The sequence below is a fragment of the Devosia limi DSM 17137 genome, assembly GCF_900128975.1.
GTDB classification, from domain to species: Bacteria; Pseudomonadota; Alphaproteobacteria; order Rhizobiales; family Devosiaceae; genus Devosia; species Devosia limi.
Map to the genome: position 1 here is coordinate 1 of NZ_FQVC01000020.1, position 42,531 is coordinate 42,531.

The 42,531-nt window shown below is 62.0% G+C and carries 42 protein-coding genes and 1 tRNA gene; 21 read left to right on the plus strand and 22 right to left on the minus strand.

The window, feature by feature from the left end:
- Window positions 1–505: 505 nt before the first annotated feature.
- The 5 genes from BUA69_RS19930 to BUA69_RS19950 form a co-directional block, all read right to left on the minus strand.
- Complete coding sequence (locus BUA69_RS19930; protein WP_046134447.1) at window positions 506–1,846, minus strand: MFS transporter; 1,341 nt, start codon at window positions 1,844–1,846, stop codon at window positions 506–508.
- Window positions 1,847–1,949: 103 nt separating this feature from the next.
- A complete protein-coding gene (gfa, locus tag BUA69_RS19935; protein ID WP_046134446.1) occupies window positions 1,950–2,528 on the minus strand; it encodes an S-(hydroxymethyl)glutathione synthase in 579 nt (192 codons plus the stop codon).
- 99 nt (window positions 2,529–2,627) lie between these two features.
- Entirely contained in the window at window positions 2,628–3,740 is a 1,113-nt protein-coding gene (locus tag BUA69_RS19940) for an S-(hydroxymethyl)glutathione dehydrogenase/class III alcohol dehydrogenase (protein ID WP_046134445.1), read from the minus strand.
- 10 nt (window positions 3,741–3,750) lie between these two features.
- The gene (locus BUA69_RS19945; RefSeq protein ID WP_244468712.1) at window positions 3,751–4,734 is read right to left on the minus strand and encodes a PDR/VanB family oxidoreductase; all 984 of its coding nucleotides are present in this window, start codon (window positions 4,732–4,734) and stop codon (window positions 3,751–3,753) included.
- A 69-nt stretch (window positions 4,735–4,803) separates the two neighbouring features.
- Complete coding sequence (locus tag BUA69_RS19950; protein WP_046134444.1) at window positions 4,804–5,493, minus strand: hypothetical protein; 690 nt, start codon at window positions 5,491–5,493, stop codon at window positions 4,804–4,806.
- A gap of 224 nt (window positions 5,494–5,717) precedes the next feature.
- On the opposite strand from BUA69_RS19950, the gene BUA69_RS19955 reads away from it, so the two are divergent.
- Window positions 5,718–6,644, plus strand: coding sequence for a LysR substrate-binding domain-containing protein (locus tag BUA69_RS19955; RefSeq protein ID WP_046134443.1), 927 nt, complete (start codon window positions 5,718–5,720; stop codon window positions 6,642–6,644).
- A 229-nt stretch (window positions 6,645–6,873) separates the two neighbouring features.
- On the opposite strand, the gene BUA69_RS19960 is transcribed toward BUA69_RS19955, so the two are convergent.
- The 6 genes from BUA69_RS19960 to BUA69_RS19985 all read right to left on the minus strand — a co-directional run bounded on the left by BUA69_RS19960 (window position 6,874) and on the right by BUA69_RS19985 (window position 13,043).
- Window positions 6,874–7,560 (minus strand): GntR family transcriptional regulator, encoded by a 687-nt coding sequence (locus BUA69_RS19960; protein WP_046134442.1) that lies wholly within the window; start codon window positions 7,558–7,560, stop codon window positions 6,874–6,876.
- Window positions 7,561–7,619: 59 nt separating this feature from the next.
- Complete coding sequence (locus BUA69_RS19965; protein ID WP_201777436.1) at window positions 7,620–9,122, minus strand: tripartite tricarboxylate transporter permease; 1,503 nt, start codon at window positions 9,120–9,122, stop codon at window positions 7,620–7,622.
- A 6-nt stretch (window positions 9,123–9,128) separates the two neighbouring features.
- Window positions 9,129–9,548: a tripartite tricarboxylate transporter TctB family protein gene (locus BUA69_RS19970; protein ID WP_178371411.1), complete on the minus strand. Its 420-nt coding sequence runs from the start codon at window positions 9,546–9,548 to the stop codon at window positions 9,129–9,131.
- Window positions 9,549–9,639: 91 nt separating this feature from the next.
- Complete coding sequence (locus tag BUA69_RS19975) at window positions 9,640–10,821, minus strand: alpha-hydroxy acid oxidase (RefSeq protein WP_046134453.1); 1,182 nt, start codon at window positions 10,819–10,821, stop codon at window positions 9,640–9,642.
- Between the two features lie 123 nt (window positions 10,822–10,944).
- On the minus strand, window positions 10,945–11,961 hold the full coding sequence (locus BUA69_RS19980; protein WP_046134441.1) for a proline racemase family protein: 1,017 nt from the start codon (window positions 11,959–11,961) through the stop codon (window positions 10,945–10,947).
- A gap of 110 nt (window positions 11,962–12,071) precedes the next feature.
- Window positions 12,072–13,043 (minus strand): Bug family tripartite tricarboxylate transporter substrate binding protein, encoded by a 972-nt coding sequence (locus tag BUA69_RS19985; RefSeq protein WP_072866652.1) that lies wholly within the window; start codon window positions 13,041–13,043, stop codon window positions 12,072–12,074.
- Between the two features lie 390 nt (window positions 13,044–13,433).
- On the opposite strand from BUA69_RS19985, the gene gloB reads away from it, so the two are divergent.
- On the plus strand, window positions 13,434–14,201 hold the full coding sequence (gene gloB, locus BUA69_RS19990; protein WP_046134439.1) for a hydroxyacylglutathione hydrolase: 768 nt from the start codon (window positions 13,434–13,436) through the stop codon (window positions 14,199–14,201).
- A 363-nt stretch (window positions 14,202–14,564) separates the two neighbouring features.
- Here gloB and BUA69_RS19995 read toward each other — a convergent pair.
- A tRNA-Ser gene (locus BUA69_RS19995) sits at window positions 14,565–14,654 on the minus strand.
- Window positions 14,655–14,770: 116 nt separating this feature from the next.
- Between BUA69_RS19995 and BUA69_RS20000 the strand changes: the two genes are divergently transcribed.
- The 7 genes from BUA69_RS20000 (at window position 14,771) to BUA69_RS20030 (ending at window position 18,847) form a co-directional block, all read left to right on the plus strand.
- Window positions 14,771–15,241 (plus strand): gamma-glutamylcyclotransferase family protein, encoded by a 471-nt coding sequence (locus tag BUA69_RS20000; protein ID WP_052950422.1) that lies wholly within the window; start codon window positions 14,771–14,773, stop codon window positions 15,239–15,241.
- A gap of 82 nt (window positions 15,242–15,323) precedes the next feature.
- Entirely contained in the window at window positions 15,324–16,100 is a 777-nt protein-coding gene (locus tag BUA69_RS20005; protein WP_072866653.1) for an MBL fold metallo-hydrolase, read from the plus strand.
- Window positions 16,101–16,335: 235 nt separating this feature from the next.
- Window positions 16,336–16,842, plus strand: a complete 507-nt coding sequence (rplU, locus tag BUA69_RS20010) for a 50S ribosomal protein L21 (protein WP_072866654.1) — start codon at window positions 16,336–16,338, stop codon at window positions 16,840–16,842.
- 14 nt (window positions 16,843–16,856) lie between these two features.
- A complete protein-coding gene (rpmA, locus tag BUA69_RS20015; protein WP_046134438.1) occupies window positions 16,857–17,123 on the plus strand; it encodes a 50S ribosomal protein L27 in 267 nt (88 codons plus the stop codon).
- A 124-nt stretch (window positions 17,124–17,247) separates the two neighbouring features.
- Complete coding sequence (locus tag BUA69_RS20020) at window positions 17,248–17,778, plus strand: GNAT family N-acetyltransferase (RefSeq protein ID WP_046134437.1); 531 nt, start codon at window positions 17,248–17,250, stop codon at window positions 17,776–17,778.
- Window positions 17,775–18,302 (plus strand): GNAT family N-acetyltransferase, encoded by a 528-nt coding sequence (locus tag BUA69_RS20025; RefSeq protein ID WP_046134436.1) that lies wholly within the window; start codon window positions 17,775–17,777, stop codon window positions 18,300–18,302. Before BUA69_RS20020 ends, BUA69_RS20025 begins: the two co-directional genes overlap by 4 nt.
- Window positions 18,302–18,847: a GNAT family N-acetyltransferase gene (locus tag BUA69_RS20030; RefSeq protein WP_046134435.1), complete on the plus strand. Its 546-nt coding sequence runs from the start codon at window positions 18,302–18,304 to the stop codon at window positions 18,845–18,847. The genes BUA69_RS20025 and BUA69_RS20030 overlap by 1 nt, the downstream gene beginning before the upstream one ends.
- Here the strand turns inward: BUA69_RS20030 and BUA69_RS20035 are convergent.
- Window positions 18,837–19,655, minus strand: a complete 819-nt coding sequence (locus tag BUA69_RS20035) for a glycosyltransferase family protein (protein ID WP_072866655.1) — start codon at window positions 19,653–19,655, stop codon at window positions 18,837–18,839. The two genes, BUA69_RS20030 and BUA69_RS20035, sit on opposite strands and share 11 nt — an antisense overlap.
- Window positions 19,656–19,905: 250 nt before the next feature.
- Between BUA69_RS20035 and obgE the strand changes: the two genes are divergently transcribed.
- From obgE to BUA69_RS20090, 11 genes are all read left to right on the plus strand, one after another.
- The gene (obgE, locus tag BUA69_RS20040) at window positions 19,906–20,949 is read left to right on the plus strand and encodes a GTPase ObgE (RefSeq protein WP_046134433.1); all 1,044 of its coding nucleotides are present in this window, start codon (window positions 19,906–19,908) and stop codon (window positions 20,947–20,949) included.
- On the plus strand, window positions 20,949–22,103 hold the full coding sequence (gene proB, locus BUA69_RS20045) for a glutamate 5-kinase (protein ID WP_046134432.1): 1,155 nt from the start codon (window positions 20,949–20,951) through the stop codon (window positions 22,101–22,103). The genes obgE and proB overlap by 1 nt, the downstream gene beginning before the upstream one ends.
- Before the next feature lie 32 nt (window positions 22,104–22,135).
- A complete protein-coding gene (locus BUA69_RS20050; protein WP_046134449.1) occupies window positions 22,136–23,377 on the plus strand; it encodes a glutamate-5-semialdehyde dehydrogenase in 1,242 nt (413 codons plus the stop codon).
- A gap of 6 nt (window positions 23,378–23,383) precedes the next feature.
- Window positions 23,384–24,025 (plus strand): nicotinate-nucleotide adenylyltransferase, encoded by a 642-nt coding sequence (locus tag BUA69_RS20055; RefSeq protein WP_046134431.1) that lies wholly within the window; start codon window positions 23,384–23,386, stop codon window positions 24,023–24,025.
- Between the two features lie 178 nt (window positions 24,026–24,203).
- Window positions 24,204–24,599, plus strand: coding sequence for a ribosome silencing factor (rsfS, locus tag BUA69_RS20060; protein ID WP_046134448.1), 396 nt, complete (start codon window positions 24,204–24,206; stop codon window positions 24,597–24,599).
- A gap of 9 nt (window positions 24,600–24,608) precedes the next feature.
- The gene (gene rlmH, locus BUA69_RS20065) at window positions 24,609–25,091 is read left to right on the plus strand and encodes a 23S rRNA (pseudouridine(1915)-N(3))-methyltransferase RlmH (protein ID WP_046134430.1); all 483 of its coding nucleotides are present in this window, start codon (window positions 24,609–24,611) and stop codon (window positions 25,089–25,091) included.
- A gap of 161 nt (window positions 25,092–25,252) precedes the next feature.
- Entirely contained in the window at window positions 25,253–26,611 is a 1,359-nt protein-coding gene (locus BUA69_RS20070) for a murein hydrolase activator EnvC family protein (RefSeq protein ID WP_072866657.1), read from the plus strand.
- 16 nt (window positions 26,612–26,627) lie between these two features.
- Window positions 26,628–28,019, plus strand: a complete 1,392-nt coding sequence (locus BUA69_RS20075) for a S41 family peptidase (protein ID WP_082093918.1) — start codon at window positions 26,628–26,630, stop codon at window positions 28,017–28,019.
- Between the two features lie 92 nt (window positions 28,020–28,111).
- Window positions 28,112–29,257 carry a divergent polysaccharide deacetylase family protein gene (locus tag BUA69_RS20080; protein WP_160300146.1) on the plus strand — a complete coding sequence of 382 codons (1,146 nt, stop codon included), beginning with the start codon at window positions 28,112–28,114 and terminating at the stop codon, window positions 29,255–29,257.
- A 5-nt stretch (window positions 29,258–29,262) separates the two neighbouring features.
- On the plus strand, window positions 29,263–29,805 hold the full coding sequence (locus BUA69_RS20085; protein WP_178371412.1) for an RNA pyrophosphohydrolase: 543 nt from the start codon (window positions 29,263–29,265) through the stop codon (window positions 29,803–29,805).
- A 3-nt stretch (window positions 29,806–29,808) separates the two neighbouring features.
- Entirely contained in the window at window positions 29,809–30,495 is a 687-nt protein-coding gene (locus tag BUA69_RS20090) for an aspartate/glutamate racemase family protein (RefSeq protein ID WP_046136320.1), read from the plus strand.
- Here BUA69_RS20090 and BUA69_RS20095 read toward each other — a convergent pair.
- The 9 genes from BUA69_RS20095 to BUA69_RS20135 form a co-directional block, all read right to left on the minus strand.
- Complete coding sequence (locus BUA69_RS20095) at window positions 30,492–32,663, minus strand: methyl-accepting chemotaxis protein (protein ID WP_072866658.1); 2,172 nt, start codon at window positions 32,661–32,663, stop codon at window positions 30,492–30,494. The two genes, BUA69_RS20090 and BUA69_RS20095, sit on opposite strands and share 4 nt — an antisense overlap.
- Before the next feature lie 229 nt (window positions 32,664–32,892).
- Window positions 32,893–33,318 (minus strand): F0F1 ATP synthase subunit epsilon, encoded by a 426-nt coding sequence (locus BUA69_RS20100; RefSeq protein WP_046136319.1) that lies wholly within the window; start codon window positions 33,316–33,318, stop codon window positions 32,893–32,895.
- An 84-nt stretch (window positions 33,319–33,402) separates the two neighbouring features.
- A complete protein-coding gene (gene atpD / locus BUA69_RS20105) occupies window positions 33,403–34,842 on the minus strand; it encodes a F0F1 ATP synthase subunit beta (RefSeq protein ID WP_046136318.1) in 1,440 nt (479 codons plus the stop codon).
- Window positions 34,843–34,863: 21 nt separating this feature from the next.
- On the minus strand, window positions 34,864–35,751 hold the full coding sequence (locus tag BUA69_RS20110; RefSeq protein ID WP_046136317.1) for a F0F1 ATP synthase subunit gamma: 888 nt from the start codon (window positions 35,749–35,751) through the stop codon (window positions 34,864–34,866).
- Between the two features lie 24 nt (window positions 35,752–35,775).
- On the minus strand, window positions 35,776–37,311 hold the full coding sequence (atpA, locus tag BUA69_RS20115; RefSeq protein WP_046136316.1) for a F0F1 ATP synthase subunit alpha: 1,536 nt from the start codon (window positions 37,309–37,311) through the stop codon (window positions 35,776–35,778).
- Window positions 37,311–37,853 carry a F0F1 ATP synthase subunit delta gene (locus BUA69_RS20120; RefSeq protein WP_244468797.1) on the minus strand — a complete coding sequence of 181 codons (543 nt, stop codon included), beginning with the start codon at window positions 37,851–37,853 and terminating at the stop codon, window positions 37,311–37,313. The genes atpA and BUA69_RS20120 overlap by 1 nt, the downstream gene beginning before the upstream one ends.
- A gap of 220 nt (window positions 37,854–38,073) precedes the next feature.
- Window positions 38,074–40,242, minus strand: a complete 2,169-nt coding sequence (locus tag BUA69_RS20125) for a primosomal protein N' (protein ID WP_046136314.1) — start codon at window positions 40,240–40,242, stop codon at window positions 38,074–38,076.
- Between the two features lie 59 nt (window positions 40,243–40,301).
- Window positions 40,302–40,979, minus strand: coding sequence for a L,D-transpeptidase (locus tag BUA69_RS20130; RefSeq protein WP_046136313.1), 678 nt, complete (start codon window positions 40,977–40,979; stop codon window positions 40,302–40,304).
- 63 nt (window positions 40,980–41,042) lie between these two features.
- Window positions 41,043–41,369 carry a hypothetical protein gene (locus BUA69_RS20135; RefSeq protein ID WP_046136312.1) on the minus strand — a complete coding sequence of 109 codons (327 nt, stop codon included), beginning with the start codon at window positions 41,367–41,369 and terminating at the stop codon, window positions 41,043–41,045.
- Between the two features lie 175 nt (window positions 41,370–41,544).
- Here BUA69_RS20135 and BUA69_RS20140 point away from each other — a divergent pair, with 175 nt between their 5' ends.
- A complete protein-coding gene (locus tag BUA69_RS20140) occupies window positions 41,545–42,474 on the plus strand; it encodes a tyrosine recombinase XerC (protein ID WP_046136311.1) in 930 nt (309 codons plus the stop codon).
- Window positions 42,475–42,531: the final 57 nt, after the last annotated feature.

The window sequence follows — 42,531 nt, forward strand, 5'->3', positions numbered from 1 at the left end:
ACCCGATACGAAAAGACGGCGCGCAACTATCTCGCCGCCGTTCTCATCGCTTGTTCACGCCTCTGGATGCGCTTTTATGAGTCCGCTACCTAGGCGTTGCCGCCATCAAAGCGAAGCGGCCGCCTTTGGGAGATCGCAAGCACGGGCCAAGCGGCAGGAATGGGTCGCAAGCTGACCTAGCACTCACGGAGGTACGACTGCAGCTGTTCCATCTCGGGATGCGACAGCGATGCGTCAGATCAAGCTTACTGTGATAAATGCAATGTGAAACTTAACTATCTTAGAGCACTTGAGGGCGCACCGCGGCTAGCGACCACTCCGGCATGCCCTATCGTACACTCAACGTTCATGATCTTCGGCCGGATCCGTCCGGCGTCGGAACGGCCGCGAACGCGATGGTACACTGAGCGTTTTGCACTCTTCGGTGACCTAACAGAAGCCCGGCAGAGTTGGTTGTTGGCCGCTCGCGATTTAATACCGCAAGCAGCCAACTCCATTACTGAGCTTACTCAGCCGCAGCCGCTGCTGGTTTGCCGATACGCTCCTCGACGGATTGTGCGTCGTCCTGGCCAAAGCTCTTGGGCATGCGCCCATGCAGGATTGTTACTGACACGATGCTCACGGCTGCCATGCTCGCGATATACCAGCCAATTGCGTGCGAGCCGAAAGTCGCCGTCAAGTTTGTTGCAATGATCGGGGCCAGGCCACCGCCGAAAATGCCACCTAAGCTATAGGCCAGTGCAGCGCCGGTATAGCGGACGTTCGGCTTGAACAGTTCGGGTAGATAGGCGCCCATTGGCCCATAAATGCCGCCCATAATGGCCAGAGTTGCAGACATGGCCAGAACAATGATGATGGGGTCCCTGGTATCGAGCAATGGGAAAAAGAAGAATGCCCAGACTGCGGCAATGAAGCCCGAGATGAGAATGACCCGAGTTCGCCCATACTTGTCGCTGAGCATTCCGCAAATTAGGGTAGAGGCGGCCATAGCCAGCACCGCGACCATGGTTAGTTCCAGCATGTGGGAGCGGGTAAAGCCAAGAGTGTCCACGCCGTAGCTCAGGCCATATGTGCCGGTGACAAAGAACAGCACATAGGTGATCGCCGTCGCCATACCACCTAGAACGACCTGCAGAGAATGCGTCCGCAGCACCTCCATGATGGGCGCCTTGGATTGCTCCTGCTTTTCGATAACCTTCTGAAAGACCGGTGTCTCCGCAATCGTCAGCCGAATGTAAAGACCGAAGGCAATTAGCACGGTGCTAAGAATGAATGGAACGCGCCAACCCCAGGCCAAAAACTGATCTTCCGGCAACATCAGGCTGAGTGCTAGGAAAATGCCGTTGGACAACAGGAAGCCCGGAGCGCTGCCCAACTGCGGCAACGAGCCGAACAGCCCGCGTTTGCCTGGTGGGGCATATTCGGTGGCCAGCAATGCCGCCCCGCCCCATTCCCCACCAAGGCCAAATCCCTGAGCAAAGCGCAGAACGCAGAGCGCAATCGGCGCCCAAATGCCAATGACAGCATAGGTTGGCAATAGGCCGATCATCACGGTAGCTACACCCATTGTCACCAATGAGGCTACTAGCATGGCCTTGCGTCCGATCCTGTCGCCGAAATGGCCAAAAACAATGGCTCCGAGCGGACGAGAAACGAAACCCACGGCAAAGGTCGCGAACGCAGCAATGGTGCCGGTCACCGGGTCGAGGTTGGGGAAGAAGATGTCTTTGAACACCAGTGCCGCAGCAATACCGTAGATGTAAAAATCGTAGAACTCGATGGTTGTCCCAACCAGACTTGCAATCGCAATCTTGGTCCGAGAGACATTTTTCGCTGGTTTGGTCACGAACGATCCTCCTCGTTTCGTAAATGGATTCTGCCAGGACGCCGCCCCAGACGGTGGCTGATCGCTCAGCCACGCGCTCCTCTCTGGGGGCTGACTGGCGAGTTCAGCGCGACAACACCCCAGAGGCCTTCGCCAAGTGAGTGGCGATAGCGTCCATCAGCACCGGCGACAGGCAATCGTAAGGAGGCAGGCCGAGATCCGTCAGCCGCCGTCGAATGACGTCCATGGCTTCGGGCTTGACGCCCGATTCTATCACCGACGACACAAAGGCGCTGAACTCCGGCGCTGCCCAGCCCACTTCATCCGAAAGCTCTGGGTGAACGAAATCAAGACCGTAGAACGGGTGCGCCTGATTTTCGATACGGCCATACATGTGGGCGCCGCATTCCTTGCAAGCATGCCGGCGAATGGTTGCGTTGGCATCGACGACTGAAAGCTTGTCGCCATTTTCGACGACATCGACCTTGTCGCGAGATACAACGGCGACAACAGAAAACGTCGCTCCCTCGGGCTTCCAGCACTTGGTGCAGCCGCAAGCATGATTATGGGCAATCTGGTTGCTGACCGCGACCCTGACCGGGGCATCCTGGCACTTGCACTGTAACGTGCCACCGGCGAAGTCCGCAGATCCGGGCTGTACGCCATTATCGAGTGAGGGATGGATACGAATAGGTTCGGACATAGTTCTCTCCAATTGTGAATTCTGGCACGGCGCCTTAAGCTGAAAGTGGATCGCCCACTGTGCTCCTCGTTCGAGTACGGGCCTCCGCAATCCTCAAGCCTAGTAGGTGACGACGGAACGGATCGACTTGCCCTCCTGCATCAGATCGAAGGCCGTATTGATGTTCTCGAGCGGCATCGAATGAGTGATCAAATCGTCGATATTGATCTTGCCACCCATGTACCAGTCGACGATCTGAGGCACGTCAGTGCGCCCGCGTGCGCCTCCGAAAGCTGTCCCTTTCCAAGTGCGGCCGGTGACCAGTTGGAACGGCCGGGTAGAAATTTCGGCGCCGGAAGGGGCCACCCCAATGACCACGCTGGTGCCCCAGCCGCGATGGCTGGCTTCCAGCGCCTGGCGCATAACGGTCGTGTTACCCGTACAATCGAACGTAAAATCCGCGCCGCCCCCGGTCAGATCCTGGATCGCGGAAACCACCTTGTCATTGCCCACATCCCTAGGATTGACAAAATCGGTCATGCCGAATTTGCGAGCAATCTCGACCTTGGCTGGATTGATATCCACGCCGATGATCTTGTTTGCCCCAACCATTCGCGCGCCTTGCAACACGTTAAGGCCAATGCCACCGAGGCCGAACACTGCCACATTGGCTCCGGGCCAAACCTTGGCGGTGTAAATGACCGCTCCGATGCCGGTGGTCACCCCACACCCGATGTAGCAAATCTTGTCAAAAGGTGCGTCCTGTCGAACCTTGGCCACCGCGATCTCGGGAAGCACGGTGAAGTTAGAGAATGTCGAGCATCCCATGTAATGAAAGATGCTCTCGCCATTGAGCGAGAACCGACTTGTGCCGTCCGGCATTGTGCCTTGACCCTGGGTGGAGCGGATCGAGGTGCACAAGTTGGAGCGTTGCGAGAGGCAGGTTTTGCACTCTCGGCACTCAGGCGTGTAAAGCGGGATCACATGATCACCAACCTTGACGCTGGTCACCCCAGCGCCAATTTCGCGGACGATCCCAGCGCCTTCATGGCCCAGGATGGCAGGGAACTTTCCTTCGGCGTCTAGCCCGGACAGGGTGTACGCGTCGGTATGGCAGATTCCCGTTGCCATGATTTCTACTAGCACTTCCCCGCCCCTGGGGCCCGCAACGTCAACGGTCTCAACAGTGAGCGGAGCACCTGCGTTCCAGGCGACGGCGGCACGTGATTTCATCGGCTAACCTTTATAAATCGAGCACGAGGAGTTCGGAATCCGAGCGCGAGACACACACCAGCATCACGCCGCCTGCTTCACGTTCCTCGTCGCTCAGGACATCGTCATTGTGTTGAGGTACTCCTGCCAGAACCTTGACCAAGCAGGTCCCACAAATGCCTGCCGTGCAAGAATGTGTCACGCTGTGGCCGGCCTCCTGCAAAACGGCCAGCAGGCTGCGATGGGCAGGCACAGTTAGGCGCTGGCGGGAGCGGGCCAATTCGACCTCGAACGCCCCCTTTGGCAGAGGCGGCCTGTTGCTGGGCGCGAAGCGCTCGCGATGTAAAGAGCCGGGCATCCAAGTGCGGCATTTGTCTTCGACCGCGTCAATCAACGGACCTGGACCACAGCAGAACACCGCCATGCCCTGCTGTTGCTGTCCCAGAAACCGCTGCAGATCCAGCAGGCCGCATTCGTCCTGCGGCGCGATATGTACATCGCCACCGGCGAAGCCGGCGATCTCATCGAGGAACGCCATTGAGCTGCGAGTTCGCCCGCCATAGAGAAGCGTCCAGGGCAGGCCCGCGGCCGCCACCTGCCGGATCATCGCTAGGATCGGAGTAATCCCGATGCCGCCGGCGATGAACAGGTAGCGTTCAGCGTCGACCAGCTTGAAATTGTTTCTAGGCCCAGCGAGTTGGATGCGATCGCCAACCGCCATTTCGTCGTGGATACACTTCGAGCCACCGCGACTGGCAGGCTCGCGTAAAACCCCAATCCTCCAGGTTGCTAGATCGGGATCGCCGCAGAGGGAGTATTGTCGTACCAACCCGTTCGGCAGGATCACGTCGATATGGGCGCCTGGTGTCCAGCGCGGCAGGGCGCTGCCGGAGAGCGATGCAAGGTGCAGCGACAGAACGCCATCAGCCTCGACACTTGCAGCGGCGATCCGGGCGTCAAACACGGCATCGGCAGAATGTCCTCGCTTGGCATCGCTCAGCGTCATGTCATTCATCACCTTGCTCCTCTTCCCATGAAAGCGCGGGCCACGGAAGGCGACCCGTCGCTAGTGGCAAAGCCGCCGTCACGCGTTCTCGATCACGACAGATTCCGGGGTGAACGTGGTCCAGGCGATGTCGCGCATGCCACGCATGGCGCGAAGGATTTCTTCGCGGTCCTGGTCAGTCTTGGCGTAGCGAGACAGAATTTGCCGGCCGAGCCCGACGTGGAACTTCTCGTCAGTCTCGATCTGCCTGTAGACCCGCACTACCTCGTCGAAACCGTGCCGCTCGCCGGCCTCGAAGGTCGGCTCGAAGCTTCCGGAGGCCGAAGTTTCCGAGACATTCCAAGCCGCAATGGCTGCAAGTGGGTGACGCTCCAGGCAATCCCATAGGAAATCGCTCCATGGCTTCGCAGACGCCGGAACAATTGTCGGCACGATGCCCCCAAGCGATTCAATTGCCTTGCCAACAGCTTCGTAATGCTCGGCTTCCTGGAACGACTGTTTGGCCAGAAGGGTGATATGGGTCCGCGAGAAATTCAGGCCGTAGCGGCGGATCTGCTCATTCAGCAAAAAGACGTAGTCGATCTCCCGCCAGGCGCGTGGCGCGAGCCATGCCGCCAACACTTTCGGATCGGGGTTTTTATCATACGCCACAAAGAATTCGACTGTTGCATGCCGAGTCTTCTCAACAACCGCGTCAAGAATTTCATCAATTTCTGCATTAATCTCTTGCAGACCATCGCCGCCCCGCACTCTCCTGACATCAACCATAATGTTACTTCCTCTCTGGCGACTGCATGCCGATGGACATGCAACTAATTGACAGCAGACATCACCTCCAAAACTGAGCAGTTTTACTGCTCCGCTCATCATATAACGCTTGGGACGGTGTCGTTGCTGATCCAAATATAGTTGGCAACTTGCCAACGACACAGCGAATATAATTGCGTTCTGATTTAGAATAACTAAAATAGGAACTGCTCAGGAGGATAAAGTTGACCAAATTACCCCCTCTCAAGGCTCTGCAAGCCTTTGAAGCCTTCGGCCGTTTGCGTAGCGTCACCGGCGTCGCCTCCGAACTTGGCGTAACGCCCGGCGCTGTCAGCCAGCAACTGAAAAAAGCCGAGGAAGCTGTGGGCTTGCGCCTCCTAGAGCGCCACGGCAAAAACATCGAACTGACCACTAGCGGACGGCTCTATCACAGGGAAATCTCTCGTGGCTTCGACACGCTACGTGGTGCTCAGGAAACCTTGGCGCGGATCAAGGCGCAGAGCGCCCTCGTGCTGAGTTGCCTGCCCTCGCTGGCCAACAAGTTCGTGGGTCCTAGGCTGTTCGACTGGCAGACGTCCCATGAGGGAGCCAATGTCCGCCTGATTGGCACTGGAACCGAGCCGCGACTGGGTGATGACTCAATCGATTTTCGAGTGTCCTACGGCGACCGGATTAGACAATTTGAGAATTATGTCGAGCTGTTTACTGACTGGGTTGTTCCCGCCTGTTCCCCGGCTTTCATCGTAAGACATCCCGTCGCCAAGCCTGTCGAAATTCTAGAGCAACCGCTGCTGGGGATCGAATGGGACAGCGATCACAAGGCAGCCCCGAGTTGGCAGGATTGGGCGAAGAGCGTTGGGGCAAAAAACAGCCCGCAGGGTGAATTCGCCTTCTCATTATCGAGTTCAGCCATCGATGCGGCCATTAATGGGCGCGGCTTCGTTCTAGCGCAACTGGCAATGATTGAAGACGACCTTGCGGCTGGCCGGCTGGTGGTGCCCTTCGATCATCGCTTGAAACTCGCGCAGGCGTATTTCCTGGCCTGGGACCGCGCGGCCCTCTCCAAGCCCTTCGGAAATGAGCTTCGCACTTGGATCATCTCAATTTCCAAAAGCCAAAAAGCTACGTTGGGCGGCCCCAACGTTCAATGAGCTTCCGCAAAACGGCCAATCCTCCAAAGTGTTCGCCCACTGTACGCGGAATCCGATACGGACCTGTATCCCCGTTCGTCCGCTTCGGTTCACCACACCCTTGCAAATTCCGACTTCGATGACTTCGGAGGTCTATCAGTATTCATGAACTTAGGAACTTAGGAACTTAGGAACTTAGGAAGTTCGTTCCAATAATTCCTCCAGTGGACCAAGAACCTAGATCTGTAGTTTAGCCAGGCCGGATGCAATCCGTGTTAAGCGCCAATAAAACATCTGCTGACGCGGCCGTTAACAAGTCGACGTGGTTACGCATCAAGATGTTTGCCACCTCGTCATTTCCGGCTTCAATCGCTTCGACTATTCGCGCGTGTTCGACCACTGATGTGCGCATCTGTGGCTGCGTGGTGATATACCGGCGATATATATTGATCCCATATCGTAGGCGACGGCTTTCAGCCTGTAAGAATTCGTTTCGGGATGCTTGAAAGATCGCGTCGTGAAACGCTTCGTTCGCCGCGAAAAAGCCTTCTGCATCACCTCTTTCAGCAAGCGATGCGCACTCGTCGTGGCGCTCGCGCATTTCCCGACATTCGGGAGCCGACATGCGACGAGCGCTTAAGCGGGCCGAAAGCCCTTCGAGTGCAGCCACAACCTCGAACATCTCGGTTAGCTCGGTAACTGTGAGCCGCCTTACCGTGGCACCGTGATTCTTGCGGATCTCCAACAAACCACTTGCCGCCACCGAACGTAGCGCCTCACGGACCGGAGTACGCGAAACCGAGAATCGACGAGCCAATGCCTGCTCATCGAGCCGATCCCCAGGCCTAAGTAGGCCGCTTAGAATGTCATCTTCGAGGCATTGGACTAAATTGGCACCCGAAAACTTTGCCCCACTTGCGGGCGATATGTCAGACATAGCTTCCTCCGCAGCCGTCTGCAGGACGGGAATAGGAATGACCTAGGTGAATGTCCGGACTATGCGGAGGCCTCCTTCCGCTGCATTCGCCTAAAGAAGGACAAAAGCGTGAAGCCGATCAGCGCAGCTGATACCAGCAACAAGCTAAAACTGATTGGTCGGCTGATAAATGTAGTCGGATTCCCCTGCGACAAAAGCATAGCCCGGCGGAAATATTCCTCGATCAGCGGCCCCAGTATAAAAGCTAAAATTAACGGAGCCGGCTCAGCCTTCCACTTCATGAATGCGTATCCGACGAACCCGAACACAATCATAACAACTATGTCGAAGGGATTACTGTTGACGCTGTAGGCTCCGATACAACAAAATACGAGAATTGCTGGATAGAACAACCTATACGGAATCTTTAGTAATGACACCCATACGCCGATCAGTGGCAGGTTGATGATCACCAGCATCACGTTACCGAGCAGCATGCTGGCAATCAGGCCCCAGAAAATGTCCGGATTTTTGGTCATGACGTCCGGGCCGGGCTGAATGCCGTGTATCAACATGGCGCCTGCCATCATGGCCATTGTCGGGTTGGAGGGAATGCCCAGCGTCAGCAAGGGGATGAACGAGGTCTGGGCGCTGGAGTTGTTGGCCGCTTCCGGGCCGGCCACGCCTTCGACCATGCCGGTGCCGAATTTTTCAGGAGTCTTGGAGAGCCGCTTTTCAAGGGTATAGGCGGCAAACGATCCCAGCGTCGGGCCACCACCTGGCAGCAACCCCAGAAATGAGCCGAGGATCGTACCGCGCGTTGCCGCCGGCGCCGAGCGGCGCACATCGTCCCAATTTGGCAGCAGGCGCCCGATCTTGCCCTTGAGCACGATGCGGTCTTCCGGTTCGGCTAGGTTCTTGATGATTTCGGCAACGGCAAACAGTCCCATGGCGAGGGGCACGAAATCGATCCCGTCGCTTAGATCGAACATGCCAAACGTCATGCGTTGCACCCCGCTGGAAACGTCCGTACCGATCAGCGACAGCAGCAGGCCGAGAAAGACCATGGCCAGCGCGCTGATCACCGAACCCTGGGCCATAATGACCGCCGCCACCAGCCCCAGGACCATCAGAGAAAAATACTCCGCCGCACCGAAATGCATCGCCATTTCGCTGAGGCCAGTAGCAAAGATTGTCATTACAAAGACGGTGATGACACCCGCATAGAGAGAGGACAGCGCCGCGATCCCAAGCGCAGGCCCTGCGCGGCCACTTCGCGCCATCTGGTAGCCGTCAAGGCAGGTGACGATCGACGAGCTCTCCCCGGGCAGGTTGACTAGGATTGCAGTGGTCGAACCACCATACTGGGCGCCGTAATAGATGCCGGCGAGCATGACCAGCGCCGCAACCGGTGGCAGGTAAAACGTTACTGGTAGCAGAATGGCAATCGTTGCCACTGGCCCAAGACCAGGGAGCACACCGATCAGCGTTCCAATTAGCGCACCGCCAAAGCAATACAGAATATTCTGAACCTGCAAAGCGACCGATAGCCCATTGAAGAGATTACTAAAGGAATCCATCATTTCGTTTTATCCTTGCGGCAGCAGGGGAATTGGAAGGCGCAGTGCGCTGACGAAAACTCCTGTCGAAAAAAGCGTCAGCGCTGCGGCCAACATCGCCACTTCCACAAGCCGGGCCTGGCGCTCGCCGAAACTGACAATGATCACCAGCAGCGGCATTGCGATGAGCAGACCGGCCGGCTCCAACAATAAAGCAAAGACGATCAGCCCTCCCAGGACGCACACCATTGGCCGCAGCGGCCATTGGGACAGAGCCTCCCCGGGAAATGTGAAGGCCCGACCAAACAGAACAAGGCCGGTGACGCCAATCAGCCCGCACAGCACCAACGGCATATAGCCAGGGCCCATGCGCAGGCTGGTCCCTACTCGCAGGTCAGCGATGGCCCAGTAAAAGAACGCCGCGGCGACGATGAGCACGATGCCGAACACCAGATCGTTCGGGCTTTTCAAAATTCTCATGAGGCCTCCCTTCCGTCATGCGCGAATAACAAATCGAACGAACCGCCTGGGACCCGGCTCGTCAGCCGAGGCAAAAATCCTGCTGCCGCGACAGCACGCTGCCGTCCACGTCGCTAATCCGGCCATATCCGGCCAAAATCATTGTTCGTTCCAGTTCGCTACGCAAAATCTCTACGGCCTTCAGCGCACCGGCCTCCCCGCCCGCCGCCAGCCCGAACAGCATGGCGCGCCCGCACAGCGCCATGCCGGCACCCAGCGCGACTGCCTTGAACACATCGCTGCCGCGCCGAAATCCGCTATCGATCAAGATTTCGCAACGCCCCTGTAGCGCGGCGCTGACGGCAGGCAGCTGGTGCATTGGACTGGGCGCACCGTCGAGCTGGCGCCCGCCATGGTTGGACAAAACCACCGCATCGACGCCACGGTCCGCGGCGGCGACCACATCCTGCGGATTCATCAAGCCCTTCACGATCAGTTTGCCCGGCCACATAGAGCGCAGCCATTCCACCGATTTCCACGAGATCGACCGGTCCATCTGCGCGGATATGAAGCGCGCACCATCGATCGGGCTGCTTTGGCCCTTAGGCAGGAATTCCTGCAGATTACCAAAGCTGGGGGGACCGTTGGGAAACAGCACGTCGACCATCCAGGCGGGGTGCATGACTACGTTGAATTTCGAGCGCCAACTCAGCCGCCCGGGGCCGACGAAATTGTGTTTATCGCCCTCCCGGTTGCCGACGGCGATCGCGTCTGTGGTCAACACCAGCGCCTCGCAATTTGCCGCCGCCGCCCGCTCCACCAGCCGCTTGGTGATGGCAATGTCGTTGAGCATGTAAAGCTGGAACCAGTGCCGCCCCCCGGAGAGCGCGGCGCTTACCTGTTCGATTGAGCTGCTTGACATGGTGCTTTGGGTAAACGGAATGCCCGTCTGTCGGGCGACACGCGCCAGGGCGAGATCCCCGTCCTTACACAGCATGCCGTTATAACCAGTCGGCCCGATCGAAAATGGTAGTTCAGACCTTTTACCGAGCACATGTGTAGACATATCCACGCTACCGAGACCGGCCAGTTGCCGGGGCACTAGCTGCAGGTTGGCAAAGGCCTGCCGATTGGCAGCCATGCTCAATTCGTCGTCGGCGCCCCCGTCCACATATTCGAATGAAAACCCCGGCACGCGCCGTTTTGCCAGTATCCGCAGATCGGCAATATTGCGCACGTGGTGCAGTGACGATGCTGATTTCATAATGCCCCCTACCGATGCCTGCATCGGTCCCCCTGGGCCACTCACTTGATGGGCTCAAGTGAATGGCCCAGCCTTTTGTCGTCGCAGCATTGTTCGCGATAGCCGACTCCGATGCGCGCGGCACTAAACCGTGCTGATTACGTAGCCCTTGCCGTTCTCGTCTTGAGGGTCGAGATGCCATTTCGCGAAGCCGACGAGGCTTGAACGACCCTTGACCGTCGGCACCACGGCGCGATTGCCGGCGACGGTGGTTTCGCGCACGATGCAGCCCTCGAACGTGCCCGACCCCAGCAGCCCTTCGGCTAGGATCGGCTGGCCCACCGCAATGCGGCCACGTCCTTCAAGCATGGCCAGCATCGCCGATGTGCCGGTCCCGCCGGGCGAGCGGTCCATCTTGCCGTTGCGGTAGGTATGAACGCAGCGATAGAACGTGCCCTCGCGCTGGCTGTCCTGATAGAACGTCACTAGATCGACCTCGGTGATGTGCGGCTTTTCCGGGTGCACCATCTTGATTTTTTCGTTGATCTGCTGCTTGGCCAGCACGCCCAGCCGGGCGAGATGCGCGCCGTTTTCGGGCGCGATGCGCAAGAATTCTTCGGGCAGCGGTATGGTGATGAAGTAGTTGCCGCCAAAGGCTATGTCGGCCATCACGGTGCCCAAGCCCGGTAAAGTCACTGGAATGTCGCGCTCGGCTAGGAAGGCCGGCACGTTTTCGAACTTGCACCATTCCACCTCGTCACCATTAACATGCACTTCCGACACCACGATGCCGGCGGGCGTTTCAATGCGGATGCGATTAGGGCTGCTGGTGTTCGGGGTTAGATCGAACGCGGTCATCACCGTCGATGTAGCGATAGTGCCATGGCCGCACATGTCGCCATAGCCATCACCATCCAGCCAGATCACCCCAACATCGGAATCCGGCGACGATGCCGGCACGATTAGCGCGCCGAACAGGTCGTTGTGCCCGCGTGGCTCGTTTAAGATCGCCTTGCGAACCCAGTCAAAACGCTTCTTGAAGTGTTCGCGCTTTTCCAGCAGCGTCGTGCCGCCGGGAAACAAGAACTGGCCATTGATAATGCATGTCGTTTCGCCCTCGGTCTGGGTATAGACCGCATCGACGAACATAGTTCTTTTCATAGGAAGGATGCTCCGGGTTCTTAGATTTCGGGCACAAGGCTGCCGGGGCGCCTGCGCGGGCTGGACGGGCGGAACAGGCCAGGCTTGATGGCCTGTTCCTCCCGCAGCGGCTATTCCAGCGTGATGTTGGCGGACTTGATCAGCGCACCAAAGCGGTCAACTTCCGACGCAATGAAGGCACCAAATTCCTCGGGGGCATTGGCCACCACCTCGATACCAAGGTCAGCCAAACGGTCGGAAAATTCAGGCTTTTGCAGGACCTTGACCAATTCGGCATGTAGCCGGGCTGTCGCCTCGGACGGCAGCCCGGCTGGGGCGATCAGCCCGTACCATTCGTAGATTTCGGCATCCAAAATGCCCGCTTCAGCCAAGGTCGGCACGTCCGGCATAACCGCCGAGCGGGTGGCGCTGGTCACAGCCAGCGGCCGCACTTTGCCCGCCTGCACCGATGTTAGGACCGAGGAAATGACGTTGAACATCATCGGGATCTGCCCGGCGATCACATCGTTGAGCCCGGGGGCACCGCCGCGATAAGGGACATGGATCAAGTCGATACCAGCCGACAGCTTCATAGCTTCGCCGGCGAAATGCCCCGACAAACCATTGCCCGCGGAACCGTAGGCTAATGTGCCAGGTTCTGCCTTGGCCATTGCCAGCAGATCGCCGATGGTTTTTGCTTCGAAATCAGGGTTGGCTATCAGCGCAACGCCAACGCGCGTGACCATCGTCAGCGGCTGGGCGTCATTAATGGGGTCAAATGGCAAGTTCGGCACCAGGTGGACGCTCGACGCGAACGAGCTGGCAACGATGCCGATCGTATAGCCATTCGCGTCGGCACCGATAATTGCCTCGGTGCCACTTACGCCGCCGCCGCCAGTCTTATTTTCGACCACGATAGGCTGGCCAAGCGCAGCACCGAGATCCGGCGCAATTAGACGTGCGATCATGTCACTCGTACCACCAGCCGGATATGGCACGATTAACTTGATGGGTTTGTCGGGCACCCATTCATCAGCCATCGCGGCGTAAGAAACACCCATTGCAAGACAAATCGCTAGGCACTTAACCCCAATATTAAGCATACACTTCTCCCTCTCTGCCGAGTGACTGAGTCACTCCGGCATTCCTCAAAAAGCATTTTTCTTGTTTTTTATGGGGACGTCTGAGCCAGCCCACGGGCCGCCCGCGTCAAATCCGTCGATCTATTTGAACCATATGACGAGTAACTGGGACTACACAGCGATTTAAACTGCATTTTCATTTAGAAAAACTAAGCCAAATACGCTCGCCGAGAAATCCGCTTTGTACAAGCTCAAGTGCTAAGCCGCTGGAGAGTCAACAGGTTTCGCGGTGTCGCTTGCTGTGTGGCCGTCGTCTATTTCCGTTTAGCCAACGCCTTTGGGGCAAAGCCTAGGCTTGCATGCACCCCTCGCTCTCATTACGCCACGCCGGTGTTACACGGAGTATCGCTTATGTCCCTTCTCGTTGATGTGTTCGAAGCTCGCAGCGACAACTACGGGTATCTGGTCCACGACACAGCAACCAGATGCACCGCCGCAATCGATGCGCCAGAATTTGACGCTATCCAAACGGCCCTTGATCGACGCGGATGGACGCTCACCGATGTTTTCATCACGCACCACCACACCGACCACGTCGAGGCAATTGCGCCATTAAAGCGGGCTTATGGCGTGACTGTAACTGGCCCGCAGCAGGAGGCAGACAAGATCAAGGGCATGGACGTCCTTGTTTCGAATGGCGACGCCGTGAGATTGGGCGAAACTCGCTTCGACGTCATTGCCACCCCTGGCCATACGCTTGGGCATGTTGTGTTTTACGATGCAGCCAACGGGCACTTGTTTGCGGCCGACGCCCTGTTCTCATTGGGTGTGGGGCGCATGCTAGAAGGCACTGCAGGCCCCATGTGGGAAGGGCTCAAGGCAATAAGGAACCTGCCTGACGAGACATTAGTATACTGTGGTCACGAGTACACCGTTTCAAATGCCAAGTTCGCACTTAGCGTAGATCCCAACAATGAACTGCTTCGCGCCCGAGCAGCGGAGGTGGATCGGCTGCGCGAAAGGGGCGCTTTCACTATACCGGTGACGCTGGGCCAGGAAAAGGAAATCAATCCGTTCCTGCGCGCAGATACGCTAGAAATGGCTAAGGCGATGGGCCTCGACGGCAGCAACGCGGCCGACGTTTTTGCTGCATTGCGCAAGGCCAAGGACGTATCGTAGTGGCAAACTATGTGATCGAAACATCAGCAGAACTGTAGGCAGTTCATAAGTGCGCCACCATCCTTGCCTCGGACGGAACGCCAGGCGCATCAAGGATGCAGCGCAACATCCGAAAGTATTATATGGCTCAACGCTCGATGGCTAAACTCGACGACAGATATGTCACGGCAATCATAGATTGGCGCAGACCTAGCACTGTTGGCGCTGGTCAGCACCAGAACGAAGAGAGGTTGAGCTCGATTTCAGTCTGACAACGTCCAACCAAGTTTGACATCAACGATTTGAAAATGTGGGGTAAAATGGGGCGCACCCACCAGTGCGAAACCTAAGTTTCAATGAATTCAACCACTTAGTTCGGTTGAATGGCGGAGAGGGAGGGATTCGAACCCCCGATAGAGTTGCCCCTATGCCGCATTTCGAGTGCGGTGCATTCAACCGCTCTGCCACCTCTCCGCGAGGTCTTCTGCTCACCGAAACGATGCGCGCGGTCGACACGGGGCGGCTTATGACATAGCAAAGTGCAGCCTGCAACACCCCTTGTTATCTTCTCGTGAGGATTACGCACCACAATGTCTGCAGAACCGCTCTTTGCCTATGGCACGCTGCGCGATGGCGACATTCTCGCCGGCGTCCTGGGCCGTCGCTTGGCGCCCGGCGCCATCCGCCCGGCAAAGGCGCCCGGCTATCGCGCCGTCTACTGCCCAGGCCAGGTCTATCCCGGTCTCGCCCTCGCGCCGGACAGCGCCGCACCAGGCCTGGTGCTCGACAGCCTGACCCCTGACGATATCGCCATCCTCGATGCCTTTGAGGGGCCACTCTACCGACGCGCCACGATCTCGGTAGTCACCGGCACCGGCAGCGTGGTTGTTTCGGCCTATCTGCCGGTCACCCCGGCCCCGGCCGATGCGGATGCGGATGCGGATGCCTGGTCGCTGGAGCACTGGACCCTTCATCACAAGCCGGCGGCCTTGACGCCCGAACTCCGTATCGCTGCACGCGCACGCCACGACAGGCTGGGGGCTGGCCCCAGGCAGAACTGACAGTCACGATTGCGTGCGACGGGAAACCGTCGGCGCGTCACGCACGTTCCCGCATCAGGTTCATTTCTGGGGAGAATTGGTTATGGTCAATCGTCGCAAGGTCGTCGTCGGCATGACGGCATTACCATTGGCGTATTGGGGTCCCACCGGCGCCTTGCCGGCTCTGGCCCAGACGGAGGGCAGCATGGACGGCGATATCGTCACCACCAGCGAAGGCGACCTGGTCATTCACCCGGTCAATCACGCCAGTCTGGTGCTGGGATGGGGCGACAAGGCGATCTATCTCGACCCGGTTGGCGGCGCCGAGCGCTATGCCGGCCTGCCCGCGCCCACCGCCATCCTCATCACCCATGGGCATGGCGATCATTTCGACATCCCCACCCTGGACGCCATTGCCGGCGGCGTGCCGATCCTGACCAGCCAGGAGGTCTTCGACAAGTTGCCCGAGGCCCTCAGGGCCAATGCCACGGCCATTGCCAATGGGAGCACGGGCGAGATTGACGGCGTCGCCGTCCGAGCCGTCGCTGCGCACAACGTCACCGCAGACCGCATGCGCTACCACCCTGTCGGCGTCGGCAATGGTTATGTGCTGAGCTTTGGCGACAAGCAGATCTATGTCGCCGGCGATACCGAGCCGACCCCCGACATGCTGGGCCTGACCGACATTGCGGTGGCGTTCCTGCCGATGAACCTGCCCTATACGATGACAGTCGATCAGGCGGCCGAAGCGGTCAACGCCTTCAAGCCCGCCATTGTCTATCCTTACCACTATTCCGATAGCGATCTGGCCGCCTTTCAAGCGGCGGTCGGCGCGGGCACCGAGGTGCGCCTGCGTGACTGGTATCCCAATGGCGCCTGAGGCCTGTTTCACTTGACTCCAGGCCCTTTTGCCCTGATAAGCCCCCTCGGAATGCGTGCTGGATAACACCGGCGCGCTTCTTTGGTTTGAAAACCGCTGCTTGAGGCTGCCCGCCGGATGATCACCGGCAGCATGCGAAAGACCGCAGGACCGGGCGAAAGCTCATGGGCTCACTTGCGGCGCCGCAAAGCGCGACACAACAGGGACCGGCATGTTTGACGCATCCGGTACATGAATGACTTTTGCAGTGATCAAGACCGGTGGCAAGCAGTACAAGGTTGCCGCCAACGACGTTCTGAAGATTGAAAAGATCGATGCCGAAGCCGGCACCATCATCACCTTCGACCAGGTTCTGATGGTTGATGGCGAAGTTGGCGCTCCTCTCGTTGAAGGCGCGATCGTCGCTGCCGAACTCGTCGAGACGCGCAAGCAGAAGACGGTCATCATCTTCAAGAAGAACCGTCGCCACAATTACCGTCGTCGCAATGGCCACCGCCAGCTGCTGTCGACCGTTCGCATCACCGAAATCCTGACCGGCGGCGCCCAGCCGACGATCAAGGCAGCCGCCAAGGCCGAGACCACCGAGTCCGTGACCGAGAAGGCCCCCAAGGCAGCAGCCGCCAAGGCTCCGGCCAAGAAGGCAGCGCCCAAGAAGGCCGCCGAGACTGCAACCGACGCCGCTGAAAAGCCGGCGAAGAAGGCCCCGGCCAAGAAGGCCGCCCCCAAGGCCGACCAGGAATAAGGAGCTAGAGCACCATGGCACACAAAAAAGCAGGCGGTTCATCCCGCAACGGTCGTGATACCGCTGGCCGTCGTCTCGGCGTCAAGAAGTTTGGCGGCGAAGCCGTGATCGCTGGCAACATCATCATCCGCCAGCGCGGCACCAAGTGGCATCCCGGCACGGGCGTCGGCCTGGGCAAGGACCACACCATTTTCGCACTCGTGGACGGCAATGTGTCGTTCCGCACCCGTGCGAATTCGCAGGTCTTCGTGTCGGTCGACCCGGCACAGGCCGCCGAATAATCCGGCATGGTCGATAAACCCTGCCGGTGGACCCGTTCCCCGACAGGCGTTTGCGACCCGGCGCATGACAGATCAAGGGGGACCGGTTCGCCGGTCCCCCTTTCCTGTTTCTGGAGCAACGAGAATGGCCAGCCTGCGCGATGCCTTGCCGGCGACGATCAGGACGGCGCGGCTGGTCCTGGCCACGCCGACGCTTGACCACGTCCCGCAATTGGCCCGCCTGGCCAATAATCGGCGCATCTACGACGCCCTGTCGCGCCTGCCCAATCCCTATGGCGAGGCCGACGCCCGCTTCTTTGTCCACACCATTGCCCGCGGTTCCGAGGAATGGGCCTATTCCATCCTCCTCGACGGCAGCTTTATCGGCAGCATCGGCCTGCATCTTCTGCCCGATCAATTGCCAGCGCTGGGCTATTGGTTGGGTGAGCCCTTCTGGGGCCATGGCTACGCCACCGAAGCCGCAACGGCGCTGGTTGCCGCGACCCGATCGACCGGCTTGACCCCGGCCCTGTGCGCCCGCGCCTTGCTCAGCAACGCCGCCTCGCGCAATGTATTGGCCAAGGTCGGTTTTATCGAAACCGGCGAAGCCATCGACGAGCACGGCACCCAGGCCGGCCGCCGCGTGGCGACGATGCGCATGGATTTTGAACGATGAGCACGCCCAGAGACGCCTTGCCCGCCGTCATCGCCACCGAGCGACTGACATTGCGCGCCCCCCATCTCGGCGATCTCGATGCGCTGGTGGCGCTCGCCAATAACCGCAACATCTCGGATCCCTCCGCCAGCCTGCCCTTTCCCTACCTCAGCGAGCATGGGCGGGGTTTTATCGAGCGCGCCAGCCGCAAGCCGGAACGGCGCCCCTATGCGGTGATCGGACCCGATGACCAGTTCATCGGCATAGTCGGCCTGCATTTCGCCGCCGATAGCCTGCCCGAGCTTGGTTATTGGCTGGGCGAACCCCATTGGCGCCGTGGCTATGCCACCGAAGCGGTTGTCGGCCTGCTCGCCGCCGCCCGCGCCACCAGCCTCTTCCCCACCATTATGGCACGCGTGCTGGCCAGCAATCCCGCCTCGATCCAGGTGCTGGAGAAGTCCGGCTTTGAAGTGGTCGAGCACACCCACAGCGTGGTCGAGCGTCACCGCGGCAAGCCGCTCCTGATCCTGAACTGGAGCGCCTGATGGTGCCCGTGCTCAAGACGCCCCGCTTCATCCTGCGCCAGCCCACCATCGGCGACGCCGACCCGATCGCGCGCTTCCTCAACGATTTCGAGGTGGCCGGCAATCTCGCACGCGTGCCTTTTCCCTACCATCTGAGCGATGCGCGGGCCTGGCTCGCCACCCGCAAGGCAAGCCTGCCGGCTGCGGAAACCAATTTTGCCATCGACCTGCCCGGCGAAGGCTTTGCCGGGCAGGTCGGGTTCCACCAGGGACCGCATGGCGTCATCATCGGGTATTGGCTGGGGCGCCCCTTCTGGGGGCGCGGCATCATGACCGAGGCGGCGACAGCCAGCCTCGACTGGTTTTTCGACACCACCGGCGCGCGCGAAGTGATCTCGGGCGTGTTTCATTTCAACGCCGCGTCCCTGGCGGTCCAGCGCAAGCTCGGCTTCACCGAAACCGGTCGCTCCAGCCTGCTCTGCCTGGCACGGGGCATTCAGGTGGAACATATCGACACCGTTCTGGCGCGCAGCGTCTGGAAGGCAGGGCGCCTTGCTAGGGGCTGAACGGACCGGGAGTAACATCGTCCCAACCGCACAGCGAGGCATAGACGCGCGGATCGACAGTGTCCGAGGTCACCATAGCCTCCCGCACGGCGTGGGAGCGAGCCAGATGGCGCTGCGATTTCAGCAGGTGCAGGCCGTGCCAGGAAACCTTCACGACGGGGCTGCACAGGGGCAGCTGCTGGCGCCATTTGGTCCGGATGTAATGGTAGGCCTGCCGGAAATCGTCGCCCAGCACGCCTTTGAACCGGTCATTGTGAACCAGGGGCAAGGACGTCACATAGCTGCTCCGCCCTGCGGCGGCGGCAATCTGCACAATGTCGGTACCGTGGAAATGAAATCCCGGCAGGCTGGTGTCGAACCGGACCGCCGAGCGCCGCACCACGATCAGCAACTCGTCCAGGCTCTGGACCGCGACCGGCTGCAGCGACACCCGGCCGACGATACTGCCGAGCGAACTGGACCAAACCGGGCCGACGGCACGACCATCCAGCGCCACGCCATGAGCGCCGAGTACCGCCCAATCCGGGTCCAGGCGCGACAGCGCCGCAATGGCGCCACGAAGTCGCGTCATCCAGCCGGCGGGCAGAAACACGTCCTGGTGGACGAGCACCAGATATTCGGCATCGCTCTGATCGAGCAGGCGATTGTAGGCGATGGACGCAGAAGGCGCATTCCACTCCACCAGAAGTTGATGGGCACCATTTTCTATCTCAGGCGACCGACGAAGATTATTGGCAAGTATCGTTTCGTCATTGCAAGCCGCGGCGACCGCAATGTCCCCACGGTACTCTAGGGTTTCAATCGCCATATACCTGCCTTCCCACAATCCACTGCAAGACTGTCTTGCCTTGGTTTGAACCGCACTTCTACTAGCTACAGAAGCCCCAAACCGGCCGCGAGTGCTTTCGTCGGCTATAGATAACATATGTGCCCGCTGGCTGTGGGGCACAATTGTCGGCCACCGCGCTCGATTCCTGCCGCTCTGCGCCTTGCGCAGGGCGTCGAGGTGGAGCATATCGACACTGTTCTGACGCGCGACGTCTGAAAGGTACGTAACCATGAAATTTCTTGATCAAGCCAAAGTCTATATTCGCTCCGGCGATGGCGGCGCAGGCGCGGTCTCGTTCCTGCGCGAAAAGTTCGTCGAATTCGGCGGCCCCAATGGCGGCAATGGCGGCCGTGGCGGCGACATCGTCGTTGAATGCGTCGACGGTCTCAACACGCTGATCGACTATCGCTACCAGCAGCACTTCAAGGCCAAGATCGGCACTCATGGCATGGGCAAGGATCGCGCCGGCGCCGCCGGTGACGATGTGGTGCTGCGCGTACCCGTCGGCACCCAGATCTTTGAAGACGACAACGAAACCCTGATCGCCGACATGACCGAGGTCGGTCAGCGCATCGTGCTGCTGTCGGGCGGCAATGGCGGCTTCGGCAATGCCCATTTCAAGACCTCGTCCAACCAGGCGCCCCGCCATGCCAATCCGGGCATTCCGGGCGTCGAGAAGTGGGTCTGGCTGCGCCTCAAGCTGATCGCCGACGCTGGCCTTGTCGGCCTGCCCAATGCCGGCAAGTCGACCTTCCTTGCGGCCGTCTCTGCGGCCAAGCCCAAAATTGCCGCCTATCCGTTCACCACGCTGCATCCCAATCTGGGCGTGGTCTCCATCGGCGAACGCGATTTCGTGCTGGCCGACATTCCCGGTCTGATCGAAGGCGCCAGCGAAGGCGCCGGTATCGGCGACCGTTTCCTCGGCCATATCGAGCGCTGCGGCGTGCTGATCCACCTGATCGACGGCACCCAGGACGACGTCAAATACGCCTACCAGACCATCCGCAGCGAGCTTGCCGCCTATGACGAACGTCTGGGCGAAAAGCCCGAGCTCGTCGTGCTCAACAAGGTCGATGCCATCGATCCTGATGAGCTCAAGGAAAAGCTCAAGATTCTCAAGAAGGTCTCCGGGCAGGATGTGCTGCAGGTCTCCGGCGTCACCGGCAAGGGTGTCGATCAGGTCCTCTATGGCATTATCGAAGTGCTCGACGCTACCAAGGCCGCCAAGCTTGAAGCTGCGCGCCGCAAAGCCGAACCCAACTGGGCCCCGTAATGCATGCTGACGCGCTGGCGCCCTATCGGCGTCTGACCATCAAGATTGGCTCGGCCCTCCTGGTCGATGGCAAGACCGGCAAGCTGCGCTCGGCGTGGCTGGCCGCTCTGGCCGAAGATATCGCGGCGCTCAAATCGAGTGGCCGCGATATCGTTATCGTCTCGTCCGGCGCCATCGCGCTGGGCCGACGCCTGCTCAAGCTTGATGCCCTCGCGCTGCCCCTCGAACAGAGCCAGGCCGCGGCCAGCGCCGGCCAGATTGCGCTCAGCCAGGCCTGGGCCGAGGCGCTGGGCCGCCATGACATCGTCACCGGCCAGATCCTGATCACCCCCAACATCACCGAAGAGCGGCGCTACTACCTCAACGCCCGCACCACCATCTCGACCCTGCTGTCGCTGGGCGCCGTGCCGATCATCAACGAGAACGACAGCGTCGCCACTGCCGAGATCCGCTATGGCGACAATGATCGCCTCTCGGCCCGCGTCGCCACCATGATCGAAGCCGATTGCCTGGTGCTGCTCTCCGATATCGACGGGCTCTATACCGCGCCGCCGGCCAAGGATCCCCTGGCCCGGCACCTGCCCGAAGTCACCGCCATCACCCCTGCCATCGAGGCCATGGCCGGGGGTGCCGCCAGCCACTTGTCGCGCGGCGGCATGACCACCAAGGTCGAGGCCGGCAAGATCGCCACCCAGGCTGGCACGGCGATGATCATTGCCAAGGGCACCGAGAACCATCCGCTCGGCGCCCTGACCCAGGGCGCGCGCCACACCCTGTTCCATCCGGCCCAAAGCCGGGCGCAGGCGCGCAAGCGCTGGATCATGGGCACGCTGGCCGTGGCCGGCACCTTGCAGGTTGATGCCGGCGCCGCCCGCGCGCTGCAGACCGGTAAATCGCTGCTGCCGATCGGCGTCACCAGGGTGCGCGGCGAATTCGGGCGCGGCGACGCCATTGCCATTACCGGCCCCGATGATATTGAAATTGCCCGGGGCCTGGCTGGCCTCGATAGCGATGAAGCGCGCCTGGTCATGGGCAAGCGCAGTGACACCGTGGTTGAACTGCTGGGCGCCGGCAATCGCGCCGCCCTGGTTCACCGCGACAATATGGTGCTGGTTTCGAGCAAGGTCGGCGACCGGCAGGGGGAAGTATCGTGAGTGCAGTTGCGGCTACCGACATCACCGCCATCATGGTCGAGCTGGGTCGCAATGCCCGCGTCGCGGCCCGCGTCCTCGCCAAAGCCTCCCCGGAAGCCAAGCGCACCGCGCTTTTGACCGCGGCCGGCGCCATCAACGCGCACCGCAAGAAAATCCTCGCCGCCAATGCGCGCGATATCGAGGCAGCCACGGCCAAGGGCATCTCCAAGGCCTTCCTTGATCGTCTGGCGCTCGATGACCAGCGCATCGATGGCATCATCGCGGCAGTCAGGACCATTGCCGAATTGCCCGATCCCGTTGGCACCACCATTGCCGAATGGGACCGCCCGAACGGCCTGCATATCCAGCGAGTGCGCACGCCGCTCGGCGTCATCGGCGTGATCTTTGAATCGCGCCCCAATGTCACCGCCGATGCCGGCGCGCTCTGCATCAAGTCGGGCAATGCCGTGATCCTGCGCGGCGGCAGCGACAGCTTCCATTCCTCCCAGGCTATCGTCGAATGCATGCTCGATGGCCTGCACCTCGCCGGGCTGCCGGTCGAGGCGATCCAGTTGGTGCCCACCACCGATCGCGCTGCCGTCGGCGAGATGCTGCGGGGCCTTGATGGCAATATCGACGTCATCGTGCCGCGCGGCGGCAAGACCCTGGTGGCCCGCGTCCAGGACGAAGCCCGCGTGCCGGTCTTTGCCCATCTCGAAGGGCTGGTGCATGTCTATATCGACAAGTCGGCCGATCTCGACACCGCGGTGAACGTCACCCGCAACGCCAAGATGCGCCGCACCGGCATTTGCGGCGCCGCCGAAACGCTGCTGGTGCACCAGGACGTCGTCGCCACCCATCTCAAGCCGATTATCGCCGCCCTCATCGCCAAGGGCTGTGAGATCCGCGGCGACGCTGGCGTCATGGCGTTGATCCCCGAGGCCAGGCCGGCGACCGAGGAGGATTGGCGCACCGAATACGAAGACGCCATCATTTCGGTGAAAGTGGTGGACAACCTCGAGGCCGCCATCGCCCATATCGAGCACTATTCCAGCCACCACACCGAGGCGATCATCGCCGAGGATGCGGCGGCGGTCGAAAAATTCTTCAACGAGATCGACTCCGCCATTCTCATCCACAATGCCTCGACCCAGTTTGCCGATGGCGGCGAGTTCGGTTTCGGCGGCGAGATCGGCATTGCCACCGGCAAGATGCATGCGCGTGGCCCGGTGGGGGTGGAACAACTGACCAGCTTCAATTATCGCGTCCGCGGCAATGGCCAGATCAGGCCATAGCCGCACTTGACCAACCGTACCCCCCTTCGCCTTCCCGGCATTACCGAGCTGCCCCCGTCGGGGCGTGGCATGCGCATTGGCCTGTTCGGCGGCAGCTTCAATCCGGTCCATGAGGGCCATCTGCTGGTCGCCGAGCAGACCCTGCTCAAGCTCGAGCTCGATGCACTCTGGGTGCTGGTCACACCCGGCAATCCGCTCAAGGACCGCACCGAACTGGCCCCGCTCGAGGAGCGCGTGCGCGCCACGCGCGCCATGATGGACCATCCCCGCATCAAGGTGACCGGCTTCGAGGCCGCCCATGGCTTCACCTATTCCTGGCAGACGGTGCGCTTTCTCACCCAGTCGCTGCCGGGCCGCAAATTCGTCTGGATCATGGGCGCCGACAATCTCGTCGCCTTTGATCGCTGGGAGCGTTGGCGCGATATCGCGGCCATGCTGCCCATGGCCATTTATGTGCGTCCCGGCTCCAATCGGCGCGCGCCGACCTCGCTGGCGGCGACGGCGCTGGCCCGTTATCGCATCGATGAAAGCGACGCCGGACGGCTCGCCAGCCTCAAACCACCCGCCTGGGTGTATCTTCACGGCCTCACTTCGGCACTTTCTTCGTCCGCTATCCGCGCACGACGCCGTCGTGAGCCCCTAGTTTGAGCTCTCCATCTTGCACCGCACGATCCGAGAGCGCATATTGGCAAAGTGTGATAGTAATCACCGGAACAGGAACTGACCGCTTGTCGTTTTCAAAGACGCGCGTACCTTCCAAGCAACAACCAAGGATGTTGACCCCTCGCATGACCCATGCTCGAGCATGGGCGGAAGGCCATTGCTGATGGCCGGACAGCCCAACAATTCCACCCCCGACACCACGCCAGCGGCTGTGGCAAATCCGGAACGCCCGATGATCGATGTCATTCTGGAATGCCTTGACGATGCCAAGGCCGAACAGACCGTGGCCGTCGACATCACAGGCAAGTCCTCGCTGGCCGACCACATGGTGGTCACCTCCGGCCGTTCGCAGCGCCATGTTGGCGCCGTGGCCGACCAGATGATCAAGGCCCTGCGCGAAGCCGGCTATGACAAGCCGCGGATCGAAGGCCTGCCCCATTGCGATTGGGTGCTGGTCGATGCCGGCGATGTCATCGTCCACATCTTCCGGCCCGAAGTGCGCGAGTTCTACAACATCGAAAAGATGTGGCAGGCGGACTTCGCCGCTGACGCGCACTAACGCTTGCCAATGCGCGTGAGCATTGCTGCGGTCGGCCGCATGAAGGCCGGCCCCGAACGCGAACTGGTGGCCCGTTATCTCGAACGTGCCGCCGGTGGCGGCCGCCCGCTCGCGCTGACCGGCTTTGGCGTCATCGAACTGACTGAATCACGCTCGTCCTCGTCGGCCTCTCGCAAGAGCGACGAGGCGAACGCTTTGGGCGCCGCCCTGCCCGAAGGGGTGATCGTTGCGCTCGATGAACGCGGCAAATCCATCAGTTCGCAAGCGCTGGCCAAACAGGTCGAGCGCTGGCGCGACGATGGCCGCCCCGCCGTCAGCTTTGTCATTGGCGGCGCCGATGGGCTCGATCCCCGCTTTGTTGCCGATGCCGATCTTGTGCTGAGCTTTTCGCCAATGGTCTGGCCGCACCAGCTGGTGCGTATCATGCTGGCCGAGCAGCTCTACCGCGTGACCACCATCCTGTCGGGGCACCCCTATCATCGCGGCGAGTGAATCAACGATTTCGTGACCATGCCCCACCTTGGTCGCGCCCCATTCGCCCCGCATCACCCACCAAATTCCGCCATGGTTAAGCAACGTTAACCTGCGGTTTTCCGGCGCCTTGCTATTGTGCGCGGATTGATTCGGGGCGCATGCGCCCCTTGGGAGTGGCAATGTCGGTACGGCCCGGCCTGAAGAGAGCAATTGCAAGCACGGGCCTGGTGCTCGGGCTGCTTTCGGCTGTCCCAATTCATGCCCAGAATGCGCCGTCGCCCACCCCGGCCCCCGACGCAGCTGCCCCTGCCGAACTCACCACCCCGGCGGCCACCGAACCGCTTGGCTCCGATGCCGCAACCCGTGCCGCCGATCTGGCCAGCATCGAGGCCTCGCTCGGGGTCACCCGCGAGCGCGCCGAAGAGCTCAAGCGGGAAATCGCCGAAATGGAAGGCGACCGAACCAAGCAGAACGCCGCCCTCATCGCTGCGGCGCAACGCGTCAAGCTCGCCGAAATCGAAGTGGCCGATGTCGAAGAGCGCCTCAGCCAGCTCATTGTTTCCGAGCTCGAAGTGCGAGGGCGCCTCGATGGTGCCGATGCCGAAATGGCCAATGTTCTGGCCGCACTCGAACGCATTTCTCTCAATCCGCCCCCGGCACTGATCGTCGACCCCGCCGATGCCCTGGGCTCGGCCCGCTCCGCCATCCTGATCGCCGCCATCGTGCCGCAACTGCGCGCCAAGGCGGAAGCGGTCACCAGCGACCTCAAGACGCTGACCGATATCAAGGCTGCTGCCCTCGCCGAAGAAACCACGCTCAAGGCCAATTATTCTGTACTCGAAGAGGAGCAATTGCGCATTGCCACCCTCATCATGGCGCGCAAGCAGGGCGTCGAGGTGATGAGCGCGCAATTGCAGGCCGAAGAGGCTGAGGCTGTCGCCCTCGCCGCGCGCGCCAGCACGCTCAAGGAGCTGATCGACAGCCTCTCCGAGCGCATGACCACACTTCCGGTGACACCCGGCTCCGAGAACGACGTGCCGCCCTTGAGCGCCGAGGCCATCCGCATGGCATTGGCCAATACCGCCCGTACCGAGCCGGGCGTGCCCTTCGCCCAGGCAAAAGGTCACCTGATCCTGCCCTCCAACGGCGTCAATGTCGTCGATTTCGGCGCCGGCGACGGTTTTGGCGGCATCTCGCACGGCCTCTCCATTGTCACCCGCGCCGAGGCGCAGGTCGTGGCGCCGGCCGATGGCTGGGTGCTCTATAAGGGCCCTTACCTCAATTACGGCCAAATCGTCATTCTCAATACGGGGCAGAACTTCACTGCCCTGCTCGCGGGTCTCGATGCCGTGACCGTCGACATCGGCCAGTTCGTCCTCATGGGGGAGCCTATCGGCACCATGGGATCACGCACAATTGGCCGGACCATAACCACCAATGCTGGCAACTCCCAGCCGACCCTTTATATTGAGCTGCGACGAGACAATGAGCCCATCGATCCGACCGGATGGTGGGCACCCCTGGCGACTACGACCTGAGAGTGGATTGATCCTGATGCGTTTTACGACCATTCGCACCGCCGCCTTGACGCTGGCGCTGCTGCTGCCTGCGACCGCCCTACACGGCCAGGAGGCACCGGCACCTGCGCCGGAGCAGGTCGAACCCGAAGCCAATCCGAGCGGCGAAAAGCCCGAGCCGGCCGCAGACGCAGCCGCCGCGCCGCGCGATCCGCTGGAAATCTATTCGGACCTCAATCTGTTCGGTCAGATCTTTGACCGCATCCGCTCCGAATATGTTGATGCCCCCGATGAGGAAGAGCTGATCCGCGCCGCAATCCAGGGCATGCTGACCTCGCTCGACCCCCATTCAGGCTATCTCCCGCCGGCTGACTATGACGAGATGCGCGAAGACACCTCGGGTGAATTCGGCGGCCTTGGCATTGAAGTCACCATGGAAGAGGGCGTCATCAAGGTGGTTTCGCCCATCGATGACACCCCCGCTGCCAGGGCCGGCATCCTGACCAATGACCTGATCGTCGAGATCGATGGCGTGCCGGTGCAGGGCCTGACCCTGGACGACGCTGTCGCCAAGATGCGTGGCCTTATTGGCACCACCACCACGATCACGGTGGTGCGTGAAGGCGTCACCGATCCGCTGGAGTTTGATTTGACTCGCGCCGTCATCGCCATGCGCGCCGTGCGCTGGTCGATGGAAGGCGACGTCGCGCTGCTGCGCCTGTCACGCTTTTCCGAGCAGGCTTTTGTCGGCATCCAGAACGCCATCAAGTCGATCTATGACGAACGCAAGGGCGTGGCGCCCAAGGGCATCATCCTCGACCTGCGCAACAATCCGGGCGGTCTGGTGGACCAGTCGGTCTATGTGACCGACGCCTTCCTCAAGCAGGGCGCCGTCGTGCTGACCCGCGGCCGTATCCCCGAGGAAAGCGCCCGCTACGACGCCCAGCCTGACGCCCTTGATGCCCAGATTGCCGATGTGCCGCTGGTGGTGCTGATCAATGGTGGCTCCGCCTCGGCCTCCGAGATCGTCGCCGGTGCTCTGCAGGATCACAAGCGGGCCACCCTTGTGGGCACGCGCTCGTTCGGCAAGGGTTCGGTGCAGTCGATCATCTCGCTCGGCGCCGATGGCGCCATGCGCCTGACCACGGCTCGCTATTACACCCCCAACAACCGCTCGATCCAGGCCCTGGGCATCACCCCGGATATCGAGATCAAGCAGGTCGTCCCCGAAGAATTCCAGGGCCGCGACGAAATCATCGGCGAAGCCGGTCTCACCGGCCATATTTCGAGCGGCAACGAGGAAGAGGCTTCGGTCGGTTCCTCGGTCTATGTGCCGATCGAAAAGGCCGACGATACCCAGCTGCAATATGCCATTCGCCTGATCAATGGCGAAGAGACCAACCCGGCCTTCCCGCCCAAGGCCGAATGAGCCTGCGGCGAACTATGTTATGACCTCATCCCATGGCGGGGCGGCTGATTCGTCGTCCCGCCATTTCGTTGATCCATAGGGTCCGCCACTGCATGGCCAATGATCTCGGCACGCCGCTGACCGGGCGCAAGCGCAAATCCGTACCCGAGGGGGCCAGTGGCCGCCGCGGCTTGCCGCTTGCACGCGGGCTCTTCGCCATTATCGCCATCATCATTGTCGGCTTTGCCGCGCGCATCGCCCTGGTCGATGACCCCAATGGCGGTCGCCCTACCCAAGAGGCGGCGATCACCAGCAGCCAGAATGGCAATTCGGTCGCCAATTCCGTCGCGACGGGACCGGTGACCATCACCGCTGATCCCGGCCAATTCCCGGCGGGCAGCACGATCATCACCGTCGACAATAGCGGCGGCGCACCAGCAAATGTCTCGCCTTCCGGCCTGCCCGCCGCCAATGGCACCATTCCCGATCTCAGCGAGGAAACCGCCGAAGGCCCGATACCGCGCATTTCGCCGACCGGTCAGACCCCGTTCGCCGCCTATTCTCGTGCCCCGACCGTCGCCCCTGCCCCCGGCACCGGCCAGATCGCCCTGATCGTTACCGGCCTCGGCATCAATGAACAGGGCTCGCTCGACGCCATCGACGCCCTGCCCGAGGATGTGACGCTGGCCTTTGCGCCCTATGGCAAGACCCTGCAATCGACCGTTGCCGCTGCCCGCGCCGGTGGTCATGAGGTCTTCCTCGAAATTCCGCTCGAGCCATTCGATTATCCCCAGAACGATCCCGGCCCTCAGACCCTGCTGACCGGTGAGCCGCCCCGCGCCAATCTCGACAAGCTGTTCTGGCTGATGGCCCGCTTTGGCGGCTATGCGGGGGTCATCAACAATATGGGCGCCCGCTTCACCGCCTCCGCCGCCGACTTCTCGCCGGTGATGGAAGAGCTTGGCGCGCGTGGCCTGGGCTATGTCGACGATGGCTCCTCCAACCGTTCGCTGGCGCCGCAATTGGCCGCCGGCAACAAGGTGCCATTCTCCCGGGTCGATATGGTCATCGACAATAATCCCGCCCGCGACCCCATTCAGGCGGCGCTGGCCAGCCTTGAAATCAAGGCAAGGCAGAACGGCTCTGCCATTGGCATCCTCAGCGCCTTGCCGATCTCGGTGCAGACCGTCACCGAATGGGCGCGCGCCCTGGATAGCAAGGGCCTGATGCTGGTGCCGGCCAGCGCCCTGATGAAATAGAGAGTTTGACCATGTCCCTCCGCCCCGATCGTGAAGCCATGCCCTACCGCGACTGCGTCGGCATCGCGCTGTTCAATGCCACGGGCAAGGTCTTCATTGGCCGCCGCAAGATGGACGAGAATATCGAAGACACGACCGAAGTCCTGGCGCCCTGGCAAATGCCGCAGGGCGGCATCGACAAGGGCGAGGACCCGCTCAGGGCCGCGCTGCGCGAATTGCATGAAGAAACCAGCATCACCAATGTGAGCCTCCTCGCCGAGGCGCCGGAATGGATCTATTACGACCTGCCGGACGAAGATCTCGGCATTGCCCTCAAGGGCAGGTTTCGCGGCCAGCGCCAGCGCTGGTTCGCCTTCGCCTTTACCGGCGATGACAGCGAGATCGACGTGCTGGCTCCCGGCGGCGGCAAGCACCCCGCCGAGTTCGACGCCTGGCGCTGGGAAAGCCTGACCAGGATGCCCACCCTGATCGTGCCGTTCAAGAAGGACGCCTATGACAAGGTCGTGGCCGCCTTTGCCGATATCCCGCAACGCCTGGCCCAGAGCTGACCCATGCGCACCATTGGCCTGATCGGTGGCATGAGCTGGGAATCCACCGCCCATTACTATCGCGTGCTCAATCAGGAAACGGCGCGGCGGCTGGGCGGACTGCACTCCGCGCCCGTGATCGTCCACTCCCTGGATTTTGCACCAATTGAAGCCATGCAGCGCGCCGGCGACTGGGACGGCGCCGGCCGCGAACTGGCGCGCTCGGCCCAGGGCCTCGTTGCCGCCGGGGCCGAGATCATCGGGCTTGCCACCAACACCATGCATATCGTCGCCGACACCATCACCGCCGGCCTCGACGCCCGCTTCGTTCACATCGCCGATCCCACGGCCGATGCCCTGCTGGCCGACGGCTTTGAAACCGTGGGGCTTCTGGGCACCCGGTTCACCATGGAAATGGGGTTCTACCGCGAGCGCCTGGAAGCGCGCGGCCTTTCCGTGCTGATCCCCGAGATCGACCGCACCAATCTCAATGGCATCATCTATGAGGAACTCTGCCGCGGCATCGTGCGCGACGAGTCCCGTCGGACCTATGTGACCGCCATTGAGCGCCTCGCCGCCCGGGGTGCCGAAGCGGTCATTCTGGGCTGCACCGAGATCGCCATGCTGATCGATGATTCGGTCAGCCCGCTGCCGGTCTATGACACCACCGATCTGCACGCCAAGGCGCTGGTTACCGCCGCTTTGGCCTAGGCTGCACGCCTGCCATCGGCCTGCCGGACCACAGCATCGGCCAGCGTGAACACATCGACGATGCGGTCGAGCTCGCTGGCCTGCGCTTCCGTCTGTTCGATCGCGGCATTGGTTTGTTCCACCAGCGCCGCATTATGCTGGGTCATCTCATCAAGCGCGCGCACCGCCGTTGACACCTCGTCGATTGCGGCGACCTGCTCGCCATTTTCTTCGGCAATGGTCTTCATCAGGCCAGTATTGGTCCGCGCCCGCGCCAGCATATCCGCCAGCCGCCCGGCCGCATCCGCCACAAGGCCCGAGCCGGTCTTGACCTCATTGGCTGACTGCTCGATCAGCACCTTCACCTCGGCCGAGGCGCCGGCGGCCGATTGCGCCAGCCGCCGCACTTCAACCGCGACGACAGCGAAGCCCTTGCCTGCATCGCCGGCCCGCGCGGCCTCCACCGACGCATTCAGCGCCAGCAGGTTCGTCTGAAAGGCGATGTCGTCGATCATGCCGATGATATTGGAGATCCGTGCCGAACTGCCGCTGATCCGCTCCATGGCGTCATTAGCCCGAGCCATCACCGCGCCGCCGTCCTCGGCACTGCGGGTCACCGCCTCGGCGTCCAGGCTGGCCTGACGGGCCAGGCTGGCATTCTGCGCCACGGTATCAGCCAATTGCGCCATCGCCGCCGCCGTCTCCTCGATCGTCGTGGCCTGTCGCGTCGTCCGTTCGCTCAAGTCGTTGGCGCCCGCCAGAATCTCCCCGGTAGCCACCTTGAGCGCATGCGAGGTCTGCTTGATCTGGCCGACAACCGCGGCAAAGCGCGCGACGGCGCCATTGAGTGCCTGCCGCAGGCCCTCGAATTCGGGCGGGAACGGCGTATCGATGCTGGCGGTCAGATCGCCATCGGCGAGCTGCGCCAGCCCCTCCCCGATCGCCGCAACCGCCAGACGCCGCGCCGTCACATCGGTCGCAAACTGCACGATCTTATAGGCCTTGCCGTCCAGCCCGATGATCGGGTTGAACGTGCTTTGAATCCAGATTTCGCGGCCGTCCCGGGCGCGGCGACGATATTCGCCACTCTTGAACGCGCCTGCCGCCAGCTCCTGCCAGAACCTTTGATAGTCTGGCGCGGTGGGATCGGCGTCAAACAGGAACAGCGCATTGGGCTGTCCCTCCACCTCATCGAGGCGATAGCCGGTCAGCTTGAGGAAATTGGCATTGGCGGTGAGCAACTCGCCGCTCAGCGAGAACTCTGCCACCACCTGCGACATGGCAATGGCAGCCAGCTGGCCGGCATGATCGGTCGCCTGCACCAGGTGTCGGTCGGTCTCGGCCCCCAGCTCCGCCACCTTGATCATATTGCCGCGAAACACCTCCACGGCCCGCGCCATTGCGCCAATCTCATTGCGCCGCCCGGTATAGGGCACCGCACTGTCCAGCGCGCCCGTCGCGATGCTGCTCATGACGGCAGAGAGCTTGGGGATCGGTCGGGTCAGCACCCGCGAAAACAGCAGCGCCATCCCCCCGATCAGCACAAAGGCGATCGCCCCCACCATGCCCAGCATGCTCAGGGTCTTGCCCAGAACGGCCTCGATGGGCCCCCGGTCGACCGCCACCAGCAGCGCCCCAATCACCGTGCCGTCAGCCATGCGGATCGGCTGGTGCAGGGTGAAATAGCGGGTGCCCTCGATCACTGCCTCGCCCCGCACCGGCGTTCCGGCCAGCAGCGCGTCAAACAGGGGCGTGCCGGCGCCAATCGGCGCATCGAGTTTCCGCTCCCCGTCCGGCAGCAGCAGGCTGGTGGTGCCGACGACAAAATCCGGGCTGACCTCGGTATTGTGGACATAGATCGCCGCATTCTGCCCCGTGACCGCCGCAATCGTGTCGATCACGGCATGGCTGCGAAAACGCGGCATCGAGCGCATCTGCAACTCGGCGACATTGCCGCTCGCATCGGCGATGATCTCGAGGCTGGGCAGATTGACCTGCAGGATCGCCGCTGTGATGCGGGTAGCGCTGGCCATCTCGCTGTCGGCATCCTCCTTGGCCGAACCCGACAGACTGACCAACACCCCGATTGAAACCGCCAGGATGGCGATGGTGATCGAACCGATTGCCAGTCCGGCAATCGCTGCGGTCAGTCGGATATTGCCAAGCCAGCGGCCAAAGAAAGCACTCATGCGTGATATCCCAATCCCGGCCGCCACGCCAAAGCATGGCTGCGAGCCCCGTTGGAGGCCCAGAGTGCGCAATAATCCTTAAGCGGCCGTATACGTCCTGTTCGTTCTCTAGGCGAAGCAATCGCCTGCCTAATGACTAGGCACAAATTCACCACTTGCGCCCGCCAAAACAAAAAGGGCCGCCTCCCAAAGGAGACGGCCCTTAAGCTCTAAGCGGCGTTGCGCCAGATCAATGCACGTGGGCGCCGTTGATCTGACCGGCCTCAATCGCCAGGTTGAGCAGTGCGCTCACCACTTCCTGGGCATAGGACTTGTCCTCAGGGGACTGGGCCCGCTGCAATTCTTCTTCGGCCGCCTTGATCTGGGCGGTCAGGTCGCCATGGTCGAACTCGGCGAACGGGGAGGCTTGCTCGGCCAGGATGGTCAGGCCTTCCGGCGATACATCGGCAAAGCCGCCACGCACGAAGAACACGGACGGGCTGGCATTGGCAGCGGTCACGGTAATGAAACCCGGCCGCAGCGTCGTCATGAACGGCGCATGGTCGTCCATCACGGTGAAATAGCCCTCGCTGCCGGGCACGGTGACCGAAGTCACGACTTCCGACAGCACCAGCCGCTCAGGCGACACGATCTCGATCTTGAGGCCATCAGCCATTTTTTTGGTCCCTTAACGGAGCGCCCGAAGTATCGAGCCTATGCAAATGGGTCCGCCGCGCACGGCGAACCCAAACGGCTAAAATCAGGCGGCCTGTGCGGCCAGCTTCTGCGCCTTCTTGACGGCATCTTCGATGGTGCCGACCATGTAGAAGGCGGCTTCAGGCAGGTGGTCATACTCGCCGGCAACCAGGCCCTTGAAGCCCTTGATGGTGTCTTCGAGCTGCACGAACACGCCGGGCGAACCGGTGAACACTTCGGCCACGTCGAAGGGCTGGCTCATGAAGCGTTCGACCTTGCGGGCGCGCGCCACGGTGAGCTTGTCCTCTTCGGACAATTCGTCCATGCCCAGGATCGCGATGATGTCCTGCAGCGCCTTGTACTTCTGCAGCACTTCCTGAACGCGACGCGCAACTTCGTAGTGCTCCTGGCCAACAACGTTGGCATCCAGGATACGCGAGTTGGATGCCAGCGGGTCAACGGCGGGATAGATGCCCTTTTCCGAGATCGCACGGTTCAGCACGGTCACGGCGTCGAAGTGGGCGAACGAGGTCGCCGGTGCCGGATCGGTCAAGTCGTCGGCGGGCACGTACACGGCCTGAACCGAGGTGATCGAGCCCTTGTTCGTGGTGGTGATGCGTTCCTGCATCGCACCCATGTCGGTCGCCAGCGTCGGCTGGTAACCCACGGCCGAAGGAATACGACCCAGCAGAGCCGACATTTCGGCGCCGGCCTGGGTGAAGCGGAAGATGTTGTCCACGAAGAACAGCACGTCCTGGCCCTGGTCGCGGAAGTTTTCCGCAACGGTCAGACCGGACAGCGCCACGCGGGCACGGGCCCCGGGAGGCTCGTTCATCTGGCCGAACACGAGGGCGCACTTGGAACCAGCGGCCGAGCCACCGTTCTCATGGGGGTCCTTGTTCACGCCCGATTCGATCATTTCGTGATAGAGATCGTTGCCTTCGCGGGTGCGTTCACCCACGCCAGCGAACACCGAGTAACCACCATGCGCCTTGGCGACGTTGTTGATCAGTTCCTGGATCAGAACGGTCTTGCCCACGCCGGCGCCGCCCATCAGGCCGATCTTGCCGCCGCGTGCGTAAGGAGCGATCAGGTCGACGACCTTGATGCCGGTGACCAGAACCTGCGATTCCGGGTTCTGCTCGGCAAAGCTTGGCGCTTCCTGGTGAATTTCGCGACGTTCGGTTTCACCGATCGGGCCGGCTTCGTCGATCGGCTCACCGATGACGTTCATGATGCGGCCCAGGGTCGCTTCGCCAACCGGCACGCGGATGGCGGTGCCCAGATCGGTCACTTCGGTGCCGCGAACCAGACCCTCGGTGGTGTCCATGGCAATGGTGCGCACGGCGTTTTCGCCAAGGTGCTGCGCCACTTCCAGCACGAGGCGCTGGCCGTTGTTGTAGGTTTCCAGCGCATTCAGAATCGCGGGCAGGTGATCGTCGAACGTGACGTCGACGACGGCGCCGATGACCTGCGATACGCGACCGGCCTTTTTCTCTGCCATTTGTTCGTCCTCGCTTGTGAGTTAGAGCGCTTCCGCGCCCGAAATGATTTCGATGAGTTCTTTGGTGATCTGGGCCTGGCGCTGGCGGTTGTAGCTCAGCTGCAGCTGACCGATCATTTCGCCGGCGTTGCGGGTGGCGTTGTCCATCGCGGACATCTGCGCACCGTAGAACGAGGCGGAGTTTTCGAGCAGCGAACGCAGGATCTGAACCGCAATATTGCGCGGCAGCAGGTCTTCCACGATGGCTTCTTCGCTCGGCTCGTATTCGTAGGGAATAGCAGCCGCTTCAGCGACGCCTTCGCCGGCCGGCTTTTCGAGCTTGGCCGGGATCAGCTGCTGGGCCGTCGGCACCTGGCTGATGACACTGCCGAACTTGGCAAAGAACAGGGTCGCCACGTCGAACTCGCCGGCATTGAACATGGCCAGCACCTTATCCGCCACCTGCTGGGCCTGGACGAATCCGACCTGCTTGATTTCGCGGAAATTGAAGGTGTCGACGATCAGTTCTGGATACTGCCGGCGCAGGATATCGTGGCCCTTGCGGCCCACGGTGAGGATCTTGACGGTCTTGCCCTGGCTGATGAGCTTGGCAGCATGCTCACGCGCCAGCCGGGCGATCGAGGAGTTGAAGCCACCGGCCAGGCCGCGTTCGCCGGTCGCGACGACCAGCAGATGCACCTGATCCTTGCCCGTGCCGCCCAGCAGCACGGGTGCGTTTTCCTGGCCATCATAGACGGCGCCAAGTGCTGCCAGGACCTTGCCCATGCGCTCGGCATAGGGGCGTGCAGCCTCGGCTGCGTCCTGGGCGCGGCGGAGCTTGGCCGCCGCGACCATCTGCATGGCCTTGGTGATCTTCTGGGTCGATTTGACCGAGTCGATCCGGTTCTTGAGGTCCTTTAGCGACGGCATGAGCTGGTCGTCTCCCTGCTGGCCTTAGGCCGCGTAGGTCTTCTTGATCTCGTCGAGAGCCGACTTGAGCTTGGCGCGGGTATCGTCGCTCAGAGCTTTTTCGGTCGCGATGGTTTTCAGCAGGTCGGCATACTTGCCGCGCAGCGCCGACAGCACCGTCTTCTCGAAGTCGGCAACCTTGTTGACCGGCAGCGAGTCGAGATAGCCATTGGCACCGGCGAAGATCACCGCAACCTGTTCTTCCGTCTTGAGCGGGCTGAACTGGGGCTGCTTGAGCAGCTCGGTCAGACGCGCACCACGGTTCAGCAGGCGCTGGGTCGACGCATCGAGGTCCGAACCGAACTGGGCGAAAGCCGCCATTTCGCGGTACTGGCTGAGCTCACCCTTGAGCGAGCCGGCAACCTGCTTCATCGCCTTGATCTGGGCCGAACCACCAACGCGCGACACCGACAGACCGACGTTCACGGCCGGACGGATACCCTGGAAGAACAGATTGGTTTCCAGGAAGATCTGGCCGTCGGTGATCGAGATCACGTTGGTCGGGATATAGGCGGACACGTCATTGGCCTGGGTTTCGATAACCGGCAGAGCGGTCAGCGAGCCCGAACCATGGGCTTCGTTCATCTTGGCAGCGCGCTCGAGCAGGCGCGAGTGCAGGTAGAACACGTCGCCCGGGTAAGCTTCACGGCCTGGCGGACGACGCAGCAGCAGCGACATCTGGCGGTAGGCAACGGCCTGCTTGGTCAGATCGTCATAGGCGATCACGGCATGCATGCCATTGTCGCGGAAATATTCGCCGATGGCGCAGCCGGTGAACGGCGCGATGTACTGGAGCGGTGCCGGATCGGATGCGGTCGCCGCAATCACGATCGAGTACTGCAGGGCGCCGGCTTCTTCGAGCTGCTTGACGAACTGGGCCACGGTCGAGCGCTTCTGGCCGACAGCGACATAGATGCAATACAGCTTGTCGGTTTCCGACGCATTGGCGTCATGGGCTGCCTTCTGGTTGAGGAAGGTGTCCAGAATGATTGCCGACTTGCCGGTCTGACGGTCGCCAATGATCAGCTCGCGCTGGCCACGGCCGACGGGGATCAGCGCGTCGATAGCCTTGAGACCGGTCGACATCGGCTCATGCACCGACTTGCGCGGCAGAATGCCAGGCGCCTTGACGTCGACGCGGCGGCGCTCGGTGTGCTCGATCGGGCCCTTGCCATCGATCGGATTGCCGAGACCGTCGACCACGCGGCCGAGCAGACCCTTGCCGACCGGAGTGTCCACGATCGAGCCGGTGCGCTTGACCACGTCACCTTCCTTGATCGAACGGTCATTGCCGAAGATCACGACGCCGACATTGTCGGTTTCCAGGTTCAGGGCCATGCCCTTGATGCCGCCCGGGAACTCGACGAGCTCACCGGCCTGCACATTGTCGAGGCCGTAGACACGGGCAATACCGTCACCGACGGAGAGCACCTGACCGACTTCGGAAACCTGGGCTTCCTGGCCGAAATTCTTGATCTGGTCCTTGAGGATCGCAGAAATTTCCGCGGCTTTGATGTCCATTATCCGACCTCTTTCATGGCGATCTTCATCGCAGCGAGTTTTGTCTTGAGTGAGCTATCGATCATCTGGCTGCCGACCTTCACCTGAAGGCCGCCAATCAAGGACGCATCGACATGTTGGTTGAGCGTGACAGTCTTGCCGATCTTGGCCTTGAGCGTCTGCGCCAGGGCCGCGACCTGCTCGCCCGTCAGCGGCGTCGCCGACGTCACATCGGCGGTGATCTCGCCGCGAGCCTGGGCGGCCAGTTCGCGGAAGCTCGCAATGATCTGGTCCAGCGCAAACAAGCGGCCGTTCCTGGCAACCAGCTTGAGGAAATTGGCCAGCAATGGATTGGTCTTTGCCTTGGCCAGCAACGCATCGAGCGCTTCTGCCTTGGTGTCCCCGGAAATCACCGGGGAGCGCAGGAAGCGCGAGAAGTCAGCGCTTTCCCCGATCAGCCTGGAGATGTCGGAAAGGCCGGTTTCCACCGAGGCCAGCTGGTTCTCGCTTTGTGCGAGATCGAACAGCGCCGACGCATAAGGTCGCGCAATCTGCACAAGCACTGAATTCTGCGCTGCCAATGCCGCATCACCCTCTTGGTTGCCTGCCCCCGACCCACCCAGATTTCTCATGAAAGCCGGGCGGCCGCTGACGCTTGTTCTTGAATGGGAAAGGGGGCGTCCGACGACCCCTTTAAAGTCGCGCTCGCTCTAACACAAGCATCGCGCGCCATGCAAGGCTTGGGCCCGCGATTCCCGACATGCGAAAGTGTCGCAGGGGCCGTTACATGAAGCTCATGGGGTCAATATCGACCTGCACGCGCAGATTGCCGGTGATCTTGTCGGCCGAACCCAGCCAGAATCGGACATAGCCCGAGAGGTCGAAATCCTTGCCCGATTGGGCCAGCAGCCGCACCCGATGGCGCCCGCGCACCATGGCGACCGGCGCGTCGGCCGGGCCGAACAGCTTGACCCCATCGGCCATCGGCGCCGCCGAAAGCAGCTTTTTGGCATAGTTCATCGCCACGTCATGCTCATTGGCCGAAACGATCAGCGCCGCCAGCCGCCCGAATGGCGGCAGCCCGCCGGCCTCGCGCGCCGCCAGTTCATGGGCATAGAAAGCCTCGCGGTCGCCGGTGACCATGGCCCGCATCACCGGGTGATCGGGATGATAGGTCTGCAGGAACGCCTTGCCATTGCGTGAGGCGCGCCCGGCCCGGCCCGCCACCTGCGTCAGGATCTGGAAGGTCTTTTCCGCCGCCCGCGGATCGCCATGCGCCAGCCCCAGATCGGCATCGAGCACCCCGACCACGGTGAGCTTTTCGAAATGGTGCCCCTTGGACACCAGCTGCGTGCCGATGATCAGGTCATATTCACCGCGCTCGATCTCCGAGAATCGGTCGCGCAATTGCGCATTGCTGCCCATGTCCGAGGACAGCACCACCCGCCGCGCATCGGGAAAGCGCGCCGCCGCCTCCTCGGCAATCCGCTCGATGCCCGGCCCCACGGCGATCAGCGCATCGACCTCGCCACAGGCGCCGCACGCCTTGGGCGTGCGCGTTTCATGGCCACAATGGTGGCACATTAACACGCCGCGGAAACGGTGCTCCACCATCCAGGCCGAGCAATCGGGGCATTGGTACTGATGCCCGCAGGAGCGGCACAGCGTCAGCGGCGCATAGCCCCGTCGATTGAGAAACAGCAGCGCCTGCTCGCCCCGTTCGATGGCCGAGAAGACCTCGCGCGCCAATTGCGGGGCGATCCATTGCCCCTTGTCCGGCCCATCGGTGCGCATATCGATGGCGGTGATATTGGGCATCGCCGCCTCGGCAAAGCGCGAGGTCAGCAGCACATGGGCATAGCGTCCAGTATTGGCATTGTTGCGCGTTTCCACCGATGGCGTCGCCGAGGACAGAATCACCCGCGCATTGGCCAGGTGCGCCCGCACCACCGCCATGTCGCGCGCATGGTAATTGACGCCTTCCGATTGCTTGTAGGCGCCGTCATGCTCCTCATCGAGCACCAGCATGCCCAGTTCGCGGAACGGCAGGAACAGCGCCGAGCGCGCCCCCACCACCGCCCGCACCGTGCCATCGAGCACCCCGCGCCAGACGCGGCCGCGCTGCACCGGGGTCATGTCGGAATGCCATTCCGCCGGCCGAGTGCCGAACCGCTTGGTGAAGCGCTCGAGAAAAGTATGCGTCAGGGCGATTTCGGGCAGCAATATCACGGCCTGCCGTCCGGCCCGCAGCGTATCGGCCACCGCCTCGAAGAACACTTCGGTCTTGCCGCCCCCGGTAACGCCATCGAGCAGCGCCACGCCGAACCTGTGCGGATCGAGCGCCGCGATCTGGTCGAACGCGGCCTGCTGCTCGTCATTGAGCCGGGCAATGGCCGCATCCGGATCGGGCGGCTGCACCACCGGTGGCGGCGGCATTTCCAGCCGCTCGATCGCGCCCGCCCGCTCCAGCCCCTCGATCACCGATGCCGAACACCCGGCCGCCCCGATCAGCGCCGGCTTGGCCCAGGCCAGATCGTCATTGAGCGCATCGAGCACGCGCAACCGGGCCGGCGTCAGCTTATCCGGCTCATGGCCGGTGCGCCGATAAGCCACCACCGGGCGCGGACTATCCAGCGCTTCGGTCGAGCGCAGCACCGCGCGCAGCACCTGGCCCGGGGCCGCCAGCGTATAGCGTGCCACCCAGTCGACCAGCTTCAGCAATTCCTCGCTGAGCGGGGGCACATCATAGGCCTGGGCGATATCCTTGAGGCGGTTATGCGCCACCATATCCTTGGGTGGCCCCCAGACCACGCCCAGCGTCAGGCGTGGTCCCAGCGGCACCGCAACAATCGAGCCACGGGTCACGCTCATGCCGGGCGGCACCCGATAGGTATAGGGGCCCTCGACCGCGACCCCCACCATAACCGCTACAATGTCCGGACGTTCCAGCATCGGTACCCGCTTTGTTCACTGCGCAACATAAGCATCGCGCAGTGATTCTGCGACCGGCCTCAGACCACGACCAGCGTCGAGCCGCTCCGCACATTGTCATGGAGGTGGATGATGTCCTGCTGCAGCAGGCGCACACAGCCGCTGGACACAGCCTTGCCGATGGTGCGCTCGTCGGGATTGCCGTGGATGCGGTAGATGGTGTCGACATTGCCCTGGTGAATATAAAGGGTCCGCGCGCCCAGCGGATTGTCGAGGCCCGGCGCCATGCCGTGCCGATAGGGCTCCAGCTCCGGCTGGCGGGCGATCATCTCGGACGGCGGCGTCCAGGTCGGCCACTTCCTCTTGTAGGCAATGTGGGCGCGGCCCGACCAGGCATAGCCATCGCGGCCGATGCCGACGCCATAGCGGGTGGCCATGCCGTCCTTGCCGACATGGTAGAGGAAGCGGTTGGGCGTATCGACGACCACCGTACCCGGCTTTTCGCCGGTCGGGTCGACAACCTCCTGGCGCCAGTAGATCGGATCGACCAGCGACATGTCGGCGGCGCGCAGCGGGAACTCCTCGTCATAGACGGGGCCATACATCATCTGCACATCGGGCGGCACGGCATGGCGGGTCGGCTGGACCGCGGCGGCAACGCGCGGCGGCGCCGTGGTGGCGCAGCCGGCCAGGGCCAGGGCGGAAAGGGTGGCGGCGCCGGCCAGGAACTGGCGGCGGCCAAGAAGATTAGCAGTCATGACAATAGCTTTCTGGATGCGGCGCGGGGCCGCCGGATCTTGGGGACGGGTTCGAATGCCGGGCTAGCCGCGTCGTGGTGGAGGCAGCTCGGCCTCCGGCCAGCGCATCTGCACCACCTGGGGTTCGCCCACCAGCACGGCCAGTTGCAGCTGGGGAGCTGGAGGCTGCAGCGACGCGACCAGCACGCCGAGATCGGGGTGGCAGGTCATCACCCGCTTGCCACCGAGCCCCTTGCAGCTCCAGAACGAGATCGGCTCGCCATCGCTGACCACCGGCGCCGTGCTGTGGGCAAGTGCAATCCGGTTGAGACCCAACCCGAGCGTCAGGCTTGGCCCGGTCAGCGCCGCGACGGCGAATACCAGCAACAGGATGGAAATTATGCGCTTCATGCCCCTGCCATAGCGCGCCGCAGCCCTTGCAGGCTAGGTATCTCACGCCAGTGTGTGCCGCCCGGCAGGAGCACGCCGGAAAGTGATGCAACCCGGCAACACCTGCTCGCACGCCCGCTCTCGGCCCCCAAACAAAGTTAAGTCCGGATTTACCGGCGCGCGCCAGACTCGCCCCATGACCGATTCCGCCTTCGCCACCGATGATGCCCTGCGCAACCAGATCGCTCTCTGGCAGCGCGAGCTCGGCTCGGTCCGGCGCCTGGCGCCCAATACGCTGGAAGCCTATGGCCGCGACCTCGATCAGTTCCTCTGCTTTCTCTCCGGCCATGTCGGCGGCACCGTAACCCTGGCGGTCCTGCGCGACCTGCGCGGCGCCGATATCCGCGCTTTCATGGCCGTGCGGCGGGCCGATAGCCTGGGATCGCGCTCGCTGGCGCGGGTGCTCTCGGCGCTCAAGTCCTTTTTCCGCTATCTCGAACGCCAGGGCGTGGTGGCTACCGAGGCGCTCAATGTCATCCGCACCCCCAAGCTGGCTAAATCCCTGCCCAAGGCGCTGACCGTCATTGAAGCCCGCCGCACCGTCACCGCCACCGCCGAAATGGAAGAGCGCCCCTGGGTCGCCGCCCGCGACATGGCCGTCCTCTCGCTTTGCTATGGCGCGGGTCTGCGTATCGCCGAGGCCCTCGCCGTCACCCGTGGCGATCTCGAAGGCCCCTCGCTGCGCGTCACCGGCAAGGGGGGCAAACTCCGGCTGGTGCCGCTGATCGACACTGTCCGCCGTTCCGTCGAACTCTATCTCGAGCTCTGCCCGTTCAAGCTCTGGCCGGACGAACCGCTGTTCCGGGGCGTCAAGGGCGGCGTGCTCTCACCCCGGCTGATCCAGCTGCGCGTCGTCCAGCTGCGCAGCGCCCTGGGCCTGCCGCCTTCGGCCACGCCGCACGCCCTGCGCCATTCCTTCGCCACCCACCTGCTGGGCCGCGGCGGCGATCTGCGCGCCATCCAGGAACTGCTCGGCCACGCCTCGCTCTCGACGACGCAAATCTATACCGCCGTCGACACCGAGCGCCTCCTCGACAGCTACCGCAAGGCCCATCCCCGCGGCTAACCCCCTTCCTTCCTTCCTTCCTTCCTTCCTTCCTTCCTTCCTTCCTTCCTTCCTTCC

Excerpts from the sequence above, each read along its gene's own strand:
- gfa (WP_046134446.1), bottom strand. The coding sequence starts at position 2,528 with ATGTCCGAACCTATTCGTATCCATCCCTCACTCGATAATGGCGTACAG.
- BUA69_RS19940 (WP_046134445.1), bottom strand. The coding sequence starts at position 3,740 with ATGAAATCACGTGCCGCCGTCGCCTGGAACGCAGGTGCTCCGCTCACT.
- BUA69_RS19945 (WP_244468712.1), bottom strand. The coding sequence starts at position 4,734 with ATGAATGACATGACGCTGAGCGATGCCAAGCGAGGACATTCTGCCGAT.
- BUA69_RS19950 (WP_046134444.1), bottom strand. The coding sequence starts at position 5,493 with ATGGTTGATGTCAGGAGAGTGCGGGGCGGCGATGGTCTGCAAGAGATT.
- BUA69_RS19960 (WP_046134442.1), bottom strand. The coding sequence starts at position 7,560 with ATGTCTGACATATCGCCCGCAAGTGGGGCAAAGTTTTCGGGTGCCAAT.
- BUA69_RS19965 (WP_201777436.1), bottom strand. The coding sequence starts at position 9,122 with ATGATGGATTCCTTTAGTAATCTCTTCAATGGGCTATCGGTCGCTTTG.
- BUA69_RS19975 (WP_046134453.1), bottom strand. The coding sequence starts at position 10,821 with ATGAAATCAGCATCGTCACTGCACCACGTGCGCAATATTGCCGATCTG.
- BUA69_RS19980 (WP_046134441.1), bottom strand. The coding sequence starts at position 11,961 with ATGAAAAGAACTATGTTCGTCGATGCGGTCTATACCCAGACCGAGGGC.
- BUA69_RS19985 (WP_072866652.1), bottom strand. The coding sequence starts at position 13,043 with ATGCTTAATATTGGGGTTAAGTGCCTAGCGATTTGTCTTGCAATGGGT.
- gloB (WP_046134439.1), top strand. The coding sequence starts at position 13,434 with ATGTCCCTTCTCGTTGATGTGTTCGAAGCTCGCAGCGACAACTACGGG.
- BUA69_RS20000 (WP_052950422.1), top strand. The coding sequence starts at position 14,771 with ATGTCTGCAGAACCGCTCTTTGCCTATGGCACGCTGCGCGATGGCGAC.
- BUA69_RS20005 (WP_072866653.1), top strand. The coding sequence starts at position 15,324 with ATGGTCAATCGTCGCAAGGTCGTCGTCGGCATGACGGCATTACCATTG.
- rplU (WP_072866654.1), top strand. The coding sequence starts at position 16,336 with ATGACTTTTGCAGTGATCAAGACCGGTGGCAAGCAGTACAAGGTTGCC.
- rpmA (WP_046134438.1), top strand. The coding sequence starts at position 16,857 with ATGGCACACAAAAAAGCAGGCGGTTCATCCCGCAACGGTCGTGATACC.
- BUA69_RS20020 (WP_046134437.1), top strand. The coding sequence starts at position 17,248 with ATGGCCAGCCTGCGCGATGCCTTGCCGGCGACGATCAGGACGGCGCGG.
- BUA69_RS20025 (WP_046134436.1), top strand. The coding sequence starts at position 17,775 with ATGAGCACGCCCAGAGACGCCTTGCCCGCCGTCATCGCCACCGAGCGA.
- BUA69_RS20030 (WP_046134435.1), top strand. The coding sequence starts at position 18,302 with ATGGTGCCCGTGCTCAAGACGCCCCGCTTCATCCTGCGCCAGCCCACC.
- BUA69_RS20035 (WP_072866655.1), bottom strand. The coding sequence starts at position 19,655 with ATGGCGATTGAAACCCTAGAGTACCGTGGGGACATTGCGGTCGCCGCG.
- obgE (WP_046134433.1), top strand. The coding sequence starts at position 19,906 with ATGAAATTTCTTGATCAAGCCAAAGTCTATATTCGCTCCGGCGATGGC.
- proB (WP_046134432.1), top strand. The coding sequence starts at position 20,949 with ATGCATGCTGACGCGCTGGCGCCCTATCGGCGTCTGACCATCAAGATT.
- BUA69_RS20050 (WP_046134449.1), top strand. The coding sequence starts at position 22,136 with ATGGTCGAGCTGGGTCGCAATGCCCGCGTCGCGGCCCGCGTCCTCGCC.
- rsfS (WP_046134448.1), top strand. The coding sequence starts at position 24,204 with ATGGCCGGACAGCCCAACAATTCCACCCCCGACACCACGCCAGCGGCT.
- rlmH (WP_046134430.1), top strand. The coding sequence starts at position 24,609 with ATGCGCGTGAGCATTGCTGCGGTCGGCCGCATGAAGGCCGGCCCCGAA.
- BUA69_RS20070 (WP_072866657.1), top strand. The coding sequence starts at position 25,253 with ATGTCGGTACGGCCCGGCCTGAAGAGAGCAATTGCAAGCACGGGCCTG.
- BUA69_RS20075 (WP_082093918.1), top strand. The coding sequence starts at position 26,628 with ATGCGTTTTACGACCATTCGCACCGCCGCCTTGACGCTGGCGCTGCTG.
- BUA69_RS20080 (WP_160300146.1), top strand. The coding sequence starts at position 28,112 with ATGGCCAATGATCTCGGCACGCCGCTGACCGGGCGCAAGCGCAAATCC.
- BUA69_RS20090 (WP_046136320.1), top strand. The coding sequence starts at position 29,809 with ATGCGCACCATTGGCCTGATCGGTGGCATGAGCTGGGAATCCACCGCC.
- BUA69_RS20095 (WP_072866658.1), bottom strand. The coding sequence starts at position 32,663 with ATGAGTGCTTTCTTTGGCCGCTGGCTTGGCAATATCCGACTGACCGCA.
- BUA69_RS20100 (WP_046136319.1), bottom strand. The coding sequence starts at position 33,318 with ATGGCTGATGGCCTCAAGATCGAGATCGTGTCGCCTGAGCGGCTGGTG.
- atpD (WP_046136318.1), bottom strand. The coding sequence starts at position 34,842 with ATGGCAGAGAAAAAGGCCGGTCGCGTATCGCAGGTCATCGGCGCCGTC.
- BUA69_RS20110 (WP_046136317.1), bottom strand. The coding sequence starts at position 35,751 with ATGCCGTCGCTAAAGGACCTCAAGAACCGGATCGACTCGGTCAAATCG.
- atpA (WP_046136316.1), bottom strand. The coding sequence starts at position 37,311 with ATGGACATCAAAGCCGCGGAAATTTCTGCGATCCTCAAGGACCAGATC.
- BUA69_RS20125 (WP_046136314.1), bottom strand. The coding sequence starts at position 40,242 with ATGCTGGAACGTCCGGACATTGTAGCGGTTATGGTGGGGGTCGCGGTC.
- BUA69_RS20130 (WP_046136313.1), bottom strand. The coding sequence starts at position 40,979 with ATGACTGCTAATCTTCTTGGCCGCCGCCAGTTCCTGGCCGGCGCCGCC.
- BUA69_RS20135 (WP_046136312.1), bottom strand. The coding sequence starts at position 41,369 with ATGAAGCGCATAATTTCCATCCTGTTGCTGGTATTCGCCGTCGCGGCG.
- BUA69_RS20140 (WP_046136311.1), top strand. The coding sequence starts at position 41,545 with ATGACCGATTCCGCCTTCGCCACCGATGATGCCCTGCGCAACCAGATC.